Source organism: Leptospira ainlahdjerensis (assembly GCF_016919175.1).
GTDB lineage: Bacteria > Spirochaetota > Leptospiria > Leptospirales > Leptospiraceae > Leptospira > Leptospira ainlahdjerensis.
Genome location: NZ_JAFFPU010000042.1, coordinates 57672 through 115342, shown reverse-complemented (window position 1 = coordinate 115342; position 57671 = coordinate 57672). Strand labels below are relative to the sequence as shown.

General features: G+C 44.2%; 52 protein-coding genes (2 of these 52 cut by a window edge). 28 read left to right on the top strand and 24 right to left on the bottom strand.

Annotated elements, in window-relative coordinates:
• Nucleotides 1-340 carry the 5' portion of a M3 family metallopeptidase gene (locus JWG45_RS12275; RefSeq protein WP_205279987.1) on the bottom strand. Its footprint begins 1613 nt before the window's first position, so 340 of the gene's 1953 nt are visible here — the first part of the coding sequence; it begins with the start codon at nt 338-340; its stop codon lies off the left edge, out of view.
• 434 nt (nt 341-774) lie between these two features.
• Between JWG45_RS12275 and lsa23 the strand changes: the two genes are divergently transcribed.
• Nucleotides 775-1386 (top strand): surface adhesion protein Lsa23, encoded by a 612-nt coding sequence (lsa23, locus tag JWG45_RS12270; RefSeq protein WP_205280013.1) that lies wholly within the window; start codon nt 775-777, stop codon nt 1384-1386.
• A 784-nt stretch (nt 1387-2170) separates the two neighbouring features.
• On the top strand, nt 2171-3349 hold the full coding sequence (locus JWG45_RS12265) for a MaoC family dehydratase (RefSeq protein WP_205279986.1): 1179 nt from the start codon (nt 2171-2173) through the stop codon (nt 3347-3349).
• Between the two features lie 412 nt (nt 3350-3761).
• Here the strand turns inward: JWG45_RS12265 and JWG45_RS12260 are convergent, their stop codons facing one another.
• Nucleotides 3762-4361, bottom strand: coding sequence for a TetR/AcrR family transcriptional regulator (locus JWG45_RS12260; RefSeq protein ID WP_205279985.1), 600 nt, complete (start codon nt 4359-4361; stop codon nt 3762-3764).
• 120 nt (nt 4362-4481) lie between these two features.
• Here JWG45_RS12260 and JWG45_RS12255 point away from each other — a divergent pair, with 120 nt between their 5' ends.
• Both JWG45_RS12255 and JWG45_RS12250 read left to right on the top strand, forming a co-directional pair.
• The gene (locus tag JWG45_RS12255; protein ID WP_205279984.1) at nt 4482-5264 is read left to right on the top strand and encodes a crotonase/enoyl-CoA hydratase family protein; all 783 of its coding nucleotides are present in this window, start codon (nt 4482-4484) and stop codon (nt 5262-5264) included.
• Nucleotides 5265-5500: 236 nt separating this feature from the next.
• On the top strand, nt 5501-6532 hold the full coding sequence (locus JWG45_RS12250) for a zinc-dependent alcohol dehydrogenase (protein ID WP_205279983.1): 1032 nt from the start codon (nt 5501-5503) through the stop codon (nt 6530-6532).
• Between the two features lie 659 nt (nt 6533-7191).
• On the opposite strand, the gene JWG45_RS12245 is transcribed toward JWG45_RS12250, so the two are convergent.
• From JWG45_RS12245 to metK, 3 genes are all read right to left on the bottom strand, one after another.
• Nucleotides 7192-7512, bottom strand: a complete 321-nt coding sequence (locus JWG45_RS12245) for an ATP-dependent Clp protease adaptor ClpS (protein WP_069607688.1) — start codon at nt 7510-7512, stop codon at nt 7192-7194.
• A gap of 170 nt (nt 7513-7682) precedes the next feature.
• A complete protein-coding gene (locus JWG45_RS12240) occupies nt 7683-8645 on the bottom strand; it encodes a transketolase family protein (protein ID WP_205279982.1) in 963 nt (320 codons plus the stop codon).
• A 7-nt stretch (nt 8646-8652) separates the two neighbouring features.
• The gene (gene metK, locus JWG45_RS12235) at nt 8653-9813 is read right to left on the bottom strand and encodes a methionine adenosyltransferase (protein ID WP_205279981.1); all 1161 of its coding nucleotides are present in this window, start codon (nt 9811-9813) and stop codon (nt 8653-8655) included.
• 187 nt (nt 9814-10000) lie between these two features.
• Here metK and JWG45_RS12230 point away from each other — a divergent pair, with 187 nt between their 5' ends.
• The 3 genes from JWG45_RS12230 (at nt 10001) to JWG45_RS12220 (ending at nt 14119) form a co-directional block, all read left to right on the top strand.
• Nucleotides 10001-10399 (top strand): ParB N-terminal domain-containing protein, encoded by a 399-nt coding sequence (locus JWG45_RS12230; RefSeq protein ID WP_205279980.1) that lies wholly within the window; start codon nt 10001-10003, stop codon nt 10397-10399.
• Nucleotides 10400-10622: 223 nt separating this feature from the next.
• Nucleotides 10623-11441 carry a major surface lipoprotein LipL32 gene (gene lipL32 / locus JWG45_RS12225; RefSeq protein WP_205279979.1) on the top strand — a complete coding sequence of 273 codons (819 nt, stop codon included), beginning with the start codon at nt 10623-10625 and terminating at the stop codon, nt 11439-11441.
• Between the two features lie 920 nt (nt 11442-12361).
• Nucleotides 12362-14119 carry an acyl-CoA dehydrogenase family protein gene (locus JWG45_RS12220; protein ID WP_205279978.1) on the top strand — a complete coding sequence of 586 codons (1758 nt, stop codon included), beginning with the start codon at nt 12362-12364 and terminating at the stop codon, nt 14117-14119.
• 213 nt (nt 14120-14332) lie between these two features.
• Here JWG45_RS12220 and JWG45_RS12215 read toward each other — a convergent pair whose 3' ends face one another.
• On the bottom strand, nt 14333-14992 hold the full coding sequence (locus JWG45_RS12215) for an oxidoreductase (RefSeq protein ID WP_205279977.1): 660 nt from the start codon (nt 14990-14992) through the stop codon (nt 14333-14335).
• A gap of 34 nt (nt 14993-15026) precedes the next feature.
• Here JWG45_RS12215 and JWG45_RS12210 point away from each other — a divergent pair, with 34 nt between their 5' ends.
• A complete protein-coding gene (locus JWG45_RS12210; protein ID WP_205279976.1) occupies nt 15027-16463 on the top strand; it encodes an adenylate/guanylate cyclase domain-containing protein in 1437 nt (478 codons plus the stop codon).
• 190 nt (nt 16464-16653) lie between these two features.
• Here JWG45_RS12210 and JWG45_RS12205 read toward each other — a convergent pair whose 3' ends face one another.
• From JWG45_RS12205 to JWG45_RS12195, 3 genes are all read right to left on the bottom strand, one after another.
• Nucleotides 16654-17547 carry a hypothetical protein gene (locus JWG45_RS12205; RefSeq protein WP_205279975.1) on the bottom strand — a complete coding sequence of 298 codons (894 nt, stop codon included), beginning with the start codon at nt 17545-17547 and terminating at the stop codon, nt 16654-16656.
• 819 nt (nt 17548-18366) lie between these two features.
• Nucleotides 18367-18711 (bottom strand): DUF962 domain-containing protein, encoded by a 345-nt coding sequence (locus tag JWG45_RS12200; protein ID WP_205279974.1) that lies wholly within the window; start codon nt 18709-18711, stop codon nt 18367-18369.
• A 63-nt stretch (nt 18712-18774) separates the two neighbouring features.
• Nucleotides 18775-20304, bottom strand: a complete 1530-nt coding sequence (locus JWG45_RS12195) for a deoxyribodipyrimidine photolyase (protein WP_205279973.1) — start codon at nt 20302-20304, stop codon at nt 18775-18777.
• A gap of 206 nt (nt 20305-20510) precedes the next feature.
• Between JWG45_RS12195 and groES the strand changes: the two genes are divergently transcribed.
• The 9 genes from groES (at nt 20511) to JWG45_RS12150 (ending at nt 29412) form a co-directional block, all read left to right on the top strand.
• Complete coding sequence (gene groES / locus JWG45_RS12190; protein WP_069607700.1) at nt 20511-20801, top strand: co-chaperone GroES; 291 nt, start codon at nt 20511-20513, stop codon at nt 20799-20801.
• Between the two features lie 14 nt (nt 20802-20815).
• Nucleotides 20816-22453 carry a chaperonin GroEL gene (gene groL, locus JWG45_RS12185; RefSeq protein ID WP_205275490.1) on the top strand — a complete coding sequence of 546 codons (1638 nt, stop codon included), beginning with the start codon at nt 20816-20818 and terminating at the stop codon, nt 22451-22453.
• 104 nt (nt 22454-22557) lie between these two features.
• Nucleotides 22558-23232, top strand: coding sequence for an SIMPL domain-containing protein (locus JWG45_RS12180; protein WP_205279972.1), 675 nt, complete (start codon nt 22558-22560; stop codon nt 23230-23232).
• Between the two features lie 117 nt (nt 23233-23349).
• Nucleotides 23350-23853, top strand: a complete 504-nt coding sequence (locus JWG45_RS12175; RefSeq protein WP_205279971.1) for a DUF1579 family protein — start codon at nt 23350-23352, stop codon at nt 23851-23853.
• A gap of 51 nt (nt 23854-23904) precedes the next feature.
• Nucleotides 23905-24357, top strand: coding sequence for a hypothetical protein (locus JWG45_RS12170; protein ID WP_205279970.1), 453 nt, complete (start codon nt 23905-23907; stop codon nt 24355-24357).
• Nucleotides 24358-24402: 45 nt separating this feature from the next.
• Nucleotides 24403-25659, top strand: coding sequence for an ATP-grasp domain-containing protein (locus JWG45_RS12165; RefSeq protein ID WP_205279969.1), 1257 nt, complete (start codon nt 24403-24405; stop codon nt 25657-25659).
• Nucleotides 25646-26293, top strand: coding sequence for a class I SAM-dependent methyltransferase (locus tag JWG45_RS12160; RefSeq protein WP_205279968.1), 648 nt, complete (start codon nt 25646-25648; stop codon nt 26291-26293). Before JWG45_RS12165 ends, JWG45_RS12160 begins: the two co-directional genes overlap by 14 nt.
• Nucleotides 26269-27159, top strand: a complete 891-nt coding sequence (locus tag JWG45_RS12155) for a class I SAM-dependent methyltransferase (RefSeq protein WP_205279967.1) — start codon at nt 26269-26271, stop codon at nt 27157-27159. The genes JWG45_RS12160 and JWG45_RS12155 overlap by 25 nt, the downstream gene beginning before the upstream one ends.
• Before the next feature lie 3 nt (nt 27160-27162).
• Nucleotides 27163-29412 carry a YhjD/YihY/BrkB family envelope integrity protein gene (locus JWG45_RS12150; protein ID WP_205279966.1) on the top strand — a complete coding sequence of 750 codons (2250 nt, stop codon included), beginning with the start codon at nt 27163-27165 and terminating at the stop codon, nt 29410-29412.
• A 6-nt stretch (nt 29413-29418) separates the two neighbouring features.
• Here the strand turns inward: JWG45_RS12150 and JWG45_RS12145 are convergent, their stop codons facing one another.
• The 6 genes from JWG45_RS12145 to JWG45_RS12120 form a co-directional block, all read right to left on the bottom strand.
• Nucleotides 29419-29907 carry a rod-binding protein gene (locus JWG45_RS12145; RefSeq protein WP_205279965.1) on the bottom strand — a complete coding sequence of 163 codons (489 nt, stop codon included), beginning with the start codon at nt 29905-29907 and terminating at the stop codon, nt 29419-29421.
• Complete coding sequence (locus JWG45_RS12140) at nt 29904-30986, bottom strand: flagellar basal body P-ring protein FlgI (RefSeq protein WP_205279964.1); 1083 nt, start codon at nt 30984-30986, stop codon at nt 29904-29906. Before JWG45_RS12140 ends, JWG45_RS12145 begins: the two co-directional genes overlap by 4 nt.
• A complete protein-coding gene (locus JWG45_RS12135) occupies nt 30983-31702 on the bottom strand; it encodes a flagellar basal body L-ring protein FlgH (RefSeq protein ID WP_205279963.1) in 720 nt (239 codons plus the stop codon). Before JWG45_RS12135 ends, JWG45_RS12140 begins: the two co-directional genes overlap by 4 nt.
• The gene (flgA, locus tag JWG45_RS12130) at nt 31699-32592 is read right to left on the bottom strand and encodes a flagellar basal body P-ring formation chaperone FlgA (RefSeq protein WP_205279962.1); all 894 of its coding nucleotides are present in this window, start codon (nt 32590-32592) and stop codon (nt 31699-31701) included. Before flgA ends, JWG45_RS12135 begins: the two co-directional genes overlap by 4 nt.
• Before the next feature lie 18 nt (nt 32593-32610).
• The gene (gene flgG, locus JWG45_RS12125; protein WP_100784264.1) at nt 32611-33405 is read right to left on the bottom strand and encodes a flagellar basal-body rod protein FlgG; all 795 of its coding nucleotides are present in this window, start codon (nt 33403-33405) and stop codon (nt 32611-32613) included.
• 490 nt (nt 33406-33895) lie between these two features.
• Nucleotides 33896-35047 (bottom strand): DNA methyltransferase, encoded by a 1152-nt coding sequence (locus JWG45_RS12120; RefSeq protein ID WP_205279961.1) that lies wholly within the window; start codon nt 35045-35047, stop codon nt 33896-33898.
• A gap of 347 nt (nt 35048-35394) precedes the next feature.
• Between JWG45_RS12120 and JWG45_RS12115 the strand changes: the two genes are divergently transcribed.
• The 3 genes from JWG45_RS12115 to JWG45_RS12105 all read left to right on the top strand — a co-directional run bounded on the left by JWG45_RS12115 (nt 35395) and on the right by JWG45_RS12105 (nt 39245).
• The gene (locus JWG45_RS12115) at nt 35395-35916 is read left to right on the top strand and encodes a hypothetical protein (RefSeq protein ID WP_205279960.1); all 522 of its coding nucleotides are present in this window, start codon (nt 35395-35397) and stop codon (nt 35914-35916) included.
• Nucleotides 35917-35931: 15 nt separating this feature from the next.
• Nucleotides 35932-36795 carry a penicillin-binding transpeptidase domain-containing protein gene (locus JWG45_RS12110; protein ID WP_205279959.1) on the top strand — a complete coding sequence of 288 codons (864 nt, stop codon included), beginning with the start codon at nt 35932-35934 and terminating at the stop codon, nt 36793-36795.
• Nucleotides 36796-37025: 230 nt separating this feature from the next.
• Complete coding sequence (locus JWG45_RS12105) at nt 37026-39245, top strand: cation:proton antiporter (protein WP_205279958.1); 2220 nt, start codon at nt 37026-37028, stop codon at nt 39243-39245.
• A gap of 162 nt (nt 39246-39407) precedes the next feature.
• Here JWG45_RS12105 and JWG45_RS12100 read toward each other — a convergent pair whose 3' ends face one another.
• From JWG45_RS12100 to JWG45_RS12075, 6 genes are all read right to left on the bottom strand, one after another.
• A complete protein-coding gene (locus JWG45_RS12100) occupies nt 39408-39662 on the bottom strand; it encodes a hypothetical protein (RefSeq protein WP_205279957.1) in 255 nt (84 codons plus the stop codon).
• A 162-nt stretch (nt 39663-39824) separates the two neighbouring features.
• Nucleotides 39825-39995 (bottom strand): hypothetical protein, encoded by a 171-nt coding sequence (locus JWG45_RS12095; protein ID WP_205279956.1) that lies wholly within the window; start codon nt 39993-39995, stop codon nt 39825-39827.
• A gap of 228 nt (nt 39996-40223) precedes the next feature.
• A complete protein-coding gene (locus JWG45_RS12090; protein ID WP_205279955.1) occupies nt 40224-40901 on the bottom strand; it encodes a hypothetical protein in 678 nt (225 codons plus the stop codon).
• A gap of 370 nt (nt 40902-41271) precedes the next feature.
• The gene (locus JWG45_RS12085) at nt 41272-41820 is read right to left on the bottom strand and encodes a helix-turn-helix transcriptional regulator (protein WP_232380657.1); all 549 of its coding nucleotides are present in this window, start codon (nt 41818-41820) and stop codon (nt 41272-41274) included.
• Between the two features lie 483 nt (nt 41821-42303).
• Complete coding sequence (locus tag JWG45_RS12080; protein ID WP_205279953.1) at nt 42304-42468, bottom strand: hypothetical protein; 165 nt, start codon at nt 42466-42468, stop codon at nt 42304-42306.
• 789 nt (nt 42469-43257) lie between these two features.
• Nucleotides 43258-43434, bottom strand: coding sequence for a hypothetical protein (locus JWG45_RS12075; RefSeq protein ID WP_205279952.1), 177 nt, complete (start codon nt 43432-43434; stop codon nt 43258-43260).
• A gap of 65 nt (nt 43435-43499) precedes the next feature.
• Between JWG45_RS12075 and JWG45_RS12070 the strand changes: the two genes are divergently transcribed.
• On the top strand, nt 43500-44543 hold the full coding sequence (locus JWG45_RS12070) for a DNA-methyltransferase (RefSeq protein ID WP_205279951.1): 1044 nt from the start codon (nt 43500-43502) through the stop codon (nt 44541-44543).
• Nucleotides 44544-44962: 419 nt separating this feature from the next.
• Here JWG45_RS12070 and arsS read toward each other — a convergent pair whose 3' ends face one another.
• The 3 genes from arsS to JWG45_RS12055 all read right to left on the bottom strand — a co-directional run bounded on the left by arsS (nt 44963) and on the right by JWG45_RS12055 (nt 46956).
• A complete protein-coding gene (gene arsS, locus JWG45_RS12065; protein ID WP_205280012.1) occupies nt 44963-46006 on the bottom strand; it encodes an arsenosugar biosynthesis radical SAM (seleno)protein ArsS in 1044 nt (347 codons plus the stop codon).
• Nucleotides 46007-46035: 29 nt separating this feature from the next.
• Nucleotides 46036-46374: an arsenosugar biosynthesis-associated peroxidase-like protein gene (locus tag JWG45_RS12060; RefSeq protein WP_205279950.1), complete on the bottom strand. Its 339-nt coding sequence runs from the start codon at nt 46372-46374 to the stop codon at nt 46036-46038.
• Nucleotides 46375-46470: 96 nt separating this feature from the next.
• Entirely contained in the window at nt 46471-46956 is a 486-nt protein-coding gene (locus tag JWG45_RS12055) for a DUF4395 domain-containing protein (protein ID WP_205279949.1), read from the bottom strand.
• A gap of 248 nt (nt 46957-47204) precedes the next feature.
• Here JWG45_RS12055 and JWG45_RS12050 point away from each other — a divergent pair, with 248 nt between their 5' ends.
• The 7 genes from JWG45_RS12050 to JWG45_RS12020 form a co-directional block, all read left to right on the top strand.
• A complete protein-coding gene (locus tag JWG45_RS12050) occupies nt 47205-48080 on the top strand; it encodes a sulfurtransferase (protein ID WP_205279948.1) in 876 nt (291 codons plus the stop codon).
• The gene (locus JWG45_RS12045) at nt 48077-49453 is read left to right on the top strand and encodes a multiheme c-type cytochrome (RefSeq protein WP_205279947.1); all 1377 of its coding nucleotides are present in this window, start codon (nt 48077-48079) and stop codon (nt 49451-49453) included. Before JWG45_RS12050 ends, JWG45_RS12045 begins: the two co-directional genes overlap by 4 nt.
• On the top strand, nt 49450-50160 hold the full coding sequence (locus tag JWG45_RS12040; RefSeq protein WP_205279946.1) for a glycosyltransferase family 2 protein: 711 nt from the start codon (nt 49450-49452) through the stop codon (nt 50158-50160). The genes JWG45_RS12045 and JWG45_RS12040 overlap by 4 nt, the downstream gene beginning before the upstream one ends.
• Complete coding sequence (locus tag JWG45_RS12035; RefSeq protein ID WP_205279945.1) at nt 50157-51599, top strand: glycosyltransferase family 39 protein; 1443 nt, start codon at nt 50157-50159, stop codon at nt 51597-51599. Before JWG45_RS12040 ends, JWG45_RS12035 begins: the two co-directional genes overlap by 4 nt.
• 137 nt (nt 51600-51736) lie before the next feature.
• The gene (locus tag JWG45_RS12030; RefSeq protein WP_205279944.1) at nt 51737-55033 is read left to right on the top strand and encodes an efflux RND transporter permease subunit; all 3297 of its coding nucleotides are present in this window, start codon (nt 51737-51739) and stop codon (nt 55031-55033) included.
• A 371-nt stretch (nt 55034-55404) separates the two neighbouring features.
• Complete coding sequence (locus tag JWG45_RS12025; RefSeq protein ID WP_205279943.1) at nt 55405-56979, top strand: FAD-dependent thymidylate synthase; 1575 nt, start codon at nt 55405-55407, stop codon at nt 56977-56979.
• A 46-nt stretch (nt 56980-57025) separates the two neighbouring features.
• A protein-coding gene (locus JWG45_RS12020; RefSeq protein WP_205279942.1) for a M20 metallopeptidase family protein crosses the window boundary here: on the top strand, nt 57026-57671 show its 5' portion. It continues 536 nt past the right edge of the window; only the first 646 of its 1182 coding nucleotides appear in the window; the start codon lies at nt 57026-57028; its stop codon lies off the right edge, out of view.

Below are 57671 nucleotides of genomic sequence, written 5' to 3'. Positions count from 1 at the left end.
AAACACTCAACGTAGATTCTTCTTGGATTAGAATTTCCTGATATACCCTGTTGAGTTCCTCGTTTTGTCCGAGGTCGGAATAAAAAGCCGTAATCTCCGGAAGAACCTCCGTATACAGAGCCTGAATTTCTTTCGAATTTTTTACGCTGTTGAGATGTGAAAGGACCGTGAACTCGATCTGCATCTCTTGAACGAGATTGTTCAATGGGCGAATGACGGTATCATAGGTTCGTTCTTTTGTTTCGAGAAGTTTTGGAAGTTCCTCTCGGATCGTTTTGATTTTTTGAAGAATTACGTTTTTTGTAAGTTCGGGTTGGTCTGCTTTGAATTCGGGTAACATCTCCACCAATCTCCTCCGGCCTTGGGAGACTTCATCCATTTTTTAAACAAGGAAACCCCGGTTTTTCCGGGAACGATTCGGAAAAATTCGAGAGACGATTTCCAAAGAGATTCGTATAGGTTTGAAAAAAAAGAGATTCCTAAAAGGAGGCCGAGAATCGTTTTTAAAGAGAATTCTTAAGAGCTTTTTCCCAAAACTGAAGCCGTGGAAAACCCGGGATGTAACTTTGAAAAGTCCGATCGAAAGTTCAGACGTCTCTAAAAAGAGGCAATCTGTGGGAACTCCCTCTTTTGATTCCGAGAACTGAAGCCGAGTAGGATCATCGAATTTTGGGAAGGTTCCGGAAGGGATCGTTCATCGGATTTTCAGGCGAGGAATTTGGAGAAAACGTTTCCGATTTGACCGAAACAAAGCTTCAACTAAAACACGAATCTATGTCCTTTCGCCAAATTCTTAACTTCTTTTTTTTCCTTTTCTGGATTTCCAATTGTAGCGTTGGAAAAAACGAACTCCCCGACCTTGGAGGAAACCCGGAGTGTAAGTCGGAAGAACTTCCGATTTTCGTCCAACCTAGGAAAGATATCGACGACGGAAATTCTCTGGAAGTTGTCTATTGTTCGGCAAGGGAAACCTCTTCCGGAAAAAGAATCGAATTGAGTCTTGTCTTTCGGGATGAGAGACATCCTTCTCCTTGGAAAGATTTTATTTATAGAATTTATAGAAAGTTTCGATACGGAAGATCGAAGGACATCGAAAGCCTTCGTGTTCAATTTTCCCAAAAGGGAGAATGGAGCGCCATTCATCTCAAGAACGTATACAGCGGAGATCAAACCTTCGACACCGATCCTGTGAAACATTTGGATTCGATTCTCAAACCCGATCTGATGAAGCTCGAGAAAAAGAGGCCGATTCTTTATGTGAACACTTGGAATCACATGTTCTCGGAAACGGATCAGAATCCTACTCTCGAAAAAAAGACCTTGTCCGATTTCGAAATCCGTTTCGGAGCCAGAGAGGCTTTAGACAATTTTTACGACCCGAAATAAATTCGAGTCGTGGTGTCAGTCATCTCAATCCTTTTTCCCAAATCGAATTTTGTCCTTGGAGACGGATTATTTTGTTTTTTCACCTCCGTCCTTCTTTCGAAATGATTTTGTAGGGAAAGATTTAGGGAGCGATTTGATCCAAACGTCTCCTCTTGCCTAAGAACGCAGGGCGTAGAAGCTTCCCTACAAGTTGTTGGGATTTTCGAAAGAATCTGTCGTAAATACGACAGTCTTCCGTGAAAGTCGCGGGCCCCGCCCTGAATTTCGGGTGGAGGGGCGGGTGGCGGAAAAAACCACAGCGGACTTTCCTATATCACAAAATTCTAATTTTGCAAGCAGAAATCTTCGTGTAGGAACTCCTAAAAAACCTTTTTAGGAGGACGATTCTCCTTGCCGTTCGTTCCTCTCAACTTGTGGGTGAGATAGGCTCAAAATGGGTGGAACCGGCGCGTCAACTCACAACGGCGCTCTCTACGTTTGCGTAAACTCAATACAAACAGAGCCCCGATGTGCCGCCCCCGGGAGAACGCGAGTTTTTATCGGAGATATCGGAACTACGACAATTCGAAAAAAAAATCCGAACTTTCAAAGGATGATTCTTACAATTCTTTGAGGTTCCTCGAGTTTTTTCTCACAACTCGGATTCGGAGAGGTATATACACGCTCCCCTCTTTTCCTTTGATAAGCGCCTCACTCCGAAGAATTCTTTAAATAAAAAAACTTTTCCGGAAGATCGGAAACAAAAGACTGGAAAAAACGAAAAAAGATCGAGAGGCCTATTGCTATGACCAAAGTTCCAAACAAACCCTTTGCCGAACTCGCACCCGGAACGCCCGTTTCCAAGGATCAGATAAAGAGAAATATCTACGGAAGATATTTGGAAGAATTTACCGAAGGTGAAATTTTCGAACACCCAAGGGAAATCACGATCGATCGTGCCTTTGCTCAGGAATTTGCCACAACCTTTATGGACGCAAACCCCCTTTTCCTTTCTTCCTCTTACGCGCAAGCTCACGGTTTTCAGGATATGCTCGTATCCTCTCTTCAAGTTTTTAATATCGCTCTTTCTCTTGGAGTTCAAAACGATTCCGAAAAAGCCCTCGCAAACCTCGGCTACTACAACGTACAATTTTTAAAACCCGTTTATCCGGGAGATACTCTTTCCGCAAAGACCAAAATTCTAAAGATTGATGATAAAGGACCGGACAAACCCGGGATTGTTAGCGTTCGTACGATCTGCTTAAATCAAAAGAAAGAATTGGTTCTTCAATACGAAAGAAAGATCATGATCTATCAATCCAACGGAAAACCGAAGGGGAATCCGAAACCGGTAGTCAAAGAAGCTTTTTTTCCGGAAACCGACGCTCCTGTAATCGAACTTCCCGCGTTGAAATTTCCGAACGACTTCAAGTCTGCGACCTGGTCCGACACATATTTTGAGAATTTCAAACCGGGACAAATTTACATCCACCAAAACGGAAGAACGATCACAGACGAACATTTTCCTTGGACTTATAGGGTGGGAAACACTCACCCTCTTCACTACGACAAACTTTATTCCGCTGGAATCTCAGGACCGATGGGCGGAGAACCCGTTGTCTACGGCGGGCTCGTCTTTGCATGGTTATGCGGAATGGCTTCCAGAGATATCACTGAAAACATGATCTGGGATCTCGGGTTTACCGAAGGATATCACACACAACCTTCTTTCAGTGGAGATACGGTGACCGCGATCACGAGAGTTCTTTCCGTGGAAGACAGAGGAAATGATTTTGGAATCCCTTCAGGTGCGGTGCATCTACAAATCATTGGTCTCAAAAACATAAAGGCAAACGATGCCTTTGAAAAATTCGGGGAAGACCTTTTTCTAAAAGAGAACGACAAGAAAAAACTTGGGAAAGAAAAACTCTCCGAGAAAATTTTCGAAATCGAAAGAAAAATTTTAGTCAAGAAAAAAGGCTAAACTTTTTTTTGCGAAGCCTCCGTTGTTCCAAACGGGGGCTTTTTTATACGTTGTCCAGGCCAAAGGTCGAATTTTTCTTTTCCAAAGATTCTTTTTTAGAATGTTTTAGAATTTGGATTTTCCTTGATCGAACCCTATTTTTAGGGTTTCGGAAACTTTTACTTTTTTTGTTCCTCTTTCTATTTAGAACTTCCCCCCAGAACTAAAAACAAAACCGCGGGAGTTCCCACAGTTCACGGCTTTAGAAAAAAACTTCCTTCGAATCCAGAAGGCACTTTTTCTGGGGAGTTCCCACAGAATTCTCAAACACCCCTTGTCCCAACAAACGATCTCTTGAAAAAAGCTGACCTCGGGTATTAAGGCCGTTCTCTGATCGAATCGACTCCCAGAGGAATTAGAATGAAAGTCGTTTCTACTTTTTCTTTCCTCCCAAAACCTCGATCATCTCCGCTTTGAGTTCTAAAAAGTATTCATTTTTTCCTGTGATTCGAAAGAGCTGCGAACTTCCCTGAAAGAGTTTCAGAATTTTTTTGGCTGCGGCCAGAGAGTCTAAAGAAGGATCTAAATTTCCCTTCTTCTTTTCCGATTCAAAATACAATTCAAAAATCCGAATCCAACCTTCTATGATTTTGTCCGCGACAATTTCAAAATCCTCGTTCTTTTCTTCCACGCTGTTGATAAAACGTGCGATCGGACAGCCTAAGAATTTCCCACTCTTCACCTGTTTCAAAAGAACCGCACTCCAAGTGGAAATAAATTCCTCCCAGGAAGGAGCACGCTCCATCATTCTTTGGAGACCATTCTCAAAATTTTCTCCCTGGAGTTTGAGATACTCCAAAGCGATTTCTTCTTTGGATTGAAAATAACGATAAAAGCTGGCTTTGTGAGTTCCGGAATCCGCGATCAGCTGGTTTGTAGAAGTTCCTGAATAACCTCTGTGATAGAATAGATCCAAGGCAGAGGTCATCAGCCGATCATAGGGATTGCTCTGTTTTTCAAAATTCTGAATCATACAATAGATCAGAGTTTCAGAAGCTAAAAAAAGTTCAAGAAAAACAAAAAATGATAGACTATTTAGTCTATATCCAATTCAAATCAGAATAGACCAAATAGTCTATTCAAGGGAAATTCCATGTCCGACCTGATTCTCACCGAAAAAAAAGGCCACGTTCTTCATATCGTTTTTAACAGACCCGAGGAACGAAACGCGTTCAACGTAGAGATGCTTTTTGCTCTCAGCCGCGCCTATGACCAAATGGAAGCGGATCCGGAAATCCGAGTCGGTCTTGTCTACGCAAACGGAAAACAATTCACACTCGGCTTGGATCTCAAGAACGTTGCGGAATTCCTAAAAAAAGAGAGAAGATTTCCATTACCCGAAGAGAGCGTAAATCCTTGGGGAACCACTGGAAAACACAGAACCAAACCGGTAGTCGTCGCGGTTCACGGAATGTGCATCACTCTTGGAATCGAACTCATGCTCGCGAGCGACATTCGAATTGCAGCGAAACGTTCAGTCTTCGCCCAAGTGGAAGTGCAAAGAGGAATTTTTCCTTTCGGCGGAGGAACGATGCGCTGGCCCGCCCAGTGCGGCTGGGGAAACGCCATGAAATACATTCTCACGGGAGAACCTTTCGAAGCGGAAGAAGCGCTCCGCATCGGGCTGATCCAGGAAATCGTGGAAAAAAACGAACTCGTCTCCAGAGGAATTCAACTCGCGGAAAAGATCGCGGCCCAGGCACCTCTCGGAGTTTTTGCAACCTTAAAGTCGGCGATAAATTCGGTGCAGAACGGAGAAAGCAAAGCCGCTGAGGATTTATTTCCCCAGCTCCTAGCGTTGATGGATTCCAAGGACGCGGAAGAAGGATTGAACTCCTTTGTGGAAAAAAGACAAGCAGTGTTCCAAGGATTTTGAATATTCTAATTTTAGAATTATATAAATAAACTCAGGGGATAAACTTTTTAAACAAGGCGGTTTTTAAAATCCAAACTTGTGACTGAAAGAACTCTTAAAACAAAAATGGACAAAAAGAATCGAATCCATATTCGTAAGAAGAGCATTCTAAAATCTAAAATTCCGCTCAGTCTTTTGAAGATCAAAAAAAATCGAAATCGATCCAATCCAGATACAAAGTAGAACAAAGGTGAACCATGAAACGAATCGTATTCAAAAAAAGAAATGTTTTAGAATGGGAAGAAGTTCCCGAACCATCGATCCAGGGGAAGAATCAAGCCCTCGTACGACCGCTCGCGGTCTCCCGATGCGACTTGGACATCCCCATTCTCCAAGGTCATACTCTAATGCGTCCCGGATTTCCGATCGGACACGAATTTGTGGGAGAAATTCTGGAAACAAGTTCTGAGATCTCAAACGAATATCCGAAAGGAACCAAGGTCATCATTCCGTTTCAGATCTCTTGCGGTTTTTGTCCGGATTGTATCGGAGGCCATTCGAAAGCCTGTTCATCGGTTCCTTTCGCGAGTCACTACGGGATGGGTTCGTCCGCAAAAGAATTCGGAGGCGCCCTTGCCGAAAAAATTTGGATTCCTTATGCAAATCAAATGCTCATTCCTCTGCCTCTCGGACTGGATCCGATCGCGCTCGCCGGAATCAGCGACAATATCGTGGAAGCGTGGAAGCTCGTCGGTCAGTGGTTGGAAAAAAAACCGAATTCACCGGTGATGATTCTCGGAGGATTCGCTTCCAGCATTTCTCTTTATTCAGCTTCTCTCGCCGTGGGAATGGGTTCTTCGGAAGTTTTGTATTTAGACAACGATCCGGAAAGACTGAAAATCGCTGAATCGCTCGGTGCGACCGCCGTTCCCTATTCTACGCTTCCAAAAGCCTGGGATAAAAAATTTCCTCTGATCGTAGACTGTCACGGTTTGAAAGAAGGGATGAACTTCGCACTCAAGTCTCTTTCCACCGAGGGAATCTACGGAAGCGCGGCCATTTTCTGGACCAATAAATTAGAAATTCCTTATTTAGAATTGTATAATACGGGTGTTACACTCAAAATCGGAAGGGTGGATTCCAGAGAACACATTCCTAAAATTTTAGAAAAAATCGAAGAGAAAAAAATCCAACCCGAAAAGGTGGTCACGGCTACATGCGATTTCGAAGACGCGATTCACGCCTGGCCGGAACCCGCCGTAAAGCTAGTCGTCAATATGAATTCTTAACCTTGCGGAACCGCTTTGCTCCTTCCGGAGAATTTTTTGTCCGGAAGGAGTTTTTTTTTAAACAAAAGAAAGTTGTCAGAGATTCGCTTCTTTCGAAAAGGATTTTCTCTTTAGAAGAACTTTTTTTGTGGCGGAGGAATTTTTTCGTAAAATTTACTGCCAGCGCTCGTTTAGGAGTATCCGATCCTTTTCACAACTTGAAAAAAGCTGAGTCTGAAAGGAATTTGTAAGAGTTCCTACACGGGGACTTTTTTCTTGTAAAATTAGAATTTTGTGATAAAGGAAAGTCCTCCGGAGTTTTCCCGCCCCCACTCCCCTCCACCCAAGATCAGGGTGGGGCCGGCGACATTCACAGAGGATCGTCGTAGTTACGACAGATCCTTCTTAAGATCCGGACAACTTCTGGGTTAAGCTTATGACAAGTTTAGAAGGGGTGCCGCGAGAATCGTCCCGAGAAGAGGGATTTGTAAGAGTTCCTACACGGGGATTTTTTTCTTGTAAAATTAGAATTTTGTGATATAGAAAAGTCCTCCGGAGTTTTCCCGCCCCCACTCCCCTCCACCCAAGATCAGGGCGGGGCCGGCGACATTCATAGAGGATCGTCGTAGTTACGACAGATCCTCGAACGGAAGTGGCTTTTGAAAATCGGTTTTTTTTTCTTATCTTTCGAGGGTGGCGCTCATCGATCCTTTCGAATTGGACATTCTCGGGTCAGCGCCGTAGGTGAGGATTCTTTCCTGAACGTGTTCTGCGTGTTCAAATTCTCCGGAAAAAACTACCGTTCTTTTTTCCTGATCCACTTGAACGGCGTGCAAGAACGCTTTTTCCACGGACATCGTGCAGATTTCCATAAGCATTTCGATTACGTATTCGTAGGTATGTTCATTGTCGTCCCAAAGAACCACTCTCCAAGGTCCTCCGGTAGACTTTGTGGATTCCTCGGTAATTTCGTTTAAGTCAGGAGTTTGTGTGCTCGCCATCTTTCAACTCAAAGCCCGAGAAAAGTAAAAGAAGAATTTCGATCTCGACCACTCTCTCTCAAACCGAGTGAGAGCGCCGATAAAAGGATGTCTTCCTTCTTCTTTCGCGATCCAAAGAATCTCAGTTTCTGAAAACTCCAAAGCCGACCGCAGAAGAATGGGAGAAAACATTATCCTTTGAGTTGAATCGCTTTTTTTGCAGTCTCAACGATATTTTTAGAACGAAGACCGAAATAATCCAGAAGTTCCTTCCAAGTTCCCGACTTTCCGAATTGATCCTTCATTCCAACTTTTAGGACGTGAACTGGATATTCTTCCGAAAGAAACTCGCTCACCGCAGAACCGAGTCCGCCGACAACGTTGTGTTCTTCACAGGTGACGACCGCTCTGCACTCTTTCGCGTATTTCAGGATGGCTTCTCTGTCGATCGGTTTGATCGTCGCCATGTTCAAAAGAGTCGCGGAAATCCCTTCTTTAGAAAGTTCTTCTACCGCTTTCATCGCTTCGCTTACGATCACTCCGTTTGCAATGATGAGAACGTCTTTCCCTTCTCTCATTACCTCGGCCTTACCGATTACAAATTGATAGTTCTCTCTTTCGATGACGGGAACATTCGGACGACCCACACGAACATAGACCGGACCTTTGTAGTCCGCGATCGCGTGAATGACTTGTTTGCATTCATTGTAATCGGCGGGACAGATTACCGTCATTTCAGGAATGGCTCTCATAATCGCGAAGTCTTCGATACACTGGTGGGACGCTCCGTCCTCACCGACTGTGATTCCGCCGTGAGAGGCTACTAATTTTACGTTTAAGAATGGATAAACGACGCTGTTACGGACCACTTCCCAGGCCCTTCCCGCGAGAAACATCGCAAAGGAAGAAGCGAACGGAGTCATACCGGAAAGTGCGAGTCCGGCCGCGTGTCCGACTAAGTTTTGTTCGGCGACTCCTACGTTGAAAAAACGTTCCGGAAATGCTTTCGCAAACTTATTCGTCTTTGTGGATCCGGAAAGATCCGCGTCCAGAACGACTACGTCCGGACGGGAAACCCCGAGTTCATGCAGCGCATCCCCGTAACCATCACGAGTTGCTTTTTCAGTCGCAGTTGCTGTACTAGGAGCTCCCATTTTTTTCTTATCCTTTTAAAGCCGCGGCTTTGTCGGTTTCTTCCCAAGTAAAGGTGGAGCCCTTTCTTCCGAAGTGACCGTAAGACGCAGTCTCTCTGTATTTTCTTCCTTTTTCTAGGAGTTTTAAGGATTCTATGATTCCTCTTGGAGTCAGTCTGAAGTTGGCGCGAATTCTTTTTACCAATTCTTCTTCGGAAATTTTTCCGGTTCCAAAAGTGTCTACGTGAACGGAAACGGGCTCCGCAACTCCGATCGCGTACGCAAGTTGCACTTCACACTTGTCCGCAAGGCCGGAAGCTACCACGTTCTTCGCGATATAACGTCCCATATACGCCGCAGAACGGTCCACTTTGGAAGGATCCTTTCCGGAGAAAGCTCCTCCTCCGTGTCTTCCGTATCCACCGTAAGTGTCCACGATGATCTTTCTTCCGGTCAAACCGGCGTCACCGTGAGGACCGCCGATGATGAACTGGCCGGTCGGGTTGATGAAATATTTCGTATCCTTGAGAAGATTTGCAGGAATGACCTTCTTGATACATTCTTCGATCAAAGACTCTTCGATCTGTTTGTGAGTTGCGTCCGGAGAATGTTGAGTGGAAATCACGACGGTATCGATTCTCACGGGCTTTCCGTCTTTGTATTCTACCGTAACCTGGGACTTCGCGTCCGGTCTTAAGAATTTGAGTTTATTAGAATGTCTGAGTTCCGCTAAGTATTTTACGAGTTCGTGAGAATAGTAGATCGGCATCGGCATGAGTTCCGGAGTCTCGTTGATCGCGAAACCGAACATCAAACCCTGGTCGCCGGCTCCTTGTTCTTTGAAAAGTCCTTCCCCTTCGGTCACCCCTTGAGAGATATCCGGACTCTGGGCATGAACGTGAGCGGAAACAACTGCGAAGTCCGCGTCAAAACCCATCGTAATGTCGTTATAACCGATATCACGGATTACGTTTCTTGCAATCTCTTGGGCGTCCACCTTACCTTTACTTGTAATTTCACCCGCGATCACGACTAAATTCGTGGTCACCAAGGTTTCACAAGCAACTCGAGACTTTGGATCTTGCTCCAAATACGCGTCTAGAATCGCATCGGAAATTTGGTCACAAACCTTATCTGGATGGCCTTCTCCGACCGATTCCGAAGTAAAAATAAAATCTTTTAAAGACATTTGTTCTTCCTGATGGTGAAATTGACTGAGTAACCGTACTGGATACCCGCTTTCATTCCAAAAACCTATGGATTCCTTCAGTGTCAAGAAGATCCAAACTATGTTCCCAACCGATTCTACAACAAATTGAACCGTTTCGAGCAGAATTGAATTGAATCGAGAGCCGCCCGAATATTTTTGAGAAACAATGAAAATCCGAGTCTCCGATATCAAAGTTAAGAATCGTATCCGAAAAGATTTGGGCGATCTTCGCCCCTTAAAAGAATCCATTCAGAAGTTGGGTCTTTTGCATCCGATTCTCATCGATCTCGACAATACCTTGATCTCGGGAGAAAGAAGACTCGAAAGCGTAAAACTACTCGGCTGGGAGTACGTGGACGTTCGGATCGTGGACATTCGAAATAAAAAAGAAAGGGTTCAGATGGAGGCCGAAGAAAACAATATCCGTTTAGAATTCACTTCGGAAGAACAGGAAAGAGTCCAAGAACTCCTTAAGAGGTATTCGTATTCAACAATCTTCGGAAGAATCCTTGCGTGGATTTTGGATCTCTGGGACTGGATCAAACGATTTTTTCAAAAAAATTGAATTCTCGCGCTTTCGATTTCCCGATTTACAATTTTTTTCCAAAAGAACACAGGAGACTTGAATCCGCTCGTGTTACGCGTCTTACGGATCTACGGAGACTTTTGATTCTCTTGAAAGTTCCTTTTTAATCGGATTCCATCACTTTCAGGTAAAAAATTATTCAATATTGATTTACAAAAAGTTCGCGAGTCCATACCGTGATTTTCCTAACTAAGGAGAGTCTATGAAAAAACTTTCGATTTTGGCTATCTCCGTCGCACTCTTTGCAAGCATCACAGCTTGTGGAGCATTCGGCGGTCTGCCAAGCCTAAAAAGCTCTTTTGTACTGAGCGAGAGCACCATCCCAGGGACAAATGAAACAGTAAAAACTTTACTGCCCTACGGGACTGTAATCCATTACTATGGATACATCAAGCCAGGACAAGCGCCAGACGGTTTAGTCGATGGAAGCAAAAAAGCATACTACCTCTACGTTTGGGTTCCTGCTGTTATCGCTGAGATGGGAGTTCGTATGATTTCCCCAACAGGCGAAATCGGTGAACCAGGCGACGGAGACCTAGTAAGTGACGCTTTCAAAGCTGCAACTCCAGAAGAAAAATCAATGCCAAGTTGGTTTGATACCTGGATTCGTGTTGAAAGAATGTCCGCTATTATGCCTGACCAAATCGCAAAAGCTGCGAAAGGAAAAGCACTTCAAAAGCTCGATGACGATGATGACGGAGATGATACTTACAAAGAAGAGAGACATGCAAAATACAACTCTCTTACAAGAATTACCATCCCTAATCCTCCAAAATCTTTTGACGAACTGAAAAGTATCGATACTAAAAAACTTTTAGTAAGAGGTCTTTACAGAATCGCTTTCACTACCTACAAACCAGGTGAAGTGAAAGGATCTTTCGTTGCATCAGTTGGTCTGCTCTTCCCACCAGGTATTCCAGGTGTGAGCCCACTGATTCACTCAAATCCTGAAGAACTGCAAAAACAAGCAGTAGCTGCCGAAGAGTCTTTGAAAAAAGCTGCAGCTGACGCTACTAAGTAATTCACACTTAGTTTTACAGTTGTTTAAGGTAAAAAGCCGCCGCAAGGCGGCTTTTTTTATTACATTCTCTTTTTAGAATACACTTCTTTTCTAAAGTGATTCTATCGAGAAGCCGTGGACGGCGACGCAATCGGTTTTTCAAAAATTCTTTCAAAATTCTCGACGAAGAAACCAATTCGGGAAATATAAAAAGAAGTTCTTGTTCTTGTTTGCAAAACGGCCTTTCGCGAAATTCATTCTGAAATTCTTACTTCCAACCCACCCGGTTTGCAGATAGTAAAAAAAAAATTCCCCTCGAGCCTTCCCGAAAGATTTTAAACGAACGAAGCATAAAATTTGTTCCTCCACAAAGTGATGATTTTTCGATAGAAAAAATCGACGGAGTTTTCCCTATCGAACCAATCTGTTCTGAATCGTCGGAACTACGACGCCCTCCGTAAAACCACCCGCCCCACCCTGATCTTGGGTGGCGGGGCGGGTGGTGGAAAGAATTGGGTGACTTTCCTCTATCACAAAATTCTAATTTTGCAAGCAAAATCTCCCCTTCTCAGTTCTGTCGGAACTACGACAATTAGGAGAATTTCCATTTCGAAAAAGAGCGCTCCCTTGCGGATAAAGATTTACCAAACTCTTTTCCCGGCCGAAATTTTACGACAGAATCTTGCGTTTCCTATAAATCCAGCCTAAGGATTCAAGAAATTTGAATCTTCGAATCTGAGATTACGCAGAAAAGAACCAGTCTCTTTAAAATTTCTTGAACACCGATCGCTTCCCATCGAAAGTAAGGAAGTCTTTTGGGTCCGGAAATTCTCCAAACGACGTTCGATAAGCAAGAATTTCGGTTTTCAGAGCGAGAATCCGACTCTGGAGTGGTAATAAGACTAAAATCACCCTGAACAAAAGTTCACAAAGGATTTGAAATGATAGAGAATAATTATTTTTCAGAAAACGCAGATCTTCAAGAAAACTTTCAATCGATCGTTGATTGGAAGGAAATCATAGACGGATTTGAAGGCGACTTCGAAGACCACAAAGAATATCAAAAAAACGGAAAAGACGAACTCGCGATGGCGCCCGGTTCCTATGAAGACGCATTAGAATATTATAAATCAATTTTAGAATCCGGAGGGGAAATCGCCGGAAAACAAATCGCCCCGCTCGCCAAAGACATGGATGTGGAGGGGCTCAAATATTCCTCCGGTAAGGTTACGTTTCCGGAAGCGATGGTAAAAGGAATCCATCAAGTCAAAGAAGCCGGAATTCTTCCTTACAGCATCGGAAGACATCACGGTGGACTCGGAATTCCCGCTACCGTTCAAACGATGATGATGGAGGTTTTTTCCAGAGCCGACGCTTCCTTTGCAATCACCCTGGGCTGTCTCAACCTCGCGGAAACGATCGAAAGATTCGGATCGAAAGAGATGATCGAAGAATACGTTCCTAAGATGGCACGCGGAGAACTCTTCGGAGCAATGGCTCTGACCGAACCCAACTACGGATCCGATCTACCGAATCTTCAGACCAAGGCGATCAAGGATACAAACGGAGTCTGGAGACTTACGGGTGCAAAACGTTTTATCACACACGGTTGCGGATTCGAAGGAATTCCAGCCGTGATTCTTACTCTTGCGAGAACCGGAACTCCGACGAGCGGCGCGAGAGGACTTTCCTTTTTCCTTGTAAAAAGTTCCGATGTCTTCATCGCTGGGATCGAAAAGAAGATGGGACTTCACTGTTCTCCGACTTGCGAAGTTGTCTATGAAAATTCTCCCGGAATTCTCATCGGGGAAGAAGGTTACGGTTTGGTGCGTTATTCCATGGCGATGATGAACGGAGCAAGACTTTCTATCGCGGCCCAAGCGATGGGAATCGCGACGGCGGCATACACAGAAGCGAAAAAATACGCCTCGGAAAGAGAACAATTCGGAAAAACCATCCAGAATATTCCTGCGGTGAAAAAGATGCTTTCTGCGATGGATCGCGAGATCGCGGGAATGAGAGCAATTCTTCTGGAAGCTTCCCGTTCGATCGACCTCTATCATTGGAAATCGGAACGCCTAAAGCTCAAAGGTGTGGACGAAAAAGAAATCCGCAAAGACGAAACGATTCGTAAATGGGAAAAACTGGCAAATCTTTTTACTCCATTATCGAAGTATTATATTACAGAACTTGCAAATAAAATCGCGTATGACGGACTTCAGATCCACGGCGGGGCGGGATTCACCTACGACTATGACATCTCCAGAATTTATAGAGACGTAAGAATCACGAACATCTACGAAGGAACCACACAACTTCAGGTAGTCGCCGCGATCGGAGGGATCGTTTCCGGAATGTCCGCAAAAGGTCATCTTCGTCAATACTTCGAGGAAGAATTCTCCAAAATTTCCCCCTCTTCCCTTTTGATCGAAAACAAGGAAACCTTCGAGAAAATCGTAGAGGCTTATACCTCCGTTGAAAATTCCTCTTTGAGAGACGAGATCGCTTTCGAAGTTGTCGAATCGACGGCTCGAATTTTGATCGGACTTCTTCTAGAAAGATCCGCCTCTCGTCTGAAAGGAGAATCCAAGGATAAAAAGGCACTTCTTGCAAAAGAATACAATCTGGAATCCAAGTCCATTCTCGCGGCAAACAAAATCGAAATTGAAAACCGACAAGGACAACTGAGCTTCGCCTAAGGATTGTTCCACGGTTCCGTTTCTGAAATTCCCAAAATTCGAATTTCAGAAACGGAGTTTGTTTTATTTTTTAGGGATCCTTCCAAATCCTAATTCGGTTTTAAGCGGATTCCCAAAGTCGAACGGCAAGAACGATTCAGTTTTTTCTCCGTCAAAAACGATCCTCTCGAATTTTATAAAAACGGAATTCTTACAAAACTTAAAAATGAAAAATCAACGATTTCCAATGGATTCGATTCGATCGGATTCTAAAATTCGGACTCCGCTCGGATCCTTCTGCGCGATTGTGACCATCGCTTTGGCAACGGTTCTTCCTTGAATCGATCTGTATTTTCTGGTTCCTCCCAAAAGGAAGGGATTGATCACCTTAAATAAAAAATGTCCGACGGTTTCACCGAGACGAACCTCCTCCCGCTCTCCCTCAAGCAAGGAAGGACGAAAGATCCCGGTAAAGGTAAAACCGACGTTCTCAAGATCTTTTTCCATTTCACCCTTGACTCGATTGTAAAAGACCATCGATTTTACATCGGCGCCGAGAGCGCTTACTACCAAAAAGGATTTTGCTCCGGCGGCTTTTGCGAGTTTCGCGAGTTTAAGAACGTACTTGTAATCGACTTTTCTAAAATTCTCCTGGCTTCCAGCCTTGGAGATTGTGGTTCCCAAAGCACAAAACACGTCCGTAATTCCTTTTGGAATCGATGTGGCAGATAACGTGTCATAATCTGCGGCGATTTCTTCGACTCCGGAAGTCGACCCCGATCTTCTTACGAGCGCATAGATCTTTGAATAATTACCGGAATGGGACAATTCTTCCAAAAGACACTTTCCGATCAGACCTGAAGCGCCGGCGACCAGCGCAATTTTTTGATTCATTCTTTCCCTTTCCCCCGAAACATATCCGGAAACTTTGTCTTTGTCCCTTTTTAATGAAAGAATTTTTTTCAAAAGAAGGCTCTTCTTACGGAAAGAATTGATTTCGAATCGTGAAATTTCTATCCTGAACTTTGTGAATCTATTTCATTCTTTTAAAAACGCGCTGCATACTTTGGACCGTAAGTCCATGCCGGAATCGGTCTTGGAAGTCCTAAAAAAAGAGGAAATGAACGGGATTATCATTACCAATTATTTCCGATATCTGATCGCCTTCTTTTTTGCGGTTCAGGTAATCGCCAACTTGGACGCGGGAAGTAAAACTACGAACCTAATCGCATTTTCGGCGTATTTGATTTTAACTGTAACTCATACGATCGTGATCCGAGCTTTTCCGGATTCTATCATTTCCATTTTTAACTATATCACCCTAATTGCCGAATACATCCTCATTCTACTCATTCTTTTATTTTATACGTTTACGATTCCCAATGTGGACTTCGGATTTACTTTAAAAAACCCGATCAATCTGTTTTATCTTTTTCCGATCATCTATTCTTTGTTACAATTCCGGATTCGTTTTGTTTTTATCGGGCTTTTTCTTTTTTATATATTCTACTTTTCGATTCTTTGGTTGGCCATAACTTCCGGAAAACTTACCTACGCAAAACATTGGGGCGAATATGTAAGCGGGCCCGCCGTTTTGCTTGAAGACATCTTTACTGGAAAACCGGCTTTGTATTTTTGTTTTTCCGTCGTGATCGCGATCGGAATTTTTAGAACGGTTTCCATGGTTAGAAGAATCGGGATCGCCGAAGGTCAAAAAACAGAACTCTCCAGATACTTTTCTCCGAAGATCGTAAACGAAATGATGGAGAATCCGAAAACTCTCCAGAGCGGAAATCGTCAGACGGTGAGTATTCTTTTTTTGGATATTCGAAATTTTACTTCTATGTCGGAAAATATGGACCCAAAGGATCTCAGCGAGCTTCTATCAGAATTTCGTAATATTATGATGGAATGTGTTTTTGAAAACAACGGTACCTTGGACAAGTATATTGGAGACGCGGTGATGGCTACTTTTGGAACTCCTCACCCTTCTCCTTCCGCCGAAGTTGACGCAAGAAACGCCGTTGGTTGCGGAGTGATTATGCAAAAACGTCTTTCCGAATGGAACTTCCAACGCAAGTCCGAAGGCAAAACTCCGATCGCAATCGGAATCGGAATTCATACGGGAGAAGTTTTTGCGGGTAATATCGGAAACGATCTCCACAGAGAATACACTGTCATCGGAGACGCAGTCAACACGGCTTCCCGGATCGAATCCCTTTGCAAACTTTTGAAAAAATCTTTTCTGATCTCCAAAGAAACCATGGAGCTGTTAGGCGGAAAATATACCCTCAATCGAATGCCCCGTGTCAAGGTCAAAGGCAAGGAAGAACCCATACAGGTTTACGAAGTTATGTGGGGCTAAGCGACCCGTAGGGAGCGCGTCGCCGTTGGCCTCAAGCGCAAGCTTGAGAAACGCGATCTGCAAATGCGATCCGAAGATTGAAAATGTAGGAACTCCTATAAAGGTCGAAGATCCAGAATGTGGGAACACCTAAGTTAGTAAAAATATTTCAAACATCCATTCTTTAATCGCCAAGGAAAAACATTTGAAATCACTCAAACGAACCGTCGATTTCAGGATCCGAATTCATCGCACGTTCACAATAGGCAAAGGGAGAAAGTCTGTCATTTTCGATAAATTGAAAAGAATCGACGAAGTCGATCTTGCGAATTTCACAGAGAAATTCAGGACTTGTTTTCGGATCGGCTCTAATTTCAAAAAGGATCGCTTCCTGCGGTTCTCCATAGGTCGCTTTTGCGATTTTCATCTCGATAAAACAAATCGATTCTCGGAGTTTACATTCGGCGGATTGTAAATCCGATCCCGTCCAAACGACTTCAAATTGATTTTCCTCGTCCTTTATGAGAAAGGAATGATTGCCCAAAACGATCCGCAGAGGTTTTCGATAAAACTCAGCATCGTAATCCCCGTCCGTAAAATGTTCTCGTTTCGCCCAACCGGAAAGAATCCCGTTTGTGACCTTAACAAAGGCTCGTAAGTCGTGACTCGGTTCCATTTCATCGATCAAACGCGCGTTCGTATTATAGGACAACTCTCCGATCTTTTTCGAATTTGGCTCCGGTTTTTCCTGAAGAACAATCCCCGGTTTTGTAAAAACTCGGATTTTTTTGTTATAGGACAAATCGTTGGAAGAAAGAAAAACCTCTCTTCCGTTCCAAAGACATTTTGTATAGAGCGAACCGTAAGTCCCCTTTGCGTTTTGTATTTCTCCGTCGGAATCGACTAACACCAAAATACGAGCCCCTTTCGGGACACGTTCAGCAAGATGTTCTCCATTTAAGTCAATTCCCGAACCGAAGCCGACCATAAACGTAACAGGACAGGAATTCGTTTTGCGACAATCGCCTTTAAAAAACGAACAAGAGGAAGGAATCGAAGAAGCGAGGATTAGAAAGAGAACTGAGGTGATTCTTCGAATTTGCATTCCGGAGAATGTGCATACTTTTGAATCTCTGTCAATGGAAAAGAAGAATGCGAAACGTGATTTGTCCAATCGAAGCAAGAAAGGTTTCTTGCGCGGGGGCAAGACGTTTACGTCTGCGAGAATGTTCGGATTTTATACCGAAGAAAACGGAACTTATAGGAAAAACCTTGTAAATTGCAAAGTTTCTATTTCGGAGCCACACTCACAAAAAGGTGGTTAGAATTTCAAGATCCTTTGTCGGAAATACGGCAACAATTCTACCTGGAAAGTCAATGCCTGCGTAAGCGACCCAAGCCAAAAGAAATTTTGGCCTCAGGTTTTGCATAGTCATTCATCTTATCCACTAAACACAATTCGGAATCGAGTAGATGGCAATCGCAAAGCCGATCCTTGTCGGATCTACGACAAAGGAATTTTTACTTGCAAAAAGTTTGATTTTGTGGTAGAGGAAAGTCCGTCGAGGTTTTTTCCCACCACCGCTCCCCTCCACCCAAGTTCAGGGTGGGGCCCGCAACTTTTACGGTGAAGTTGTCGGATCTACGACAAAGGAATTTTTACTTGCAAGAAGTTTGATTTTGTAGTAGAGAAAAGTCCGTCGAGGTTTTCTCCCACCACCGCTCCCCTCCACCCAAGTTCAGGGTGGGGCCCGCGACTTTTACGGTGAAGTTGTTGGATCTACGACAAACTTTTCTTAAGCTTACGTTCCTCTTGGGTGCGGCGGCAGTAGGTTTGCGAAAATGCTCTTCTAAAGATTCGTGTGAACTCTCTATGCGGCGCTTTTAAGCGAATCGCACCGCAAAAAAAGAAATCGAAAGAAGTTTATTTCTTACCGATCTTCTCGAGTTCTTTTCCGATCTGCCCGGTAAGAATGTAGAAATACATAACCCAATCACCCATAAACGATTTGAACGGATATGTAAAAGTTGCCGGACGATTCTTCTCAACAAAAAAATGACCGATCCAAGCGAAGAAGTAACCGGAAAAAAGCGCGGCGAATATGTAGTACGGATTTAAGTTGATGATCGCCGTTAGAATCCAACCGAGAGCGATGGAAGTTCCGATAAAGTGAAGAGTTCGGTTGAGTGGATGGGAATGTTCCCCCAAATAAAAGGGCCAAAATTCTTTAAACGTATCATAAGTCTTAGGCGCGGCTTCTGCGGTCATAGTAGTTCATCCTCTTTTTCTACGATTCTATCCGCTCCAGTTCTAAAATGCAAGCCATTTGAACTAAAACAACTTCGTGGAAATTCCTTCCAAGGAATCCACGTAATCAAAATACGATTGCAGTTTGAACTTCTTCGCGGTCGAATCCGATGACATATAACGAATGTTACCGAAAACATTTCTTTCCGGAAACCAGGGTCTGTCGAACAAGCCGAAACACCAAAGAATTCCGGTATAAGAATTCGGATCCCTTCCGTCATACGCGTATTTATTGTTCAAGTCTTCGAGAATCGTAAACGCGGTTTCATAGTCGGAAGTCCATTCGATCACCTTTTTTCCCCAGAGCATCCGAAGATAGTTGTGCATTCCTCCGGATAAAACCAATTCCCTCTGAGCGGCGTTCCAAACCACGTCATGCGTCCTTGCGTTCTCCAGATCTTCTTTTTTATAGAGAAATGGTCGTTTGTCCTTTCTGTGAAAATCCAGATTCTTCTGAATCCAATCCGGAAGAATGGAGAGATCTTTTCGAAACGAAGGTTCTTTCCAAAACATCAAAAAGCCGACGTCTCTCCAAGTGATGAGTTCGTCTAAGAATGAATTTACGTTTTCATCCGGATGAAAGTATCCCTCTCTTTTATTTTTATTTTCCGGAATGATGATCCCCGGATTCCAAGACGTTTCCAGATTCCAGTCGAGAACGGCGCTTACTACTTCTTCTTGTGCGATAGAACCGAAGTGCAGATACGGAGACAAAAGAGAAGAATTCGAATCCTCCGGTTTTTTCGGCTGACTTCTTTTTTCAGAGTATCCGGCCAATCCATCCTTTAAGAATCGTTTGAGAAGTCTGATGCCCTCCGCCCTACCTCCGATTTTTCCCTTTACGGGTAATACCTCCGGGCAAAGAAAATCAATTTTTTCGAATATTCTAAAATCAGAATTTTCTTCCGGATCAAACCAACGAACGGTCTTTAGCGGAGAATCCGGATTCTTTTCCAACCAGGATTCTCCTTTTTCTAAAAAAGGTTTCTCCGGTTTTTTCGAGGACCGGAAATTCCAGGCTTCCGGAAACAATCGATGTACTCGAGGCCTTAAGATTCTCGCGGCCGAAGCAAATTCTCCATAGGAAGTAAGCGGAATGATGGAATTGGAATCGACCGCGAGCAACTTTGTTTCGATTCGGGAAGAAACTTGTGAGAACATTTCAGGAATGATATAAGCGGGATAATCGTCGGTAACTACGAGAGCGGCTTTCTCAGTGAGTTTTCGAAACACATCGGCGATCGGATTGTCTTTTGTTTCGACAAAGGCTCGGTACGTTAGGCCTAACTTCTTAGCATCCCTTGCGTTAGTCGCCATTCCTTCCAATATAAATCGATGAAAGCGTGGAGAACTCCATGGATAATCCATCTTCAAAGGTTCGTAGATTAGAATTTCTTTTTTGTATTTTTTGGAAAGATGGATCGCGTAATCCAGTGAATGATTCCAAGCGAGTCGTCTCGCCATCGACATCCAATAGAGAATGTAAGGCTCTTCTTCTCGAACGGGTTTTTGGTTGCAATCTCGAACTCGGATGAGGTTTTCTTTTGGAAACATATTTCTCTTTTGTAAAGGATTCCACTTTAGACGGGCTTTAATCGGCGATTTACGAAATTCCACGTGATTCTCTCTTTTTTTGTTTTCGGAAATTAGCACTCTCAGGCCGTAAGTGCTTGACGAAAGAGCGACAGATTTTTTAATTGGAAATCTAAGTCAGCACTCTTCCTTGTATAGTGCTAATCAATATTTTAAGGAGTTAGTCTATGGCATCGATTAAACCTCTGGGCGACAGAGTCCTCGTAGAACCAAGACAGGAAGCCGAGGAAAAAATCGGCAGCATTTTCGTTCCTGATACAGCAAAAGAAAAACCTCAAGAAGGGAAAGTCGTAGAAGTCGGAAGCGGCAAATACGAAGACGGAAAGCTCATCCCTCTCGAAGTAAAAGTAGGCGATACCGTCCTTTACGGGAAATATTCCGGAACTGAAATCAAATCCGAAGGCAAAGAATACCTCATCATCCGTGAGAGCGATATTCTCGCCGTTGTTAAGAAATAATTTAGGAGTGAATCATGGCTAAAGAAATAGAATACAACGAAACAGCAAGACGTAAACTCCTCGAAGGTGTAAACAAACTCGCGAACGCGGTGAAAGTTACCCTCGGGCCTAAGGGTCGTAACGTAGTTATCGATAAAAAATTCGGCGCTCCCACCATCACAAAAGACGGTGTGACTGTTGCAAAAGAAATCGAACTCGAAGACGCTCTGGAAAACATGGGCGCGCAAATGGTAAAAGAAGTTTCCACGAAGACGAATGACGTCGCCGGAGACGGAACTACCACTGCTACGATTCTTGCTCAATCCATCATCAACGAAGGGTTGAAAAACGTTACTGCGGGTGCAAACCCAATGTCTCTGAAAAGAGGAATTGATAAAGCGGTAACAGCGGCAGTGGAAAGCATTCAAAAAAGAGCCGTTAAAATCGAAAACAAAAAAGACATCGCTAACGTTGCCACCATTTCTGCAAACAACGACAGTGCGATCGGAAATCTGATCGCTGACGCGATGGACAAAGTCGGTAAAGACGGAGTCATCACTGTAGAAGAAGCAAAGTCTATCGAAACCACTCTTGACGTGGTAGAAGGAATGCAATTCGACAGAGGATACATTTCACCTTATATGGTGACCGATCCTGAATCCATGATCGCAACTCTGAACGATCCGTTCATCCTCATCTATGACAAAAAGATCTCTTCTATGAAAGATCTGATTCACGTTTTGGAAAAAGTTGCTCAAGCTGGAAAACCTTTAGTAATCATCTCAGAAGAAGTGGAAGGAGAAGCGCTTGCTACGATCGTAGTAAACACTCTTAGAAAAACCATTTCTTGCGTTGCGGTGAAAGCTCCCGGTTTCGGTGACAGAAGAAAATCCATGTTGGAAGACATCGCGATTCTCACCGGCGGACAAGTGATCTCCGAAGACCTCGGAATGAAACTCGAAAACGCTACTCTTCAAATGCTCGGCCGTGCGAACAAAGTGACCGTAGACAAAGAAAACACTACGATCATCGAAGGCAAAGGCCAAACAAAAGATATTCAAGGAAGAATCGGTCAGATCAAAAAACAGATCGAAGATACTTCTTCTGAATACGATAGAGAAAAACTCCAAGAAAGACTCGCTAAACTCGCGGGTGGTGTTGCCGTGATTCACGTGGGCGCCGCTACCGAAGTAGAAATGAAAGAGAAAAAAGCTCGTGTAGAAGACGCTCTTTCCGCTACTCGCGCAGCCGTTGAAGAAGGAATCGTTCCTGGTGGTGGTTTGACTCTTCTAAAAGCTCAGGAAGCGGTTGCCGCTCTGAAACTAGAAGGCGACGAAGCGACCGGAGCAAAAATTATCTTCAGAGCTCTCGAAGAACCGATTCGTATGATCACGAATAACGCAGGCCTGGAAGGATCCGTTATCGTAGAACACGCGAAGAGCAAAAAAGGAAACGAAGGTTTCAACGCGCTCACTATGGTATGGGAAGATCTTCTCGTAGCCGGAGTCGTTGACCCTGCGAAAGTGGTTCGTTCCGCTCTCCAAAACGCTGCTTCCATCGGTTCTATGATCTTAACTACAGAAGTTACGATCACCGATAAACCTGAAAAAGACGGTCCTAACCCGATGGCGGGAATGGGCGGCGGTATGGGAGGAATGGGCGGAATGATGTAATTCATTCTTTCCTTTCTTTTGTTCACGCAAAAAAGGCGGGCGAGATTTTCTCTTCCGCCTTTTTTTTGTTTTCAAAGATTCCAACTCGAAAAAGAATTCCAAACATGATTCAACGTCTCTTAATCCTTTCTGCGTTATTCGTCCTTCCTTGGTTCGGAATCTTTTCCGAATCAAAACAAACCATCACAGTTTCGGGTAACGGTACCGCCGTCGTGGAAACCGATTTTATTCAAATTTCATTTTCCGTAGAAGTGGAGGATCCAAATCCGAAAATCGCTCAGGAAAAAAATCTTCAAAGAGTTACGAACGTAATCCAGTCCCTATCCAGAGAATTTAAAATTTCTTCCAAAGATATCCATAGCACGGATTACACGTTACAGAGACAATATTTGGACGATGGAAAACAAAGACCTTATCTGGCATCCTCCGGGATTCTTCTCAAACTTAGAAATATAAAAGTATATAAGGATTTACTGTTGGAGATTCAAAAACTCGGAGTAAACCAAGTGAGCGGAATCGAATTCAAATCTGACAATACCCAAAAACAGGAAAAGGAAGCGCTCGTGGCCGCTCTGGAAGACGCCAAAAACAAAGCCCTTGTTCTTGCTACGTCGATCGGAAAAACAAACGTGGTTCCGATTCGAATCATAGAATCGGATTCCAGCATCAATCCGTTGGTTGTTTATCAAATGAAGGGAAGAGAAAGTGACTCCTCGCCTCTTTCCGTCGGAGAAAGAAAGATCCAAGCCAGAGTCAGCGTAGAATTCGAACTTCCGTAAAACGTAGGAACTCACACAGTCCAGCGATTCACCGGGAAACAAACGAATTCAAAGCTTCCACTCATCCAGTTTAAATTTTCTTGATTTCCCGGAAGAATTCTCAACTACTGTTTCGCCATGAGCAAAGAAAAATTTGAAACTTCGAAACGGACCGGAATCCACAAGGAATTCGAAGCCTTTATCGGCGACTGGAAGGGTGTCGCCCAGATGATCTTCGAAGAAGGTAAGATCGCAGACGAATCTCCGATTGCGGGAAACATAAAACTCATCTTAGGCGGGAGATTTTTGTTTCACGAATACAAGGGAAGCTACGCGGGAGAACCCTTGGAAGGGATCGCGATCTACGGGTATCATATCGATCGAAAACGATACGAATCAGCGTGGATAGAAACCTTCGGAATGGGAAGCGGAATTCTTTTTTCCCAAGGAGAATCGGGCGCTTCCGAATTTTCCTTCACCGGTCATTACGCCGGAGAAACTCCGGAAACACAATGGGGATGGAAGACCCATCTCGAGAAAGACGGAGAAAACAAGCTCGTTATCTTTTCTCAGAACCTAACCCCGGATGGAAAAAAAGCCGGCGGAGTTCGAATTCTTTACGAACGAACCAACCAATCTTAAAAACGATCAGTCCAATTTTCGAGCATCCAAACGGAACGCTTCAGGATAAAAATGACAAAGACGACGACCCGGTGGATTCCCGAGAAACAATTAATTTCCACAACGATCAGCGGCAAAGTGGAAGTGCAGGATGTGGAGCTCTGGGAAAAGACACTTCTTGAAACTCTCGAAAAAATACCGGATAACGGAGTTTTCAAAATTTTCGTAAATCTTCACGGGTTCGAAGCTGCGAATCTGGAAGCTCACAAACGATTTCGTACGATCATCCCGAAAGTTCTTTCCGACTACGGATGGAAAGTCGGATATCTGAATCTTTTTGAAGAATCCAAACAAATGCAATTTCGAAATCTTCGCGGAATTCGTTGTATCGGCGCGGTTCACGTTCATCAAGACGAGACCAAAATAAATTCTTACGAAGAAAAGTTCGGAAGAGACAACGAACACTTCTATACCGATCCGAAGACAGCAGAGGATTGGATCTCTAATCTCGCCCTTCGCGTTTAAAAATCCTTTGACTTTCTTAGGGGATCCAAAGAAATACGAAGGGAAATGAAACAGAAGGGGTATTTTCTTTCCATAGGAGCCGGTATCAACCAAATACCTCTCATCTCCTCTGCGAGCCAATTGGGATACACTGTCATCGCAGTGGATCAAAACGATCGTGCACCGGGACTCGGCCTCGCTTCCCTTCGTATTTTAGAATCCGTAACAGAATATCGTAAAATTCTTAAGGCGGCTTCCGAACTTCCTCTGCAAGGTCGGATCGTCGGAGTGGGAACGCGCTCCTACGGGAAAGCGACCTACACAACTTCGTATATCGCCGATAAGATGAAACTGCGTTATGCGCCCCTTGACTCCGTTGAAATTTGCTCCGATAAGAATCTTCTCAATGAAGCAGCCCGAAGGGTCGGAATTTTAGTTCCGGAAAGAATCGATTTCCATTCAGCAATTTCAAAAACTCAATTTCCATTCGTCTTAAAACCGGCGCGGGGAAAAAGCAAAGAAGGAATTCATACCTTTTATCAACCGGAAGAATGGGAACACTATCTAAAGTCCAAAAAAAAACTTCCCGCAACCAAAACCTCATCCAAGAAAAAAACTTCTTCAAACACAACGGAAAAAGAAGAATGGATCGCGCAGGAATACATTCCCGGATTTGAGATTACGGTTTGCGGCCTCGTTCAAAACAAGGAATTCTTTCCGGCATCGATCTCTCACAAGGACGTAACTTCTTACACGCCTTATTTAGAAATCGCTCATACACTTCCCTTTTTACATCAGGAACTCGTGGGAGAAATTCTACTCAACTGTAGAGCCCTCGTCGCCGCGACAAAGATGAACAACTGTCCCTTTGTAGCCGAGTTTCGAATCAATCCTCTCGGAGAAATTTTTCTCATCGAAGCGGTCCCGGAAGTCGGAGGAGAATTTTTAGCGGACTTTCTCATTCCCAACTACTTCGGAACTCAATATTTCGAAAATCTGATTCGGGTTTTGGTCGGAGAAAAAATCAAACCGTTTCTTTCCTATTTCGAAGTTCCCAAAAAATACGGAGGAGTATTTTTTTCCGCTCCTCCGGAAGGAAAATCCAAGTTCGTGGAACATTCTTCTTTTGAAACCTTAGGAAAAGAAAAACTTATCTTCGATCTAAAATGGAAACAAACTGGCGAAGTCCTAAAAACAAACGAAGGGAATGCGGCGCGCACCCGGAGCATTGCACTCTTAGGGCCGGAACAAAACAATCAAAGTCTGGAAGAATGGAAAACCTCCGTGCACAAAAGACTGGAAGGCAAGTTTGAATCCGTCTGAACCGTCTTCCCGGTCGGCGTGGAACACACATTATACACGAAACAAATCCAGACTCGCATATCCGGATGAAAACCTGGTAAGAATACTTTCCAAAATCAAAGCGGATTCGGAGGGATCTTCAGTTCCCCAAAAGGCTTTGGATTTCGGAGCCGGTTCCGGAAGACATTCTCTTTTGTTAAACGAATTCGCTTATCAAGTCTTTGCGACGGATTATACGGAGAATTCTGTCCGGACAATTTCAAAAGACTATCCGTTTGTAAACGCATCGGTGACCGGAAATCCGCCCTTCCCTTTTGAAAACTCCTTCTTCGATTTAATCGTAAGTTGGGGAGTACTTCATTACAACACAGTCGAACTCGCAAAACAGATCTTAGACGAGAAAAAAAGAATCCTAAAACCCGGTGGATATCTTGCAGGATCCGTCCGCGCTGTCGGCGACACACACCTTCAGGCAAAAGGAACAACGATCCAAACCCCCGATCTCAAAGGCGCCTATTCGCGATTTTATACCCTGGAAGAATTAAAACAAGATCTGAACGGTTTTTCCCAAGTGGAATTCGGATACACAGAGCGAACTCCTCTCGGAAAACTCGAAGAAAGGATTTGTCATTGGATTTTCCTAGCCAAACTTTAGACGAAATCTGTCCTTGTTGCCGGAAAAGCAGCTGGGAATTCCTATATAATTCTACATTCAACCATTATAATATACCGATATTCTTATGCACTTCCTGCGGCTTACAAACGCAATTCCCGAGACCGGAAGCTTCCGATTTGTATACGGAAGAATATTATAGTGGGTCCGCCGATTTTTCCTACAGAGACGAAAGAAAAACAGAAAAGTTCGATCGTTATGTTTGGAAAGCCCGGATCAAAAACATTCTAAAATTCAAACCTACTAAGGGAGAATTTTTAGACGTGGGTTGTTCTTTCGGCGGATTCTTAAACTGCGCCAAGGAAGCAGGCTTCGGAGTGACCGGAGTCGAAATTTCTCCTTTTTCGGCCGAGGTCGCACAATCCAGAGGATTTAAGGTTTTTACCGGAGAATTCTTGGACGCAGCTCTTCCTGAAAATTTTTTTGACGTAGTCACCCTGATCGAAGTGATCGAACACCTCTCCGAACCTTTGCATGTTTTTGCGAAACTAAATCGGATTCTAAAACCCGGAGGCCTTCTTCTTCTTCAAACCGCAAACTTCGAAGGATGGCAGGCGCTCGAAGCGGGTCCCAGTTATCACTACTATCTTCCGGGACATTTTTATTATTATTCCGAATCCAATCTGAAAAAAATTCTTGATCAATCCGGTTTTACCGATCATATCACGTATCCCGGAGTCGACTTTTCTCTCTCGGCAAAGTTACTCAAATCCAGAGGTAGTTTCCGTTCCTGGTGCGATTATTGGAAATGGATTCGTATCGGAATCTATCACTGGAAAAGCAAATTCAAAAAGAAAGACAGACCGTTGACATCGTCGATGGTACTGTACAGCTTCAAGGTAGAATGAAGGATGTTACATTTTTTAAAACCGGGTTGGCTGACCGACTCCGAAAAGATTCCTGAAAGAGGATTCTTACGTTACTTCGTACTTTTCTTGAGGGTCATCGTCGGTTCCGCGTATCGTTTTATCAAAGACGATTGTCTGATGCAGGCTTCCGGAATTTCTTATACCACGATCGTTTCGCTCATTCCCATGTTGACCGTAGCTCTCTCCTTGATCACGATTACCTCCGGTTTGGAAAATCGAAAAGAGGAAATTTTTGATACGATCAACACTTTCATTCTGCAAAGTAATATCAACGTCGACATCAACACCTATTTGGAAGCGATCGGCGATTTGATCGACACCGCGTCACAGATCGGAGCCATCGGTTTTGTCATTCTTGTATTTTCCGCGACTGCGGTTTTACGCTCTCTCGAAAACGCCTTCAACGGGATTTGGAAAATTCAATCCAATCGGTCCTTATTTCAAAAATTGGTTTTTTATTTTTTTGTTTTGGCGATCGGGCCTCTTCTATTTGTAATCGGCGAAGGTGTTGCGGAAAAGACCATAGATTTTTTCAGACCTCCTCATTACTTTTCTATGGAAAAGGATTCTTCTGAAAAAATTTGGGTGAGCGGTGAGAATGGAACGTTGTTCCGAATGGATTCAAATCTAAAGAGAGAATATTCAATCCGCGAAGACGAGATCGATTTTGAAAACATGAAATGTTTGGATAATTTAGGAGGAAGACTCGACTTTTGCAAAAAACCGGATATCGGAGCCTCCGATTTTTTAAAGATTAGAATTCGGGACGGAATCATCTATGTCCTTTCCCAAAAAGGGGCCCTTCTCATAAAGCCGATAGAATCCTCGGTTTGGACGTTGACTTCCTTGGAAGGTGTTGAACTCAAAGACATCGAGGTTGTGGACGAAAACAATATTTTTATTGTATTCAAGAATGGTGAAGTTCTCCATTACATTCCCGAAGGAATCTCTTTTAAACCGATTTTCAAAGACAGATTGAAAATGAACGCGTCCAAAGTCTATTTTCCGGATCCGTTAAACGGTTATATCGCAGACGAATCGGGAACGGTCTGGACGAGCAACGACAAAGGTTTTACCTTCTATCCGAACCGTTTGACTCATTTATCCTTTCATGATATTCATAGAACCGAAAACGGAGACATTTTTTTAGCGGGAGAAAGAGGGGTCATCTACCGATCCAAGGACGGCGGAAACAGCTGGATCGAAACCAGTCACAAACGATACAATTTTATTCGGATCTGGTCCTTTACCGGAACGGATACGATGGAACTTTTCGCCATGGACAGCCTCGGTCACATCCTGATATCCACGGATGAGGGCGATCACTGGAATCCTTTTTACACTCCCCTCAACGGTAAACTCTGGGCCAATCTCCTTTTGGAAAGAAAGGAAAACGGAAAAATCCGAATGTTAAACGTGGGCGAATACAGGACGATCAGTATCACTGAATCCAAGGATCAGAAGTTTTCAACGACGCTTGTAACGGGAGGAGACAGCGTCTTTTCGATCTACTCCTTTTTAAGAATTCTTTTTCCGCTTTCCGGAATCTGGCTCTTTTTTTTGAGTCTATATTCTCTAATTCCGAATACAAAAGTTCCTCTCAAAGCTTCTTCGGTTGGCGCCGCGGTGACGGGTGTAATTTTTTTGATTTTTCTCTGGGGATTTCAAGTTTATCTTTCTTCGTTCAGCGAAACGACGATGATCATCTACAAAGCGTTAGCCGCAATCCCTATCTTTTTATTGGGAGTATATTCACTTTCTCTAATCGTATTATTCGGAGCGGAAATCACAGCTTCGCTACAATTTAAGGAAAGATATCTGGCGCCTCTTCAATCCTTGGAATCAATGCATTCTTCCACGAGCAACGAATTTAGAAAGCTGATCCTTACTTTGAAATCCGCGTATCAGATTCAGAAGGATAAAAAAATTCCATCCTCTTCGCACGAAATCGCTCTCATTTCCCGTTTGAAAGAGGAAGAAATTCCGGTTCTTACAAAAAAACTATGCGAATTGGGATTCTTATCGGAAACGAAAAAAAACGAATACGTTCCTATTGCCGCATCGGCGGATTTGAGCGTAGGCGACATTTATCGGAAAATTCCGGAACCTCTGTTGACTGGGGACGCGGGATTAAAACTATTTCCTTCCAATCTTCAATCCAAGGTGGAGAAGACTGAAGAAAAACTTCAGAACGATTTGGATACGATTAAATTTACCGACCTGATCGGCTAAGGCCGATCAGACTTTTTGATCCAATTTTTTGAGACCGGTTACGGGAGGAAGATTGGAAGCGAGAGATTGATAGATTTGTTCCGCGAGCCCGAGCGAGGAATTGGAAGAAAGATTTTTTGCATATTCGTCGTAGAGCATATCTTCGAAAATTTCTTCAGCGTGTCCACCGTCGATCAAACCCGATTTTTCCACGGTCTTTTTCATTTCGGTTAACATCATCTTTACGAAGATCGATTCGAATTCCACCGATGCCGAATACAATTTTTTGCGATAAGGGTCAGCTTGAATCTCCTCTTTGATGTTGTGAGGAAGACGGATTTCGGAGGAGCTGATCTTACCGGAGAGTTTTTCGTTAAATTCCTCCCGGAGCTGATCCGGAAAAGAGACGTTCTGTTTTCCCTTACTTGCGTTTTCGGCGTTGATTAGACTACGGACTTCCGACTTCTCAAGAAGATTTAACTTGTTTGTATAATCGTTGATAGAATCGATTTTCATTGGATCTCCAGTTCGGCGTGTAAGGCCCCCGATTTTTTGAGAGCTTCTAAAATTGCGATGATATCTCTCGTGGAAGCGCCCACTTTGTTCAAAGCTTCCACGACGTCGCCCACGCTTGTAGACTCTTCGATAAGAAAGGAACTTTTTACGGGTTCCTGTTCCTTTCCGAGCCAGTTGCGTTTTCTGTTTTTATCCGTTACGGAAAGATGCAAACCCGATCGCGAAACCGCGACTTCTTCGATCGTGATATTACCGCCCATTACGATTACACCGGTCCTTTCGTTGATAACAACCTTCGGTTTTACCTGGGTTTCTATCGTAAGATTTTCGATGTCGCTTAATAAAGTTAAGAATAAGTCCGATTTATTTTCAAAGGTTTTCCCGAGGACGATATTGATTTCCGAAGGAGAAACCGGAACTACCGACTCGGGACCGATTCCATGTTTTCCGGGAAGAATCGATCGAATCTGAGTGATCACCGCGTTCAAGGTAGTAAAGTCCTGATTGTCCAGTTGAATTTGTACCCTTTCCGAAGCATAAAAATTCTGATCTAACTCTTGTTCAACGATCGCTCCTCCGTGAATGAGACCGACCGTCTTTTTGTTTCCGCGTGCGCCGGATCCTCGTTCCTGTTCCTGCCTTCCGCCGAAGGAAATCACTCCGGACGCCACGGCAAAGGTTTTATCCCCCGCGGTTTTCAGCGGAGACTGGAGAAGAACTCCCCCTTCCAGGGACTTTGCGTCTCCGATCGAAGAGACCACAACGTTTAACTTATCACCTTTTCTCGCATAGGTGGGAATCGTCGCTGTGATGAGAACGGATGCGATGTTTCTCGTTTGATCCGGTTTTAGATTGGCTTCTACTCCGAGATTTTTGAGGTAGTTTTTCATACTTTCGGAAGTCAGAGGTGTTTTGCCGTCGCCTGTTCCGGGAAGGCCGACCACGATTCCGTACCCAGTGATTTGATTTTCACGAACCCCTTCTATTTTCGCGATGTCCTTCAATCGAAGTTCGGTTCCGGACAATGCAGAAAGCAGGGATAAAAATAATATAAAGAATATGGAATATTTAAATTTCATTGTGACTCCCCTAAAAGGCGATTGAGCTGATTCAGGATCAGCCTTTGTTTTTCCTCTTCTGAAAGTTCGGCCTTGATTGTCACGGATCCGTCCGGATTGGAGACGGTTTTGAGGGCGATCGGAGGAATCACCTGTTTTGGATTGATTCTACCGCTGTATGTTATCTGCAAATTTGCGATCTTATCCGAATTCAGGGAAGAATCCTTTTCGACAAACTCAGGGGCTACCGTTCCCCCGAGAATCAGGCTATTCTCTTCCCCGTTGATCACGCTCGCTTTCTGACCTTGAATCGTAAGAAGTCCCGTATTGGGATCGACCGAGGTTACGAGCGCGGTTAGATTTCCTTTGATCTTTCCGAGCGATTTGATCTTACCCTTATTTTTGCGCGTAATCGTACGATCGTTGTTATACGAAGGCATGTCGGGAATGATTTTTTTGTCGGGCATGGCCTTGAGGGTCAGGGTTTCGTCGGCGTTGGACTCGAGTTCGAACTCCGCCTGAAGTCCGTTCGTGATTCGGATATAGATCGGAGCCCCAACTTTGATATTCTGTCGTACCGAATATGGGTTTTTGTCGGTCCAGAGGGAGGAATCCTGAGCTCTCAGCTTGGATCCGTCCTCGATAAAAAGGAATAATATTAAAAAAACGTAAACCGTTCCTCCGAGGATTCCCGGAAAAAAATCGAAGAAGAGCTTTTTGACAGATTCGAATTTCATTCAGTAACCACCGTATTCTTATCCACGACCTTCGCTCTCATCTGCCCTTCTCTGGAATGGGTGGTAACCTGAACCTCGTCCCCGATGTTTCCCGAACTCAAGGCCTTCACTTTTGTCTTGAGGACAAGGCTACCCCTGTGATAGACCATAAGAATTTCTCCGCCTCTTTGGACGTCTGCGATCTTGCGGACGTGTTTTTTGCGGAAGATTTCACCCACGTTCATATCCTTCAAGAGAGTGGAACCCAGGAGTTCTTTTCCCGGAGAGTCCAATATTTCCTCGGGAGTCAGGATCTCTTCTTCCTGAAAGTCGTTTTCGGCGATTCTGATTCCCTTATTCAAAGACCTGACGGCTTTTTGAACGCGAACCTTTTGTTCCACTTGGAATCGAATTCTTAAAGTGTGCACTTTCTGATTTTGAAAAAAAATTTCCAAGGAGGCCATCACTTGTCCCGGATGAAGACGGGAGGAAAGATTGGCCCAGCGAAGTTCGACTCCTTCGGAGGGAACCTTGGTTTCACCGGATAAGAACGTTAGACGAAATTCTTCTCCCGGATGTTTCTTTTTGATTTCGTTCGAGAGGGAATCGGTGATTTCGGAAATTGCCAGAGTGTGATTGAGAGGGAGAACCAGCGTTTCTTTTCCTGTCACGATCGGATCCAGATCCCTGTAGACGTTCAGAATTTCCTTGGTGCCCACAAAGACCGGTTTTTTTAAATTTTTAAGAATGACTCGATCTTCGAGGCCGTCCGGAATTCTCGCGATGGCGGAAAGAAGAACCTCGTCCCCTTCCACAACCGCACGACCTTTTAGATAAATTCCGGAAACTCCCCGTCCCCAAAGAGGATTTAGAAACAAAATGAGAAAGAGGAGCGTTGTTGCGATCTTCATAAGAAATTTATAAAATTCTTATCTCTTGAGTGAAATCGCGGTCGAGAGCATGTTGTCCGAGGTTTGAATCGCCTTCGAATTGGATTCGTAAGCCCTTTGGGCCACGATCATGTTCACCATCTCTTCCACGATTTTCACGTTACTCATCTCTAAAAAACCCTGAAGGACGTTTCCAAAACCTTCCATTCCCGGAGTCCCAGGAATTTCGGGACCGGAAGCCATGGTTTCTTGGAATAAGTTTTTTCCGATTGCGGTGAGACCTGCAGGGTTTACAAAACGATAGAGTTCGACCTGACCGATGACTATCGGGCGAATGTCAGCCCCGACCTTTACGGTAACTTCTCCTTGTTCGGAGATCATAAGAGTATTTAAGATGGCGCCTTCGGGAAGAATGAGGGGAGGCTCCAGAAGATATCCGTTAGACGTCACAACCTGTTGATTGGAGTCGATCTTAAACGATCCGTCTCTGGAGAATGCAAAACTACCGTCCGGCATCTGGATTTTGAAAAATCCCATCTCACCCGTAATCGCCATATCCAGTTTGTTTCCGGTCGCTTGGAAGGAACCGATCTCGAAAAGTTTTTGAGAGGCCGCGGCACGAACCCCGTGACCGACATTCACTCCCGTAGGAATTTCACTTACGGAAGTGGCCGGAGTTCCGGCCAAAACCTGATGTTGATAGACCAAGTCTTCAAAGTCCGCGCGGTTCTTTTTAAAACCGGTCGTGTTCACGTTCGCCAAGTTGTTCGAAATCGTATCGATATGGAATTGCTGGGCAATCATACCCGTAGCCGCAGTCCAGAGTGAGCGCATCATAATCCGGTAACCCTCTTCTGTATTCAAGTTCGGAAGAATTACGAAATTGGTGAAGGGGAAAGCTTCTAAAAAGGGACAGAATTCGTAAAAAATGAAAGTTGAATGATTAGGGGGAAGTCTCCCCCTCGCTGCAGCCGCAAAGCGTCTTACGCTACCCCCTCTCCGGGCAGATCTCCCGCCATCGTACGGCCCGGACCCAAAATGCAATTCAAAGAGGATCATTTGGGTCGGGTTCCGATCAAAATGTTACCGGAAAACGAAGGAGTTCCCACACCGCAAGGGACACGAAGGGTTTAGTCTAAAACGCGCTGCTTCGGAAAACGTTGAACTTCTTAAAATTGACTTTGTCGCGTTTTAGACCGAGCGAGACTTCGCGAGCCCGGAGCGGCCCGACCGCGCAGCGGATGCGGCCAAAAAATTGTAGAAAGACCCCATCTTTTTTTTAGAAAAACGTTTCGGGAAACCATAGGAGTTCCCACACATTCTTCTATTTATAATTTCGAAACACGACACAACGATTCGAGTTGGTTCCTTTTTCGTTATTCGAGACGTTCCAACAGTTGGAAAGTTTTGTAAACTTCTGATCGTTGATAAACGTGGTCTCCCATTCTAAACCCGTTTTGTTCGCGGCTTGGATCACATATTCGTCCAGATTAAAGACGGTTCTTCCCTTTTTGATATCTCCGACTTCCATCACACAAACACCTTCAGGTTTGAGAACGCGGGAAAGCTCTTCCAAAGTTCCATGAATGAACTCGGTCCAACCGGAAAGTGTCGAGAAGATACTCGGCTTCTTATGGTCCGGAAGTTCGATCTCTAAAAACCAGTATCGAAGCCAGTTGTCCTCTTCGTAGTTCACCTTATCTAAAAAAGGCGGAGACGTTATGACAAGATCGGTAACCGAATCTTCCAGTGATTCCAGATGGAGAGAAGAATGATTCGTATAACGGTTTCTTCCGGAAAACTCGTGATAGAAGGGAGGAAGCGGAGTTTTTAGATCCCGTTTCATCTTCTGTAGAATTCTAGACTTGATCTCCTTGTATTCGGGACGAATCCCCTTCTTCTCGTTGTTGCGTTTCTGAGCGCTCGGAGGAATGGAAATCTGAGGAAAACTATAAACCGAAAAAAATCCGTCGCTGTGTCCGTGCAAACGAGAGAGCGCCGTGACACCGATGTATTGAATTTCAGGAGTTCCGTCCTTTGCGAGAATTCTCTTGAGATTTTTGATCTCGTTCAAAGTGTCTTTGTGATAGAACGCAAGAAGGTCCTTGTCTTCCTTTTCTTCGGCGGTTTTCTTTTTTAGATTCAGACCAGAAAGAATTTTCTCCATACTTTCGATGGAAGGAACGATCTGTCTGGACTTCGCAAGAAACAAAGACATCGGGCTGATATCGTTGTGAATCGCGGTATGTCCTTCGAGATTTGCTTGGATCGAAGTGGTTCCTCTTCCTCCAAACGGATCCAAAACAACTCCCTTATTTCCGGAAAGATATTTATCCAAAAAGAACGCGGGAAGTTCCGGTTTGAACGAGGCGCGGTAACTTACGCTATAATGAATGGAGTGAGATTGTCTCTGGCGGGAGGTCCAGAATTCTCCGGTTTGAATTTTTCTTTCTTTTCTTTTGAGTGCAGTCGACATCCAGGAGGCCTCGTATGAAAAGATTTTCGGTCTTCCCGCTCTTTTCCCCCTGAAGAAAAAGAAGAAGGAAAGATCGGACTCATTTTTTAAAAAACAAAGTTGCCTTCCTGTTGGTTATGTCTCCCCCGACCCCGCCTCTTCCCAAGCAGCGAAGAACGGCGAATCTTTTAGAATTTCACGAAAAAAACATCCCGGAAGATGAGAATTCTCAAACCTCCTTTTTGTTTCCCGGAAGCCGGATGTTTTGTAAAATGAGAACGGAGCGGCTCGAATTGATTTGTCATTTCGAGTGTAGAATTTTGGATGGATAGAAGAACCGAGAATATTCCTTTTTCTTAATTTACCCGATGACCCAAGACAAAACCGCCGCAGTCGCCTCCCTGGAATCCATTGATTTAGAATTCGACAAAGAAGTATTTTGGAATCGTTTTTTCGAAAGATCAGGACTCGTCCTCGGTTACGGGGCTTACTTGGTTTGTTTTATCATCGTCTTCGGTTTAAAAATGGAGGCGGTCAAATACGCGTCCCTCTTCTATCTGGGCCTTTTTACCCGTTTTTCAAGCCTTCTCATCGGAAAATTCTACGAAATTCCTTCCGTGTTTCGAAATCTTTTTTCGGACGATTCCGATCTTGTTTCCGCGAGTAAGGAATATCTAAAGGTCAATCGTGAAAAAGCGTTTCTCCGTCTGGCTTCGCGTTTGTATGGAATGAACGACGCCTCCGAACTCTACAACGCAAGCGAAGAAGAACTGATCGAACTTTTAGAACCAAAAATGCAGAAACCCTGGAAGAAAGCGGGAAGACTCTACTTCTTCTTTTTTTATCTCCCAGTTTCACTAATTTTGATTGGCATCTCGATTTTAAACTGATTGAGTCGATCTCAAATGAAGTTCTTAATTTCATTCCTTTGGATCGTTTTTACACTTTCCTTCTGCAAAACCGAGCCTACGTTATTCTCACCTCCTCCTATGCCCTTTTCGGAAAAAAATCTCGATTGGGACGGAAAATCCGTCTGCTCCGTGTTAGTTGATCTTACGGCGAGAACTAAAATCTACTTTCAAAAAGAAGAATGTTTTTTAAAATCCCCTCCGGCTTCTCTCTTTCATACCGTCATCGCTTTGAACGCTTTGGAGGGCGGTTATCTCAAAGAGGACCAATCCCTTTTTTTCTGGGATAAAACAAGACATCCTTATATCCGGTGGCAAAAGGATCAAAATCTAAGGTCGGCGCTTGAATATTCGGTGCATTGGTATTTTGCAAAACTTTGGAACGATATCGGTCCCGAAAAAGGAAAACAACTTTTGGAAAGGGGAAACACTTTCTCAAGTCCGGTGCCGATCTCAAGAAGTTCCTTTTGGCTCGACGGATCCTATACGATTTCCCCTTCCGAGTTCGTTGATTTCCTAACGCGTCTGCAAGAATCGAATCCGACCTTCCGACCGAAAACGATCCAGACCGTATTCGGTCTTTTAAAACGAGAAGCAGGATCTCTTTCCAACGCAAGCGGAAGCCACGACCTCCCCGGAAACTGGAACGGAATCGAAGAATACAAATCGGATTCGTCCTTTTACTACAATCAAGAAGAAGCGAACTCTTGGTTCTGGGCCTTATTTCAAAAAGATGGAAAGAGGTGGTTGATTTTAACCCGAGTCCGTACGACGGGACAACCGGCTGCTCCTCTGGAAGCGGCAAAACTCGCATCCAAAATTCTCCAAGAAGAATCCCTACTGTCCTCCCCTCCGCAGTAGTCGCATTTGTTAAACGAAGTCGATTTTAAGAACGATTCGTTTTACTCTTCGGAAAGAATAAAATACGACTCCTCCAATCTATAGAGAAAAGTGTTTCTTTTTTAAAATCCGAAATTTCCGAAAAGTAAAACGATAAAAGTCTCAATCCTGAAAGCTCAAAATCCAAATTAAAATCTGAATGACGAATCCAGAATTCGCGAAGAAACTGCTCTCAAGACAGGATTCCCCGAATGAAAAAAATATCGGTATTTTACATTTTTCTAATTTTCTCTTTTGTTTTTTCTCTCGCCTTTATCCTGCAGTCCGGAAAAGACCTGGAGCCGAAAAAGGAGAACTTTCATTCTTCTCAGGTTTCCGAAACGAATTCCGGAGATCAGAAAAAAAATCAGATCCAAAACGTTTTGGAAAGACCCGGATTACTCGATTTCAAATCGGTCGGTGAGATTTTTTCGGGACACCTCAAACAACCTCTTTCGAGATTATTACTGCAGCTTATCGTAATCATGCTTGCGGCGAGATTTTTCGGAAAAGTGGCGACTCTCGTAGGACAACCCGCCGTGATCGGAGAAATTTTGGCCGGAATTCTTTTGGGTCCTTCCTTACTCGGATTTTTGTTTCCAGAGGGATTTTCACTTCTTTTTCCGAAAGAATCCTTGTCCACACTCCAAATTCTCAGCCAACTGGGGCTTCTTCTTTTTATGTTTGTGATCGGAATGGAGTTGGATCTCAAAATTTTAAAAAACCAAGCCGAGTCCGCGATCGTAATCTCTCACTCGAGCATCATGTTTCCTTTTCTTTTGGGCGCAGGTCTCGCCTACTTTATCTACATTCCACTTGCACCGGAGAAAGTGGATTTTATGACCTTTTGTCTTTTTATGGGTATCGGAATGAGCATCACAGCCTTTCCGGTCCTCGCAAGAATCATTTTAGAGAAAGGTTGGACCAAAACCACGTTAGGCAGCCTTGCAATCACGGCGGCTGCCGCGGACGATGTTACCGCATGGTGTGTCCTCGCAGTGGTCGTGACGATCGTAAACGCAGGATCCTTCTCTTCCGGAATTCTTACAATTCTTATGTCCGTCACCTATATGATAGTTATGTGGAAAGCGATTCTTCCTCTGATGAGAAGAGCCGGTAACCTATACACGACCAAAGAATCGATGACCAAAACGATATCGGCGTTCTTTTTTCTTTTTATCTTTATCTCCTCTTGGATCACCGAAGCGATCGGCATACACGCGTTATTCGGCGCGTTCGTCGCGGGTGTGGTCATGCCCGACAAGAAGGAGCTCAGAAGCAATCTGGTGGATAAGATCGAAGACTTCAGCCTCACCGTTCTACTTCCCCTCTTTTTCGCGTTCACCGGACTTAGAACCAAGTTCGGCCTTCTTTCGAGTTCCGGTCTCTGGCCGATTTTCTTTTTGATCCTTTTTGTCGCGATCCTTGGAAAGTTAGGCGGAAGTGCGATCGCATCCAGATTGTCCGGCAAAAATTGGAAAGATTCGGTCTCCATCGGGATCCTCATGAACACGAGAGGATTGATGGAATTGATAGTTCTGAACATAGGTTATGACCTCGGAGTTTTGTCCGAGGAAATTTTTTCTATGATGGTTCTTATGGCCTTGACCACGACCGTTATGACCGGCCCCGGCCTAAAACTTGTAGATTGGTTTTTTTCCAAGGAGGAAACGTTTTTCGGATCCGGAAACGGGATTCTTATCTCTTTTGCACAACATTCCAGAGGTCTGGAACTATTAAAGATTGCTTATGGACTTTTTCCTGAAAGGAAAAAAGAAAGAGAGGTTACTGCGGTTCATCTTTCTCCCGATTCTAATATTTCAGAGTCCCACGCTGAAAAATACGAGGCCTCGAGTTTCACACCTTTAAAAGAACTCTCGAAAGATCTGGATATCCGTCTGAAAACGATCTACAAAACCTCCACGAATATCACAAAGGACATCATTCGAATCGTAGGAGACGGGAACTTTAAACTTCTTTTGATTGGCGCCGCGCGTTCCTTTTTTTCGGACGATATCCTCGGAGGAAAGATCCGTACAATTTTGAACGAAACTGATTGTAATACGGGAATTTTATTTTCATCACAGTTGGAAGACGTAAAAAACATTCACATTCTTTTCGGATCGGAAAAGGACTTGGCTCTTTTGCAAATTGCAAAAAGACTCGCGTCCAACTATAATTCCAAACTTTCGATCGTGGATTTGAACGGCTCCGTCGATCGGATTCCTTCCAAAATCAGACAAAACCTAAAACGGGATAAGGTAAAAATTCTGCAGCCGGGTTCGAGCGTTTCCGATTGGAAACAGTTTGATCTGATCCTTTGTGATTTGGATATCTGGGAAAATCATCCCGAGTTCCGAGTGGAGGAACTTCCCAAAGGGGGAGGACTTCTATTGATCCGATCCGTGGACGGTTTTCTTCTCGAAGTTTAATCGTCCAACGCGCGTTTCGTTTTAAAGAGCGTATAACGTGAAGATTATACTTTTTTTAAAAGCCTCCGTATGCTGGGACTTCTTCCAAACCGAGGATTCCGAATTCTTTTTTATGATCCTCCTTGTGTTGAAATATTCTCGCGTAAAATTCATCGGGTTCGACTACGGCCTAAAATCGAATCGAATCCCCCTTTTTCCAATCCGATAAGGTATGACGTTTTCGTTCAGCAAAGTATGTTCTCCGGGGGAAACTCTCGTGTCCTCGAACTCGGTTTCCAATTCTAAGTCTGTGACTCTGCCGATCGTTTTTTCGGAAAGAGGACGAAACACTTTCCCGTTTCGAATCCAACTCAGCGAAACGAAAATTTTCGGAACCGAATAAGTCGGTAATTTATGACCGGCGCCGGGGTTCGACAAAGAGCCAACGATTTCAAGTCGCTCCTTTTCCAACCTTAGGGTCAAGGAGGAAGTGATCGCTTTTTTGCGGTCTCCGGGATCGTGAATCCCTTTCCATTCATAGGATCGATTCTTTATATAAAAATTTTGGAATGTGTTTTTTTGCCATGCAAGACCATTCTTTCATTCGATTTCGGAGGTGTTGGTTCGATCGACTGTGCCGACAAACTCGCGTTCGGTGGCGGTCGCATTGTGTCTAACGTAGGCTTTCAAAACGGAAGAAGTCAGATCGCTAACTCCGGGCGCATTCGGATTTCTTACGATCTTTATCACGTTTTCAACGGGTTGAAACAAGAACGGAATTGTCGACGGTATGGAAATTTTTTACCGAGTAAGTTCCGTCGTGAGGCGGAGAACTTTCGGTTCAGGAAGGGGTTAGATCGGAGGCGAAGAATTGAGTATTGATAAGCCCGTCCAAAACTGCGACGTGCTTGTGGTCGGCTCGCCAGTAACGAAGCCAATTCAATCCTCAACCCAGAGTTCGATAGTTCCCACCCTTTGAAGCATAACCTTACCCACAAGCTAAGAGTAGATACAACGAAAATCGTCCTGAGACAAGGTTTTATAGGAGTTCCTACATGAGAACTTTTTCTTGCGAAAAGTGAAATTCTGTGATAGAGGAAATTCCGCCGAGGATTTTCCCGCCACCGCTCCCCACCACCCGAAATTTGGGTGGGGCCCGCGACTTTTACGGAAGAGTTGTCGTAATTCCGACAAATTATCTGAAGATCCCGAGAACTTGTGGGTAAGGATATGCTTTGGAGAAGCGGGAGTTCCCGCGCCGGAGCCGGAACTGGCCGCAAATACTACAAGATCTTTGGAGAGATCGATTCGATACAACTTTAAGAATGTATCGGTCCTTGCTCCGTCCGGAAGACCGGTCTTTTCGTTTTCAAACAAGTCGTTGTTTCCTTTTTGTCTAAAGCTGATATCGGTTCCGCCTCCTTTCGGCCAAGATAAAACATAAACACCGTTAGACGGTTTTATAAACTCCTGCCCTGCGCCGCCTTGATTGGATTGAAGAATGATGAGATTCCCAGTGATCGACGCCGGTTTTTGTCCCGCCCAATCCGACTTCCAACGTTTGATTGTTGTAGAGGTTACCAGACCGAATTCGATGTTGTCGTAGTTGTCATTCGATTCAACCACGAGCTCGCAAGCGGTGTTCACTTTAACTCCGTTCGTGATGATTCCGGCCAATGCCCCAAAGAAGTGTATCGTCTTTTTTATCCGAGAGCTTGCAGCTTCCGACAAAGATCACACAAGTCCGAACATACCAAATTTGCGTTTCATGGTATATTTCCTTTTATTGATTTCCTTCCTGCGGGGTTTCAATGCCCAAAGGAGATCTTCCAAAGTTCGGATTGGAGTTAAAGAATTTTAATTGATTTCTGTTTTAGCAGAATTGATATTTATCATACAGGACATATCTTTTGACAAGTTGAACAACATTGGATTCTTCATTTCGTCAAAAAGAAAATCAGAATTTAAAACCAACAGGAAAATCTAAAATTATAATTCGATATCAATCAGAAAGAGAAAGGATTTGGATCCGCAGAGGATCCTAACCTTAGAGATTTACGGAAGAGCTGATCCAAAAGAGAAGTGCTTTGGAAGGAGAAGGATTGAAAATTTCTTGGAGATCCTTTGCAAGAAAGACCGCGGTATCGCCCGGAGAGAGGAGATTCTTCTTTCCGCCAAAAACAAAACCGATCTCGCCGTGGACCAGAGAAACGGTCTGTGATTTCTGTTTCTGAAACCAAACCGGCGGAGGAAAATTTCCCGGAGCCAGTTCCACTTCCAAAAAGTCGAGGTGATTTTCGGGATCTTTATACAAAACACGAGCTCTCAACTTTTCTTTATATAGGCTTAGAATCTTTGATTCTTGCCTTTTAAAGACCTTGGGGGTGTGCAACGAAACGTCGGGTAAAAATTCGGCGACCTGGGTTCGCAACGCCTTAGATAACTTCCAGAGAATGGCGATACTGGGAGTCGTTTTTCCGGTTTCAATCAGACCCAACATTCCGCGGCTGACCGAGGCGATTTGAGAGACCTTTTCCATGGAAAGCCCCAACTCCAATCTTCGCTTTCGAATTTTATCCCCGAGAAAACTGGTCAAAAAATCATCCGGAACTTTTTCCGAAGATCTCGAATCTGAATTGTCTAAACTTCGAACCGTCATTGTTTGCTAAAGGAGCCTCTATCTTCTCTTACTTTTCGATTTCACTCTGTAATTTCGCTTTCCCCATTCTTAAAAAAAACCCGGGGCCCCCGGGGTGGAAAAGGGTCTTTTTCAGAGAAAGTTAGAGTTAGGACGAATCCAGTAAAGAACTCGCCAAGCAGAGGATTCTTCTAATATATTAGAAAGTCAATTATAATTTCATTATAGCATACTTTCATGTATTATATATTAGATATTTTTCTTAAAAAATAATCATTCCGCGAGAAATATTGGAATAATAAAAGAGATTCCGAGGAAAAAATACTTCAATATTAGAATCCAGAGCGGATTTCATACAATTGGAGTTTTGTAGAGGAAAGTGTCTTCCCGGAGAAGGTAGGACAAAACAAACCACTACACCCGAAAAAATGAGTCCTGGGATCAAAGAAGTTCGGATCCAAAAGAAGGGTGGCCGGAGCAAACACCACGGATGACGACCGGGCTCAAAAGAAAGAACCAAAGAAAACTTTCGGAAAGGGCCTTCTCTTCTCCACGAACGTATTTTTTCAAAGAATGAAAACCGATCCCCCCCAAAGCCCGAGACAAAAAACTACCTCCGACCAAGAAGGCCCTTGCGAGAACTTTCCTAAAAGTCACTTTAGAAAAGTGTAAAGTGAAGAATTAAACTCTCAGCTTTCCAGAAAAATCGAAAGCCCGTCTCGACCAATTACTCCTTGAGCCAAAAAAAAATAAGGAGGGGAGAACGCGGCAATCAATCCGAGCAGAAAAGAAATCCTTTTGTTTCGTATAGAACAAAAGGGCACTAAAATCCAGAAAAAGATTTTAATCCTGCAGGCGATTCCAAATAAAACTCCCGCGATCCAATTTTTTTTCTTTCGATGTAGAAATAGGCTCCGGCGAGAAAGACCAATCCTAAAATATCAGGATGCGCTCGGATATCAGTTTCTATGTTCAACATAGGAAATCAAAAAAGAATTCGAAACTCTTTTTGTGTGAAATTTTTTCGTTAATTCCACTAGCCTAAGATCTATATCAAAAAATAAAAACATTTCAAACCCCACTAAGATCCCGGAAAGAAAAACGCAGGGACACAAAATAAATTTTGCAGTACAGTCCCGTAGATCTTCGGCACCTCGGGATGATTGATACAACTCAGGATTTCTACACCATAGGAGGAATATTTTCATTTGAAAAAAAGGATGATGGACTTTTCCATACAGTGTTCCACTTTCCAGAGTTAGGATGCCGTCCCATAAAAATCGAGCACAGGCGTCTTCCAAAACCGGAAACCTCAGAAGAGCCGTTAGACGAAATAGGGTTCCTCAGATCCAAATCCCGATCCATCCGTTTTTCTCTTCCGAAATTTCATCCTCTTTAAAAACCAAAAAGAGGACCGTGCAAAAAAAGAACCGAATAGACGGAGAGAAAAACGATTCCGGAAATACCGAGTATCCTTTTCCAAAAAAGAAAAAGCGCTCCGTACGATAGAAAAGAGATCGGTCCGATAAAAAACGAAAAGGAGGAGGATAAAAACAAAAGTTGTCGTTTCATCACAGAAGTCTCCGTTGTTTTGAGTGGACAGAGAAACGGATCGATAGAATTCTATAGATTGAGTTATGAAGAGGACAATCCATCAAATCTTGAATCGAGATTCGAGAGACCCATTTCCTATCGATTCCGAAACCCTGGATTTGATTCTTACTTCTCCTCCGTATCCGATGATTGAAATGTGGGATGATCTTTTTTTCGGTTTTTCGGATTCGATCCGAGAAAATATTTCCGCAAATCCGCATATCTCCTTTGAGAAGATGCACCTGGAGTTGGACAAGGTTTGGAAAGAATCGTTTCGTGTTTTGAAGGAAGGCGGTTTTCTCGTGGTCAATATCGGCGACGCGACCAGAAAAGCGGATTCAGGTTTTCAAATTTTTATGAATCACGGCCGTGTGATTCAAGCTTGTAATTCTTTCGGTTTTCAAAGTCTTCCGGGAATTCTCTGGCGAAAACAGACAAATTCACCCAATAAATTCATGGGTTCCGGCATGTTGCCGGCCGGGGCGTACGTCACTCTAGAACATGAGCATATTCTAATATTCAGAAAAGGAAATAAAAGAAAGTTTTCATCCAAACAAGAGAAATTAGCAAGAGCGCAGAGCGCCTTTTTTTGGGAGGAGCGTAACCTCTGGTTTTCGGATCTTTGGGATTTTAAGGGAAAAAAACAAGGTTTGGATTCGCTCGCAGGAAGGGAAAGGAGCGCAGCGTATCCGTTGGAACTCGCGAATCGGATCATCCAAATGTATTCTCTCAAAGGAGATTTGGTTTTGGATCCGTTTCTCGGAACCGGAACGACAACACTTGCAGCCATCGGTAACTGTAGGAACTCCATCGGCTTTGATTTGGATTCGGGTCTTTTGCAAAATCCGTTTCAGAATCTCCTCTCCCTTTCAGAAGAACTCAATCGAATCGTCGAAAAAAGAAAATTGAATCATGATCTTTTTGTGAAATCGAGACTGGAAGAAGGAAAGTCTTTTCTTCATTTTAATCAAAATCTCCAAACTCCGGTCGTTACCAATCAGGAAAAATTTCTCACCCTGGATAGAATCACAAGGATCGAACGAAACAAGGAAAAGGACATCGAAGTCGACTATTCACCCCAGTTTTAAACAAGATCCTACCCACAAGTTGAAAGAACCTTTAAGAAGAATCTGTCGGAACTACGACAATTTTTCCGAAAAAGTCGCGCGCCCCGCCCGATTTTCGGGTGGTGGGGTGGGTGGCGGAAAAATTCCGGAGAACTTTCCTCTATCACAAAATCAAACGTTTCGCAAGAAAAAAATCCCACGTAGGAACTCCTACAAAACCCTTGTCTCGAGACCATTCTTGTTGTATCTCCTCTAAACTTGCGGGTCAGGTTATTCGATTTTCGGGTGGAGGGCGGGGATCAAAAAAATCTCGGCGAACTTTCCTCTATCACAGAATTCTAATTTTGCATGCACAAATCCCCGTGTAGAAACTCCGACAAAATTCGCCTAATGACAATTCTCGTTGCACTTCCTCTCAACTTTGAGGTACGGTTAGAGTTTCAAGCGGTGGCCCCTCCACAACTCGAACCCGCTCCCGCAGTACAACCGTAACAGTGATCGCCGACTCTGATTTTTCTTTTGTTTAAAAGATCTCCGTCGTAGTCTCTTATATTTCGAATTTCACTTTCCACCGTCAACTCCAACATCTGATTGAAGTCGCAATCATAAAGAGTTCCGTCATATCCAACACTCAGAGTGTTCTTACACATAACACCTAACGCGGCGGATGGGTTAAAGGAGGTTACGAGTTTTTCCAGATAATTCTCAAGATTCCCGCTTTCTTGCAGATATTCCAAATATCTAGAAATCGGCATATTCGTAATTGTGAATAAAGAATTGAACTCGATTCCGTGTTCTTTTCGAAGGGAACTCTTAAACTCCTTTTCGAGTGAATTTTGAGCTCCGGGCAAAAAAGCGCCAGCGGGGTTGTAGACAAGATTTAGGACGAGACCCGAATTCGGAATTCCGTATCCGACCGCGTTTAAACGTTTTAAAGCCTCGATCGAACGATCAAAAACCCCCTCCCCCCTCTGAGAATCCGTTCTTCTTTTTTCAAAGTAAGGTAGACTGGAAACGACTTCCACTTGGTTTTCGGCGTAAAATTGAGGAAGATCTGCATAACGTGTTCCGGCGAGAAGAATCGTCAAATTACAACGGACCAACACTTTTTTATCCAACTTTCGAAGCTCCTTTACAAGCCATCGAAATTCCGGATGCATTTCAGGAGCTCCTCCGGTGATATCCACGATCGAAACGGAATTTGTAGCAAGAACACTCAGACAGTGAAACATCGTATCCTTGCTCATACTTTCTTTCCGATCCGGCCCAGCGTCTACGTGACAGTGTTTGCAGGTTTGATTGCAGAGTTTACCGAGATTCATCTGAAAAATTTCGGTGGGGATCGGATGGAGAGTTCCGATTCCGGATTGGTCGAGTTTCTCCGAGAAGGAAGGAAGTTTTTTTTTGGTAAAAATCTCCTTCAACACGCCAAACTGTCGTTCCGGAGAAACCAGTTCACTTTCTCGAGACTGCAAGGACTTCATCATTCTTTCTCCAAAAACTTCTTCTAAGTCTACATCCCGAGTTCTTTGACCTTATTCATCATTTGAACCGAATGTACGAGAGAAGCTCCTCCGCGAATCGCAGCAGCGACGTGGACCGCTTCCATCAACCCCGCTTCGCTTACGCCCTTTTCAAGAGTATCTGTCGTATAAGCATCGATACAATATGGACATTGAATCGCGTGAGAAACCGCGAGGGCGATCAGTGATTTTTCTCGCGCCGTCAAAGCTCCGTCCGCAAAAACGTCTCCGTAGTAATCAAAAAACTTCTTAGCAAGATCGGGCTGAAATTCTCCGATACTTCCGAATTTTTTTAGGTCGTCGGGTACATAGTAACTTTCTTTAGACATATAGGATTCCTTTGATTGATTAGCGATTCGACAATAATAAATTCAGCTTATGGAAGCGATCTTCTTAAAATCGACCTTGCGGACAAGTTTGTAAAATCAATTCTTCGTGGTGAATGTGAGATTGTTACACTTTTCACAAACTTCTTTCGGAATCACTCCCCAACGCATCAGATATCCGAACACAAAACAACCGGCGCAAAAACCGACGATCGATTCCAGCGCGGCAAAAAAAGACAAAATTCCGAGCACAACTTGAAACGCAAAAACTTGTCCGAGAAAGAGTAGCATAAGCGATGTTAGGCTAAACAATAAGCCGCTCGCTTGTGCGAAACGTTTTGGCGGACCGGGTGTGGGCCGATCTCCTAAATGAAACAGAGGAACGATCCCATAAATCGCGAGTTTTGCGAACAGTGAAAATTTCGGTCCGTACAAAACACGGGCGCTAAAACCGTAGAACAAAACGAGGTTTAACCAAATCGATTGCGTGAACAGAGTAGCCAAACTAAGAGCCAGAACAAGACCTGCCACCGATCTTGCTGCGTATTCATTGACAGAATCCGGGAAATTTCCGATACGAATCATCCGTCCTCCTATCCTCTTGGATAACGACAGGTTTTATTCTTTTGACCTAATTTTTATTCTAAAAAAAGAGCAGTCAATTCTGCAATGATTTTAGATATTTTAATATAACAATGATTTTTCTGCTATAACGAATTATAACTTGTCGCAACGAAATTTCTAAATTCTCCTGGCAAAAAAGAAAATCCAGGTTTGTGAGCCTTCTCAATGATAGAATGAAAAGACTTCCCAAGCCGATCAGGAAAAGAACGATGAAACTTCAATCCGCATTTTTAACGATTTTATTGATCATACCAAGTTTCGTTTTTGGGCAAAAGTCGGAATCTTGGATTCTCACTCCGGGCGAAGCCCGCGCCTTACTGCCGAATAGCCTCGTTTTGGATACGAGGTCTCGTTCCATCTTTTATAGAGAACATATCAACGGCTCTCGTTGGGTTTCTTGGGAGGAATTTTCGGTTCCCAATCTTCCGTTTCGAGGAAACCTGCTCCCTTTCGAAATTCTTAAAAAAAAATTAGAATCCTACGGAGTCGACAACAACCAACCCGTACTCGTGGTCAGCGAACCTAAAAACAATTGGGGTGAGGACGGAAGAATCGTTTGGATGCTTCGTTATCTCGGACATCGTTCCGCATTTTTAGTGGACGGTGGCTATGCTGGTCTAAAAAATCTGGGAGCCCCCGTCTCCAACCAAGGAGAACCTAAAAATAAGGGTTCGTTATCGATCAAACCCGATGCAAAACTCACGGCGACTTCTTCCGAAATCAAATCCAATCTTAAAAATCGAAAGTACGTCTTTTTAGATACGAGAGAAGAAAGGGAATTTTTGGGTGAAACTCCGTATGGAGAATCCAGAGGGGGACATATCCCAGGAGCCAAACATCTCTATTACAAAAATCTGTTACACGAGAATGGTTCCATTTTATCTTCGGAAGAAATTTCAGAAAAGATCAAAGAACTGGGAATCGGAAGAGAAACGATTATCGTAGCTTATTGTACAGGCGGGATCCGCTCTGCTTGGGTAACCACGGTTCTTAGAAACGAAGGATACACCGCGAAAAACTACGCCGGCTCCATGTGGGAATGGTCGGCAGGAAACGAAAAAGACTTTCCTCTCACTGCAAAATGATTCACGAAAAAGTATTTTATTTTTTGAATATTCTAAAATCATGGAGAACCTACCGGATCTTACTCGGAATTTTAACTACTCTGTTTTCTTTTTACGTTTGTAAAAACGATTCCGAATTCACTTCAGTTCAAGATCGTTTTCCCGGTCGTGCTTGGGCGGAACCGATTAACGTCCAGAAATCTCTCCCCGGTCTAAACGGCCTCACGGCAAAGGATTGCGGCTCCTGTCACGAAGATCATTATAAAGATTGGAAAATCTCGGCCCATGCAAACGCGTTTACGGATCTTCAATTTCAAGCCGAACTTTCCAAACCCAATTCCCCACAATGGCTTTGCCTAAATTGTCATATCCCGTTGTCCGGTCAGCGAAAAGAAATTGCGACTCATCTCAAAGACGGGAACGTATTTCAACCCGTCCTTGTTCCCAACAAGAAGTTCGATCCGGCATGGGAAAAAGAAGGAATCAGCTGCGGAACCTGCCACCTCAAGTCCGATCCACAAGGAAATACGGTTTTGATCGGTCCTACAGGCGCCAAAGCTCCGCATCCGGTTGAAAAAAACAGGGAAGCCTTACACACGCGCTGCAATGATTGTCACAACCAAGATTACATACTCAACCTATCTTTGGTCTGTTATTTCAAAACCGGAGACGAATATAAAAAGAGCATCCACTTTCCAAAAGAAGACTGCGTTAGTTGTCACATGCCTTCGATCAATCGTCGCGTCGTTCTTCCCTCCTTTCAAATGGGAAAAAAGAATTCTCACAGACATACATTTATCGGTGGGGGGGTTCCGAAAACTTTCGCGCTCTTTGACGCCCAGTGGAAAGGATATCAAAGCGGTTTGAAAATCGGCGAACCCCGATGGGTTTTCTCGGAAAAGGAAGGGGTACGTTTGTCCCTTACACTTGAAAATACACTCGCGGGTCATAGCGTTCCGACCGGAGATCCCGAAAGACATCTGATGATGGAAGCGATTCTTCAAGACAAAGACGGAAAAGAAATCTCGAAAGAAATTCAAAAGATCGGACAAAATTGGGAATGGTATCCGGAAGCGAAACTCGTATCCGACAATCGGATCCGATCGGGGGAAAAAAGAAATATAGATTGGGTTCTAAAGACAAAACTCGTCTCCGAGCCAAAATTCGGTATTTTAAGAATTTTGCATGTTCGTTTAACAAAAGAAAACGCCGAACACATGAAGAAAAACTCGAACTTTGCCTCCTCCGAAATCGGGAAAAAAATAAAAAACATCGAACTCTACTATCCCTTTGCGAATATTTTCTATGAGTCAAAAATAGATCTGATTACCGGAAAGATCAGTCTCACTTCCAAGGATAAGCTGCTCGAAATCTCGAAACGGGGCGATCTGTGAGCCGAAATTCCGTGAGCGTCGTCATACCGGCGTTAAACGAAGAAAAATCCATCGCACTCGTTCTCGGCGACCTGAAAAGAATTCCCGGTGCAAACATTTTGGAAATCATCGTCGTCGACAACGGCTCCCGCGACAAAACCGCGGAAGTCGCCGTTCAAAACGGGGCCGTGGTATTAAAAGAAGTCGAAAAGGGTTACGGAGCCGCCTGTCTCAAGGGAATTCAAAGGATCTTAGAATCCTCGACTCCTCCGAATCTTGTGGCTTTTGTGGACGCCGACTATTCGGATTCTCCTTTTGAACTCGCAGATTTGTTAAACGAATTCCAAAATCCGAATATAGATCTCGTGATTGGTTCGAGGACCCTCGGTAAAGCGGAAAAGGGTTCGCTCTTGCCAGTCCAAAAATTCGGGAACTGGCTCTCCACGTTTTTAATCGGCATTTTATACGGTGTAAAATTTACGGATCTAGGTCCGTTTCGTGTGATCCGCTCCGACTCTCTCAAAAAATTGAATATGCAGGATCGGAATTTCGGTTGGACTGTGGAAATGCAGATCAAAGCCGCCAAATTCGGGATGACCTGTGTGGAAGTTCCGGTCAGTTATAAAAAAAGGATCGGGGTTTCCAAAGTCAGCGGAACGGTTTTTGGTTCGATTCGGGCCGGTTGGAAAATTCTTTATACGATCGCAAAACTTCAATTCACAAAATGAGCAAGGATTCGGTTCTATTCTTATTCTTTCTTCCGAGTGTCGCGTTTCAGATTTTCGGAGAAAGAAAAGATTTTGTTTTTTTGATCGCGGCCCATATCCCCGCCTTTGCCGCTTATTTTTGGATCCTATTTCCAAAAGAGATCGAGGATCGATTCCCACGTTTTAAAAAATCAGTTTCCAAAATTCTAATTTTTTTTTCAAACAATACAAACACTGAATTTTCGTTTCGAACCTGGATCTTTTTCGGATTATCCTTGAGGTTTGTAATGTTTTTTTCAAGGCCGGTTTTATCCGAAGACGCGATCCGTTTTTTATGGGACGGGCTTTTGGTTCACGAAGGAATTTCCCCGTTCTCAGTTCTTCCCAAAGAATTGGATCTTTCAATTTTCGAAAAGGCCGCTCGAATTTACGCGGAAGAATTGTTAAACGAAATGAATTCCGTGAAATTTTATTCAGTTTATCCTCCTTTACTCCAGTTTCTTTTTTTTCTGAGCGCAAAGGGAATGCTCTGGTTCCAAAACGTCGCCGCCGGAATCGCGATCTGGAAAACCATTTTGTTTTTTGCAGAGCTGGGTGTTCTTTTTCTCCTTTGCAAAATTTTAAAGGAAAACGGCCTTCCGCTTCGAAGAAGTCTGATCTATTGGCTGAACCCTCTCGTGATTTTAGAGATTTCGGGTAACGCACATCCTGAACCGGTTCTTCTTTTCTTTTTGATCGGCGCGGTCTATTTTCTTTGGAAATGGAACGAAAGACAAAAGACAGAGGACTTTCTCCTTCACGTTTTCTTTTTGTCTCTGGGAATTTTAACAAAGATCACTCCTCTCGTTCTTTTGCCCTGGACCGTCTTTATTTTAGTGGATCGAAAAAGATTCTCTCTCCTTTTTATTACTTCCTTTTTAGCGACGGTTATTGCGTTAGTCGCTCTTTTCTTTTTTCGGGAATCCTTTTTCGAAAAACAGTACGATTCAGGGATTGGCGTTTTTTTTCGCCTTTTCGAATTCAACGGAAGTTTTTACTATTTGCTGAGAGAATTTCTAAGAACGATCGGAGCCAATTTTTATCTGGCCGGCAAGATCTGCGGATGGGCCGCGTTGTTCTTCATTCTTACATTTTCGTTTCGAAGAAAAAAGAAAACCAAACTCGTGGATTTTTTTCGCTCCGCGGAAACGATCTATCTTTTCTTTTTTCTTTTTTCTACCACGATTCATCCCTGGTATATTCTTCCTTTGCTTGCTTTCGGCGTTTTTTCGGGAAAAATCTTTCCCCTTGTCTGGTCGGCTTTGATTCTTCTTTCGTATTCCACTTACGAGTCGTTTCCGTATCGGGATTCTTTTTTCTGGATCGGAATCGAGTATGGAATTCTATTCTTCTTTTTGCATATTGATTACAAACTCTTCTCTTCGCTGAATCCTTCTACAAGAAGTTCGACAACGACCTGATCGATCCAAAAAAGGTTCTTTTTTTATTCGGGTTCTGACAAACTTCCTTCAAAACATTCTTTCTAAAAAAACCTTTCATCTATGACCTTGCGAGGGTTTCCTGTCCATATCGTCTTTTTGAGAGTTCTTCGAAACACATGATTGATAAACTGATCCGCGCTTCCATTAAGAACAGAGCCTTGGTGTTGGTTCTCACATTTATGATCACCCTCGTTGGGATCTACAACGCCTATCATCTTTCCATCGACGCGATCCCGGACGTGACCAACGTTCAGGTTTCCGCTGTGACCGCTTCCCCCGGTCTTTCTCCTCTCGAAGTGGAACAGTTCATCACCTACCCGATCGAGATGGAGTTCACCGGTCTTCCGAACGTCACTGAGATTCGTTCCATTTCGAGAACGGGCGTGAGTTCGGTCACGGTAATCTTTAAGGACGGTACCGATATCTACTTCGCGAGACAACTCGTGAACGAAAGAATCAAACAAGCCGAGGCGATCATTCCTCCCGGTTACGGAAGACCGGAGCTTTCTCCGATCGCGACCGGTTTAGGAGACATCTACGAGTTCGTATTAACGTCCGATCGCCATTCTCCCGAAGAACTCAGAACTTATATGGAATGGGAACTGGCAAGAGAAGTAAAGTCCGTCGAAGGTGTCATCGATGTGAACATCATCGGAGGTCAGGTTCGTCAGTATCAAGTGAAGATCGATCCGAGAAGACTCGCGGTTCACAACCTGACCCTTTCCCAGATCTATGATAAGCTAGAATCCGCCAACCAGAACACGGGAGGCGGTTATATCACAAAGGGCGCGGAACAGATCGTAATCCGAGGGGAAAGTCAGTATAAATCGATCGAAGATTTAAGAAACACCGCGGTGACCACCGCCGGTGATGGAATCCCTCTTTTGCTAGGTCAGATCGCGGAGATCGAAATCGGTCCCGCTCTTCGTTTCGGATTGATTACTAAGGACGGTAAGGGCGAAGTCGTGGGCGCAACCGCAATGATGCTCATGGGTCAAAACTCCCTCGAGGTCGTAAAAAGGGTCAAAGTCAAGGTCGAAGACATCAAAAAAAGACTTCCTCCCGGAATGAGAATCGAAACCTTTTACGATCGTTCGGAGTTTATCGGAAGAACGTTAGGTACAATCTTCACGAACTTGGCCGAAGCCGCCGTACTTGTAGTCATCGTTTTGATCGTCGCTCTAGGAACGGTTAAGGGTGCGTTACTCGTCGCTTTGGCGATTCCTATCCCGATGCTCGTAGCCACGATTTTTATGAACGCTTTTGGGATCGTGGGAAACCTCATGTCCTTGGGCGCTCTCGACTTCGGTCTTCTCGTAGACGGGACGATCGTGATGTTGGAATCCATTCTTCACGCATTTATCCTAAAACGTTCCTTTTACGAGATGCAGACCAAACTGGAAGATAGGGAGATGGCGGCCGAAGAAATTATCACCGACGCCTGCGTTCGAGTCGGCCGAGCCGCGGCGTTTTCGGTCGCGATCATTATGCTCGTCTATCTTCCACTGATGAGTTTGGAAGGTGTGGAAGGAAGAATGTTCAAACCGATGGCGATCACGGTCGCTCTCGCACTCGGAGCCGCCCTTCTCTTCTCACTCACTACCTTTCCCGCTGCGGCGAGTATTCTTTTCAAAGAACCGGTCTTTCATCACAGCAAGTATTGGGACGTGATCACCGAAAAATACAAAGAACTTTTGGATTTCGGTATGACTCGGAAAAAAGAATTCTTATACGCAGGCGTCGGAGTTGTGGTATTCGCGCTTCTTTTGGGTTCGACTCTGGGTTCTGAATTCTTACCAAGAATCGACGAAGGAGAGATCGCAGTCGATATCAAACGGCTTCCTTCCACTTCCCTCAACTATTCCAGAGATACGAACTCGGACATGGAAACCGTTCTCAAAAAATTTCCGGAAGTGATCAGCGTCGTTTCCAAAATGGGACGAGGAGAATCCGCTGCGGAGCCGATCGGAACCGATGAAGGCGAGGCGATGGTGAAACTCAAACCCCGCAAAGAATGGGTCAGCGCCGACGACAGAGAAGAACTTATGACGAAGATGAAGGATGAAATTCTGAAATACATTCCTTCGAGTACGGTGAGTTTGTCGCAACCGATCGAGAACCGTGTAAACGCGCTTCTTTCGGGTTCAAAGGCGGATGTCGTAATCAAAATCTACGGAGACGACTTAGTCAAACTCAAGGATATCGCGGGACAATTCGCGGATAAGTTAAAGGGAGTGAAAGGAGTTGCGGACTTAAGAGTACAGAGAGTTTTGGGTCTTCCCCTTGTTGAAATCAAAGTAGATCGTGAAAACATGGCGCGTTACGGAGTTCAAGCAGAAGAAATTCTTGCGACCGTAGAGGCGCTTCGTCTCGGAAGAAACACCGGGAAAGTTTTCGAAGGTTTCAAACGTTTCGATCTTGTGGTTCGTCTAAAAATCGACGCTACCGATTTAGAACAGGTGGAGAATATTCCGGTCTTTACTTCTTCCGGTTCCACGGTTCCTCTCGGGCAGGTCGCGGAGATCAAACTCGTGGAAGGTCCGGCGGCCATCTACAGAGAATCCTTAAAAAGAAGAATTATGGTCGAGACGAACATCCGAGGAAGAGACCTCGTAGGTTTCGTAAACGAAGCTCAGAAAGTCACCGAAGAGATCGAAAAAAATCTCCCTCCGGGTTATAGGACGGATTGGGGTGGACAGTTCGAGAACTTCACAAGAGCGAAAGAAAGACTCGCGATGGTGGTTCCGATCGCACTTGCCATTATTTTCTTTATGCTGATGGCCGCGTTCGGAAGCATCTACTACGCGTTAGGCGTTTTTATCGTGGTTCCGCTTGCGGTTTCCGGTGGAATCATCGGTTTAGTTTTGAGAGGACTTCCGTTTAGTATTCCCGCCGGTGTGGGTTTTATCGCTGTGAGCGGGATCGCGGTTCTAAACGGGGTCGTCTACGCTTCGACATTACGAGAAGAATTGGAAAAGGGTGCTTCGATTGCAGACGCGGTTTATCTGGCCGGAATTCATTCTCTTCGTCCCGTTATGACGACCGAGGTCATAGCGGCCGTGGGTTTTATTCCGATGGCGATTTCTACGATGGCGGGCGCCGAAGTTCAGAGACCCCTTGCTACGGTGGTCATCTTCGGAGTGATCGTCGCAACCGTATTCTCCCGGGTTTTACTTCCGATCGTGATGGAATATCTTTTGAACGTCTATGAATCGCAGGAGAGAAAAAAATCCGCGAAGAGAGAACTCTTAGAAAAACAGACCTTCGGAGCGAACGCAAGTTTTGGAAGCGACAACAGAGACTGGATGCATTCTCACGCGGAAGCTACTGAAATTATAACGGAAGAAGAAGATTCTGAAAATGACTCCAAATCTCGATCTCCCAAATCGAAAAAGGCAAAGAAGAAAAAATGAGGAAGGCTTTTTAGAAAACCGGCTGTCGTCGGAACTCCGACAATCTTTCCGTGAAAGTCCCGCGCCCCGCCCTGATCTTGGGTGGAGGGGTGGGTGGTGGAAAAAACCACGAGCGACTTTTCTCTATCATAGAAAGACGCTTTTCGCAAGAAAAAATCCCCCCTTCTCAGTTCTGTCGGAACTCCCACAAACCTCGCTCTCTATGGATCGCGGTCTTTGTGTTTACAAAGAGCCAACGGCTACGCTCCGCGGCCTTTTGGCTAATTCGCTCTCTATGGATCGCGAATTATGTCCAAAAAAAGAGTTTCCGGTCCGCTTTCTCCCGCCAGGATTGTTCTACCGGGAATCCAAAATCCCGCCCGGAGAATCCGATGTTAACCCAAAAACCGATCGTTTCACTACTGGATCACAGCAAAGACCCTTTCAATCTTGCGATCGCAACGGCAAGAACCTGCTATTCTTCCAAAGGAATTCTTCTCCCTTCCGATATGGTTTCTTCGGAAAAGTCCATCGAGATCCGCGATCGTGTCGCAAAGTCTACCAAAAAGGCCGGGCATCTCACCACAAGACAACATCCTCAGTTCATCTTCACCCTGGATAAAGTCTCCCGACAATTCGTCTGGTCCTTCTTACACTCTCATCCATTTTATAACTCGGAACAAGTATCTCAAAGATATGTAGAAGTCAAAAAGGAAAATTACTACGTTCCTCCAGGACTCAGCGGAAAACTTTTAGAACTCTATTTGGACGCAGTCGACTTTGCAAGTCAGGCTTATTTTTCTTATAACGAAATTCTTCATCCTTTTATTCAGGAAGAATATTTTAATATCTACAAGGCCAGAGCCAACTATCCGGATAAATGGCAGGGACCGATCAAGAAAAAATGTCTCGAAGTGGCACGTTATCTGCTACCTCTCGGGACTTTTACGTATCTCTATCATTCTATCAATGGACTTACGCTCCATCGTTATTATCGATTGATGAATTCTTACGACGTCCCCGAAGAACAAAGAGCCGTCGTCACCGAAATGGTCAACCAAGTCCGCGCAGTAGATCCTCTCTACGCCGATGAGATGGACGATCCCCTTCCTCTCGAAGAAACGACCGAGTATCGTTTTTTTGATTCTATGTTCGGTACGGCAAAGAGAGAATTTCATCCGGAAGCCGCAGAGGCCTTTGTAAAAGAATACGACTCCGAACTCGAAGGAAGATATTCGAAACTAGTATCCCATTCTTCCAATGGACCTGAAATTCTCGCACAATCGGTTCGATCTATATTAGGAATTCCTAAATCTTCTCTCGGCGACCAGGACGCAATCGATCTCGTTTTAAATCCTTCAAAGAATAAGCACTTAACTTCCACTCTGAACGAAAGTTCCCTAAGTCCGATCACGAGGGCCCTCTTTAACGTTCAGTATTCTTTTCAAAAAAGAATCTCCCACACTGCCGACAGTCAAGATCAGAGACATAGAATGGTTCCTGGCGGAAGACCGGTCCTCATGTCTCAATATGCGGGAACTCCCGACTTCATCACTCCTCTCGTAGTTCAAAAATATCCTCAACTCAAAGAAAAATACGATTCCGATATGAATCAAATTTTCGAAAAGGTAAACCGATTCTTAGACGCGGGCGGTTCTCCCGAGTACGCGACCTATCTTTTGCCAAACGCATTCCCGATCCGTTTTTACGAAAGCGGGGATCTTCTCAACCTCCATCACAAATGGAGATCCAGAACTTGTTACAACGCCCAAGAAGAAATCTTCCAAGCATCCGTGGACGAACTCACTGACGTCATGAAAGTGCATCCCGAGATCGCAAAGTGGATCAAGGCCCCTTGTTGGATTCGACTTCAAGGCGAAGTAAAACCCTATTGTCCGGAAGGCGACCACTACTGCGGAACCCAGGTCTGGAAAAGAGAATTGTCGGAGTATTCCCGAGTGATCTAAAATTCTTTCCGAAAACGATTCTACGCTGTAGAATGGTCGAAGAAGTATGAAACTCACAGTGACCGACAGCCGAACCCAAGAACTCATTCGTTACCGAAGACAGATCCACAAACATCCAGAACTCCGTTACGAGGAAAATCAAACCGCCGGATTTGTGATCGATCATCTCAAGTCTCTCGGACTTTCCTTTCAGGATAAGATCGCAAAGACCGGAGTGGTCGCGTTAGTCGATTCCGGAAAACCGGGCAAAACTCTTCTCGTCCGTGCGGACATGGACGCACTCCCAATCTTTGAAGAATCCAAAGAGGAATACAAATCCGTTCACGACGGGGTTATGCACGCCTGCGGTCACGACGCACATACTTCTATTCTTATGGGTCTTGCCTCCGATATCAAAGAAGACATCCGTTCCATTCTTCCCAAAGGAAGAGTTCTTCTCGTCTTTCAACCCGCCGAAGAAGGCGGACAAGGCGCCGACAAGATGATCGAAGAAGGAATATTAGAAAAATATAACGTAGATGCGGCGCTCGCGCTTCACGTCTGGAATCATATCCCGGTGGGAAAGGTCGGAGTTGTAGACGGTCCGATGATGGCCGCAGTGGACGAATTTACGATTACGATCACGGGAATCAGCGGACACGGAGCGATGCCGCAACATACGATAGACCCCATCGTCGTCGGAGCTCAGATCG

Bases quoted from the DNA above. Each gene is read 5' to 3' on its own strand.
- flgA (WP_205279962.1), bottom strand. From the start codon at position 32,592: ATGAAGATCGCAACAACGCTCCTCTTTCTCATTTTGTTTCTAAATCCT.
- JWG45_RS12170 (WP_205279970.1), top strand. From the start codon at position 23,905: ATGACAAAGACGACGACCCGGTGGATTCCCGAGAAACAATTAATTTCC.
- JWG45_RS12075 (WP_205279952.1), bottom strand. From the start codon at position 43,434: ATGAAACGACAACTTTTGTTTTTATCCTCCTCCTTTTCGTTTTTTATC.
- JWG45_RS12150 (WP_205279966.1), top strand. From the start codon at position 27,163: ATGTTACATTTTTTAAAACCGGGTTGGCTGACCGACTCCGAAAAGATT.
- JWG45_RS12070 (WP_205279951.1), top strand. From the start codon at position 43,500: ATGAAGAGGACAATCCATCAAATCTTGAATCGAGATTCGAGAGACCCA.
- JWG45_RS12265 (WP_205279986.1), top strand. From the start codon at position 2,171: ATGACCAAAGTTCCAAACAAACCCTTTGCCGAACTCGCACCCGGAACG.
- JWG45_RS12140 (WP_205279964.1), bottom strand. From the start codon at position 30,986: ATGAAATTTAAATATTCCATATTCTTTATATTATTTTTATCCCTGCTT.
- JWG45_RS12135 (WP_205279963.1), bottom strand. From the start codon at position 31,702: ATGAAATTCGAATCTGTCAAAAAGCTCTTCTTCGATTTTTTTCCGGGA.
- JWG45_RS12055 (WP_205279949.1), bottom strand. From the start codon at position 46,956: ATGATTCGTATCGGAAATTTCCCGGATTCTGTCAATGAATACGCAGCA.
- JWG45_RS12030 (WP_205279944.1), top strand. From the start codon at position 51,737: ATGATTGATAAACTGATCCGCGCTTCCATTAAGAACAGAGCCTTGGTG.
- JWG45_RS12230 (WP_205279980.1), top strand. From the start codon at position 10,001: ATGAAAATCCGAGTCTCCGATATCAAAGTTAAGAATCGTATCCGAAAA.
- JWG45_RS12025 (WP_205279943.1), top strand. From the start codon at position 55,405: ATGTTAACCCAAAAACCGATCGTTTCACTACTGGATCACAGCAAAGAC.
- JWG45_RS12105 (WP_205279958.1), top strand. From the start codon at position 37,026: ATGAAAAAAATATCGGTATTTTACATTTTTCTAATTTTCTCTTTTGTT.
- JWG45_RS12120 (WP_205279961.1), bottom strand. From the start codon at position 35,047: ATGTCGACTGCACTCAAAAGAAAAGAAAGAAAAATTCAAACCGGAGAA.
- JWG45_RS12260 (WP_205279985.1), bottom strand. From the start codon at position 4,361: ATGATTCAGAATTTTGAAAAACAGAGCAATCCCTATGATCGGCTGATG.
- JWG45_RS12035 (WP_205279945.1), top strand. From the start codon at position 50,157: ATGAGCAAGGATTCGGTTCTATTCTTATTCTTTCTTCCGAGTGTCGCG.
- JWG45_RS12115 (WP_205279960.1), top strand. From the start codon at position 35,395: ATGACCCAAGACAAAACCGCCGCAGTCGCCTCCCTGGAATCCATTGAT.
- JWG45_RS12180 (WP_205279972.1), top strand. From the start codon at position 22,558: ATGATTCAACGTCTCTTAATCCTTTCTGCGTTATTCGTCCTTCCTTGG.
- JWG45_RS12245 (WP_069607688.1), bottom strand. From the start codon at position 7,512: ATGGCGAGCACACAAACTCCTGACTTAAACGAAATTACCGAGGAATCC.
- JWG45_RS12045 (WP_205279947.1), top strand. From the start codon at position 48,077: ATGATTCACGAAAAAGTATTTTATTTTTTGAATATTCTAAAATCATGG.
- JWG45_RS12220 (WP_205279978.1), top strand. From the start codon at position 12,362: ATGATAGAGAATAATTATTTTTCAGAAAACGCAGATCTTCAAGAAAAC.
- metK (WP_205279981.1), bottom strand. From the start codon at position 9,813: ATGTCTTTAAAAGATTTTATTTTTACTTCGGAATCGGTCGGAGAAGGC.
- JWG45_RS12250 (WP_205279983.1), top strand. From the start codon at position 5,501: ATGAAACGAATCGTATTCAAAAAAAGAAATGTTTTAGAATGGGAAGAA.
- groES (WP_069607700.1), top strand. From the start codon at position 20,511: ATGGCATCGATTAAACCTCTGGGCGACAGAGTCCTCGTAGAACCAAGA.
- JWG45_RS12195 (WP_205279973.1), bottom strand. From the start codon at position 20,304: ATGTTTCCAAAAGAAAACCTCATCCGAGTTCGAGATTGCAACCAAAAA.
- JWG45_RS12255 (WP_205279984.1), top strand. From the start codon at position 4,482: ATGTCCGACCTGATTCTCACCGAAAAAAAAGGCCACGTTCTTCATATC.
- arsS (WP_205280012.1), bottom strand. From the start codon at position 46,006: ATGAAGTCCTTGCAGTCTCGAGAAAGTGAACTGGTTTCTCCGGAACGA.
- JWG45_RS12240 (WP_205279982.1), bottom strand. From the start codon at position 8,645: ATGGGAGCTCCTAGTACAGCAACTGCGACTGAAAAAGCAACTCGTGAT.
- lipL32 (WP_205279979.1), top strand. From the start codon at position 10,623: ATGAAAAAACTTTCGATTTTGGCTATCTCCGTCGCACTCTTTGCAAGC.
- lsa23 (WP_205280013.1), top strand. From the start codon at position 775: ATGTCCTTTCGCCAAATTCTTAACTTCTTTTTTTTCCTTTTCTGGATT.
- JWG45_RS12215 (WP_205279977.1), bottom strand. From the start codon at position 14,992: ATGAATCAAAAAATTGCGCTGGTCGCCGGCGCTTCAGGTCTGATCGGA.
- JWG45_RS12205 (WP_205279975.1), bottom strand. From the start codon at position 17,547: ATGCAAATTCGAAGAATCACCTCAGTTCTCTTTCTAATCCTCGCTTCT.
- groL (WP_205275490.1), top strand. From the start codon at position 20,816: ATGGCTAAAGAAATAGAATACAACGAAACAGCAAGACGTAAACTCCTC.
- JWG45_RS12060 (WP_205279950.1), bottom strand. From the start codon at position 46,374: ATGTCTAAAGAAAGTTACTATGTACCCGACGACCTAAAAAAATTCGGA.
- flgG (WP_100784264.1), bottom strand. From the start codon at position 33,405: ATGCGCTCACTCTGGACTGCGGCTACGGGTATGATTGCCCAGCAATTC.
- JWG45_RS12200 (WP_205279974.1), bottom strand. From the start codon at position 18,711: ATGACCGCAGAAGCCGCGCCTAAGACTTATGATACGTTTAAAGAATTT.
- JWG45_RS12145 (WP_205279965.1), bottom strand. From the start codon at position 29,907: ATGAAAATCGATTCTATCAACGATTATACAAACAAGTTAAATCTTCTT.
- JWG45_RS12175 (WP_205279971.1), top strand. From the start codon at position 23,350: ATGAGCAAAGAAAAATTTGAAACTTCGAAACGGACCGGAATCCACAAG.
- JWG45_RS12050 (WP_205279948.1), top strand. From the start codon at position 47,205: ATGAAACTTCAATCCGCATTTTTAACGATTTTATTGATCATACCAAGT.
- JWG45_RS12110 (WP_205279959.1), top strand. From the start codon at position 35,932: ATGAAGTTCTTAATTTCATTCCTTTGGATCGTTTTTACACTTTCCTTC.
- JWG45_RS12165 (WP_205279969.1), top strand. From the start codon at position 24,403: ATGAAACAGAAGGGGTATTTTCTTTCCATAGGAGCCGGTATCAACCAA.